A 53935-nucleotide genomic window follows, 5' to 3' on the forward strand; every position below is an offset into this window, starting at 1 on the left:
ACCAGCCTGAACGTCCCCGACGGGGCGCTCGCGGAGTTCGACGCGGTGGCGGAGGCCGAGGGGTTCGAGTCGCGCTCGCGTGCGGTCAGGGAGGCGATGGCCGAGTACGTCGAGCGGCACAGCCGGCTGGAGGAGGCGACCGGCGAGGTCGCCGCCGTCATCGCGTTCGACTACGTCCACGACGAGGTCATCCGGGAGCTCCACGACGTCCAGCACGAGTACGGGGACGTCATCACCACGACCTCCCACGTCCACCAGGAGGGGTGGTGCCTCGAGACCGTGTTCTGCCGGGGGGACGTGGGACGCGTCCGGGAACTCGTGTACCGCCTGCGCGACTTCGACGCCGTGCGTCGCGTCCGCGTCCTCTCGCTCGTCGACGGGGACGACCGGTGACCCCGCGGGCCGCGCCACGACAACGGCGGCGGGACCCCGGCCCGGGAGCCGCCATCACCCCTTTGGGCGGCCGGCCCCGACGTCCTCCATGGTCACGACGAGCGTCCGGTCGGTCCACCGCGTGACCCCGAACGTCAAACAGTTCCGCCTCCGCGCGCCCGGCCACACCTTCGAGTACGAACCCGGACAGCACACGACCGTCCGGTTCGAGCGGGACGGCGAGGAGGTCGAGCGGCCGTACACCCCGACGAGCCGCCCCGGAACCGACGAGGTGACGCTGGCCATCAAGCGGTACGACGACGGCACGGCGTCGGTCTGGATGCACGAGCGGTCGGAGGGCGACGAGGTGGAACTGGGCGACCTGCACGGCGACCTCCACCTCCGGAACCCCGACCGCGACGTCGCCTTCCTCGCCGCCGGGACCGGCATCACGCCGACGATGGCGATGCTGAAGGACTACGTCGACCGCGGGGAGGGCGACGCCCGCTTCTACTTCGGCGAGACCGACCGGGAGCACCTCATCTACCGGGAGACGCTCGATCAGTTCGACGCCGACTATGGGAACGTGGACGTGACCTACGTGCTCTCCCGCGAGGACTGGGACGGCCCGACGGGGCACGTGCAGGAGCACGTCGTCGGGGACCTCGGCGACGACCTGGACCCCGAGGGGACGGACTTCTACGTCTGCGGCGTTCCGGAGATGGTGGTCGAGACGACCGAGGACCTCGCGGACGCCGGCGTCCCGGATGACGACGTCTACACGGAGGGCTGGGAGGGCGACGAGGTCGCGGAGGAGTGAGCGGAACCCCCGCCGGGCGAACCGTCCGCCCGACCGCCGACCGGGTTACGGCCGGTCGTCGCGGTCCCGCCGCGCCGCCCGTTCGGCGGACGCGCGGTCCGTGACGTTCTCGGCGTCCCGCTTCCGCTCGTCGCGGACCAGCGCGTACAGCACGAGCGGCGCGCCGACCGCGAACGCCAGGAACGGCAGGAGAAACACGCCCTCCGCGGCCATCTACCCGAAGAACACGTCCACGATGTCGCTCCCGGCGGAGCCGGTGTCGCGGTACAGCTCCGAGTAGCCGCAGTTCGTGCAGGAGACGACCCTGAATTTGTTCGTCTGAATGTCGAACATCTTCGACAGCCCGCCGCCCGTGGTGGACATCTTCCCGACCTCGGCGTCCGTGTGTCCACACTTCGGGCAGCCGTCGTCGTGAGTGGAGGGCTCCGTCGCCATCGGTCGTGGGTTTCCGTGCTGTGGGATAAGTTTTGGGCGTTCAACGGTCGCGGTGGGCCGGCCGGAAGAACACGGCGAGGCGGGTCGACCGGGGTACGGCGGGTGGATGGGCCGGCCCGGTACGGTAGGGTTTTCCCGCAGGGCCCCGACCTGCGTTCGTGATGCGTCGGCTGGTCCTCGGCTGCGGGGCGGTCGGACACGACGTCGTCGCGTCGCTCTCGACCCGCCCCGGCGAGCTCCACGTCGTGACCGACGACAGCGGGCGAGCGACGGCGCTCCGCGAGGAGAACGTGAGCGCCGTCGAGGCCGACCCGACCGACCCCTCGACGTACCCGGACCGGACGGACATGGTCGTCGTCGCCGGCGAGCGCGCCGCCCCGAACCGCGCCGCGACGAGGAACGCCCGGGAACGGTTCCCCGGGGCGTTCGTCCTCGCGTACGCCGGCGACGACGCCAACGAGGCGGATCTGGAGGCGCTCTCGGGGGTCGCGGACCGCGTCGTCGACCCCGTCGGCGTGACAGCCGAACGCGTGCTCGACGCGGTCCGTGACGAACCGGCCGAGCGGATGTGGAAGCTGCTCCGCGCGCTCCGCGGCGTGGAGGGGACGCTCGCGGTCGTCGCCCACGACAACCCGGACCCGGACGCGATCGCGTCGGCGGTCGCGCTGGTCAGGCTCGCGGAGTTCGTCGGGACCGACGCCGAGGCGTGCTACTACGGCGACATCTCCCACCAGGAGAACCGCGCGCTCGTCAACCTCCTCGAACTGGAGATGCGGAACCTCGACCCCGAGACGGACCCGCGGGACGAGTACGACGCGTTCGCGCTCGTGGACCACTCCCGCCCCGGCGTGAACGACGGCCTCCCCGAGGACGTCCGCCCGACGATCGTGATCGACCACCACCCGCCGCGGCTCCCGGTGGAGGCGGAGTTCATCGACGTCCGTTCGGACGTGGGCGCCACGTCGACGCTGCTCGCCGAGTACCTCGAACGGTTCGGGCTCGACCCCGGCGAGCGGGTCGCCACCGCGTTGCTGTACGGGATCCGCATCGACACGAAGGACTTCACCCGCGAGACGTCGGACGCGGACTTCGACGCGGCGACGTTCCTCCTCCCCCACGCGGACTCGGCCTCGCTCGCGCGCGTCGAGTCCCCGAGCAAGAGTTCGGAGGTGCTCGACACGATCGGCCGCGCCATCCGGAACCGCAGGAGGCGCGGCGAGACGGTCGCCTCCTTCGTGGGGGAGCTCTCGGACCGGGACGCGCTCGCGCAGGCGGCCGAGCAGCTCCTCGAAATGGAGGGGGTGACGACGACGCTCGTCTACGGCTTCTCCGAGGGGACGGTGTACGTCTCCGGCCGGGCCCGCGGGGCCGACGTCGACCTCGGCGAGACGCTTCGGGACGCGCTCGGCCAGATCGGGAGCGCGGGGGGACACGCCGACATGGCCGGCGCACAGGTCCCGCTCGGCATCCTCGGGGCGGTCGAGGAGGGCGAGTCGGAGTCGGTGGCCGAGATCGTCGAGGAGTTCATCGCCGGCCGGTTCTTCGAGACGCTCGCGGACGCCCCCTCGGCGCCGACACACGAACCGGACCGCGAGGTCCCGTTCCCCGACGAGGACGACGACTGAGCGTCGGTCGTGACCCGCCGGGGGCGACCTCCGCGAACCCCAACCGTTGATATCCCTGGGGCGCAATCTCCGGACGAAAGCCGGCGGCCCCGGATCCGACCCCCTCGACCATCCGATGAACGTACTACCTCCGGAACGGACGACGGCTCCCGTGCCTGCGCCGACCTGCCGAACAGCATGACGCTCTCGAACGGCAGCGACGACCTCTCGCTCGACATGCGCCGCGCCAAGGTCAAGGAGTACATGACCCGCGACGTGGCGACGGTGTCTCCCGACGAGACGGTCGGGGAGGTCTCGAAACTCGTCGTCGAGAGCGACGGCCACAACGGCTTCCCGGTCACGGACGGCCGGACGGTCGTCGGCTTCGTCAGCGCGCGGGACCTGCTGCGCGCGGACCCCGACGCCCCGCTTTTCACCGTGATGACCGACGACATCATCGTCGCCCACCCCGACATGAACGTCACCGACGCCGCGCGGGTGATCCTCCGGTCGGGCATCCAGAAGCTCCCGGTCGTCGACGACGCGGGCAACCTCGTGGGCATCATCTCGAACACGGACGTGGTGCGGAGCCAGATCGAGCGCGCGACCCCCGAGAAGGTCGGGAAGCTGATGCGGACGCTGGAGGAGATCCACGACGTGACGCTGACCGAGGAACGGCGGACGGTGGCGCTCGCGGACCTCGTCCCGACGCAGGCGCGGGTGTACGCCGACGAACTGGAGGGGCGCCACTACGAGCTGAAACGCGGACTGGCCGAGCCCCTCGTCGTCATCGACAACGGCGGGACCCTCGTCCTCGCCGACGGTCACCACCGGGTGATGGCCGCCGCCCGCGCCGACGTCGACGAGATGGACGCGTACGTCATCGTCCTCGGGGAGCCGGTCGACCTGGGTATGCAGAAGACGGCGCGCAAGGAGGGGCTGGAGTCGATCGACGACATCGAAGTGGTCGACTACGCCCGCCACCCGCTGGTGGAGACGACGAAACGGTTCCAGAACTGAACCAGTCCGGAACCGGGTTCGTGCGGCCGGCTCGACGCGTTCACTCGACGTCGAACTCGTCCATCCACTCCGCCGCGAGCAATTCGGCTGCCTCGCGGTCCTCACACGCCTCCCGCCGGTAGGACGGTCCCTCCGGCGCCTGTTCCAGGACGTCGAGTCGGACGACGCTGCCGCCGTCGGACCGCTCACGAACCCTGACGGTGGCGAGGCCGTCCGCGCGCTCGTGCTCGTCGTACGGACCGTCGGTTTCGACGGGTTGCCAGCTCACGCAAGGGTCCTCGTGGCCCGCTACTGTCAATCGGCCGGTTCGGCGTCGCGGCTGCCGGCCGAGCGGGTCGGTCCGGACGCCGTCGCACACCCGGCGACGGCTCCGTACCGACGTGGCGGAGGCGGGCGCGTCGCCGGCGCGCCCGTCAGTGACTCACCGGCGACCGGCTCGTCGCTCCCCGTCCCGCGAACCGTCCGTTGCGACCACAGCCAGGACACACTGCGTACCCGAGGTCGTCGTACTCCACTCTCGTCGTCGCCTCCCGCGCGCCGCAGGCGGCACACACGAACTGGGACACCCAAACGAACCCCATGCGACTCGAACCGGTACCTACCGGGATAGTAATGAGTTCCATACCATCCGGGAACGAACGTTAAACGAACGGTAACGGGTAACTATCTCGTTCTAGATGGTAAGTATCGCGGAGGGATGGTCGGGACCGCGAAGGGGTGGTTGGTACTGCGTTGGTTACTCCTCGAGCGCGGCAACGGGGTCGACGACGCCGGCGCCGTAGTAGGCCCCGTCGTACCCGTCCGGCACGGAGGCCGTCCGCTTCAGGACGGACTCGATCCGGTTCGCGTCGAAGTCCGGGTTGACCGACTTCACGAGCGCGGCGGCGCCGGCGACCTGCGGGGCGGCCATCGAGGTTCCGGCGGCCCATCCGTGGTCGTAGCTCGCGCCGAGATACTCGACCGGCTCCTCCTCCCCGTCGCCGTCGACGTCCTCGTAACGGAACTCGGGCTCCGCGACCGTGCTCACCACGAGATCGAGGTACCACGGGACGCCGGTGCCGATGGCGGTGGAATCGGCGTCGCCGCCGGGTGCGGCGACGGTGACGGCGTTCGTCCCGTAGTTCGTGTAGTACGCCGGGCTCTCGGGTGGCTCCGCCGCGTCGCCGGCGTCCCACCCGAACCCGACCAGACCCGTCGCCGAGACGCTGCACGCCTGTGCGCCCTCGTTCGGGAGGCTGATGAAGCTCCCGTCGTGCTGGAGGTCGGCGGCGTCGTTCCCCGCCGAGACGCAGAGCAGCGTCCCTTCCCCGTTGACGTACGTCATCGCGCGGTTGAGCACCTTCCCGTAGAAGGCGCCCTGGGCCCGCCGGGCGACCGGATAGGCGCCGATCGAGAGGTTCGCCGCGTCCGCGCCGATGGACGCGCTGTACACCATCGCGGCGATGATGTCCGCGAACGAGGCGAGCACGCCGGGGGAGAACACCCGGCAGTCCACGAGCTCCGTCGCGGGCGCGGTTCCGACGACGCCGAACCCGTCGTCGCTCGCGCCGATGATCCCGCCGACGTGGGTGCCGTGGTAGCCGCCGGCGGGTATCCCCGCGCCGAAGCCGTCGCCGGTGAAGTTCCGCGATAGGTCCTCGTTCACGTCGAGGTCCGGGTGGCCGGCCGCGACGCCGCTGTCGATGACGGCGACCCGCGTCCCCTCCCCCCGCGTCGTCTCGTGCGCCGACGGAACGTCCAGGAACTGCTTGTCCCACTGGAGCGGATAGAGTTCGTCGTCCGCGCCGGTCTCCCCGGCAGTCGGCGCCGCGTCGTTCACTTCCGGTTCCGCGAGCGACACCTCCACGTCCGGCGCGTACGCTTCCACCGAGGGGGAGGCGTCGACCGGCGACTCGCTCGCCCCCACGACCGCGTACGCCAGTCCGGGGAGCTCGTGAACCACCGGCAGGTCGCTCGGGACCTCCGTCCCGCTCGTCCGCACGATGAACCGGTCGGTTCGCTCGGCCGCGACGACCGTGCTTCCCGCGAACAGGCCGCCGAGGGCTGCGCCGCTACACTTCAGGAACGTTCGCCGCGACTGGTGTGACACGACGTGACGACCACGCCTTCGGGTAATAAATGTGGCGGGGAGGGAATTAATTAATGGATAATGGTACGGTTACAATCTAGCAGTGTTCGACCAGGACGACGGACCGGCCGCCACGGGTCCGCGCAGGTGCGACGGGTCCACAGCGCCGCGGTGACCGGGGCGACCTCACTCGTGGCCAGACACGCGGACGGGTTCGTACGGCTCCTCCAGGTAGGAGACGTCGCTCGCGGAGAGCTTCACGTCGAGCGCCTCGACGGCGTCCTCCAGGTGCTCGACGCTGGTGGTGCCGACGATGGGCGCGTCGACAACGTCCTTCGAGAACAGCCACGCGAGGCCGATCTGGGCCATCTTCACGCCCTTCTCGGCGGCGAGTTCCCCGACGCGCTCGTTCACCTCGCGGCCGCCGCCCTCCAGGTACGGGTGCCGCCGCGCGTGCGAGTCCGACTCCCCGCGGGTCGTCGACTCCGCCTCCTCGTGCGGGCGCGCGAGGTAGCCCCGGGCGAGCGGCGACCACGGGACGACGCCGACGTTCTCCGTCTCACAGAGGGGGAGCATCTCCCGCTCCTCCTCCCGGTAGAGGAGGTTGTAGTGGTTCTGCATCGTCGCGAAGCGGTCCAGCCCCAGGCGGTCGCTCGCGTGGAGCGCCTCGGCGAACTGGCGGGCCCACATCGAACTCGCGCCGATATACCGCACCTCGTTCCGCCGAACGGCATCGTCGAGTGCCCGGAGGGTTACATCGATCGGGGTATCGTCGTCCCAGCGGTGGGTCTGGTAGAGGTCGACCGTCTCCATCCCGAGGCGGTCGAGCGAGTTGTCGAGTTCCTGTTCGATGGCCTTCCGCGAGAGCCCGCCCGAGTTCGGGTCGTCCTCGCGCATCGGGTGGTAGCCCTTCGTGGCGACGACGGTCCAGTCGCGGTCGTACCCGTCGAGCGCGTCCCCGAGCACGCGCTCGGACTCGCCCGCCGAGTACATGTTCGCCGTGTCGAAGAAGTTGACCCCGAGGTCGATCGCCCGCTCGACGAGTTCGATTCCCTCCTCCTCGTCGAGCACCCAGTCGCGCCAGTTCGAGTCGCCGAAGCTCATGCAGCCGAGACAGATCCGGCTGACCTTCATCCCGGTGTCGCCGAGGGTGGTGTACTCCATGCGGGAGGGGTCGTCGCGTGGCCTCAAAAAGGCGGGAGTCCGTCGTCTCCGAGCGGTCGCGTTCGAGGTGGTCGTGAGCGCTGGTCGCCGATGTGGCCGGGGCTCGCTCGTTTCTACCGTCCGGAACGCCCCGGAAGCCGTCACGTCCGGTTCCCACGACCACCGACACCCGCGACAACCCTTAGACACGCGAGCCCCGACACTCGTCCATGCGCGAGGTAACCCACGAGGCGACCGGGCCAGTGAGGCTCGACGAGTCCGACGTCGACCCCGAGTACGGCGACGTCGCCGTCTGCATGTGCGGCTTGAGCGACGAGCGGCCGTTCTGTGACGGCTCACACCGCGTCACCGAGGACGAGGAGGAGGGCGTGCGCTACCGGTACGAGGACGGCGACAGGAAGGAGATCGAGGAGATCCGCGTCCGGGACTAGGCGACGGCGCCGCCGACCTCGGCGCCGACGTACAGCACGACGACGAGGAGCACCCAGACGGCGTCGACGAAGTGCCAGTACATCGAGACGGTCGTCACGGAGACGTGCCGTTCCGCCGAGTACTGACCCATCAGCGCGCGGGCGAACACGATGGCGAGCAACACAGCGCCCATCGAGACGTGCAGGCCGTGCAGGCCCGTCAGCCCGTAGAAGGCCGAGCCGAAGATGCCGGTGGTCAGCGTGAAGTTCTCGTGGACGATGAACTCGTAGTACTCGTACGCCTGCCCGCCGATGAAGACGATCCCGAGCAGGAGCGTGAGCGCGAGGAGGCCGAGGAACCGGCCGCGCTTGCCCTCGCGGATGGCATCGTGCGCGAAGTGGAGCGTCACCGACGAGAGCAGCAGGATGCTCGTGTTGGCGATGATGAGCGACCCGAGCAGGTGCGGCGGACTCACGTCGGCCCACCCGGCCCCGCTCCGGATGAAGAAGAAGTACACGAAGCCGGCGCTGAACGTGGCGATCTCCGTGCCGAGGAACGCGACCATCCCCCACCGGAGCTTCGAGGCGCTGTGCTCGTCGGCGCCCCGTTCCCAGAAGTGGACGACGAACGCGTGGTAGAGCCAGCCGTACAGCCCGACGAGGAACAGCCCGACGCTTCCGACGAACGCCGCCGGCCCGGCGATCGACGGGACGATGCCGGCGTTCCCCATCAGGAACAGTGCGGCGCCGACGTAGATGCCGGCCCCCCCGACGGCGGTGACGAACGGCCACCAGGACGCCTCCCCGAAGCCGCGCGGCCAGTCCTCGACCGCCGGGAGGTGGTGCCCGTCGTCGTGGGCGTCTTCCGTTTCCGTAGCCATGGACGGTGGTTCCCCGCCGGGCACCAAAAATCCCTCCATCCGCGTCCGATTCGCCCGCGTCCAGCGTCGACTCACGCGACGGCCGACAGGACTACGTTGGTCCGCACGAACCCGCCGATGTATGCCGGAGTGCTCGAACTGCGAGTCGTTCGTCACCGAGCGGTACGTCCGGGTGTTCGCCCCGGAGGGGATGTCGGAGGTCCGGGTCTGCCCGTCGTGTGAGGACCTTATCCGGGACGGCGCCGGCGTCCGGGAGGCGCGCTCGAAACGGGCGTAGACGGACGGCGCAGGCTAGTTCACGTCGGCGGATCGACGGGGGACTGACCTGGACGATGCAGCCTCGACCTGGACGATGCGGCGCCGACCGCGGTGGACCCGCCCGGTCGGCACGAACCCTTTTGTCCGATCACGACCCACCTTCGGACGTGGCGCTCCACGACACGTACGTCGCCGCGCTCCGGCACGACCTCGTCGACCTGCCGGAGGGGACCCGGCTGGTCGGAGTCGTCCGCCGGCAGACCCGGTGGTTCGCCGGCGCCGTCGACGAGAACCGGCCCGAACTCGGCCCGCCCGAGGGCCTGCTTGACGACGTGAAGCGGGCCGAGGAGGACCTGAAGATCGCGGGCTTCTGCGAGGAGGAGGCCCACAACGCCGCGTGGGATCGGGCCGACTTCGCCGACCGCTACCGCGACCACCTCGCCGACTCCGCGGAGGCGACCGCGGCCGTCGACGGCCTCCGGAACGCGCTCGAGGACGGCGAGGACGTCGCGCTCGTCTGTTACGAGAACACGGGAAAGAAGCGGTGTCACCGCACGCTCCTCCGCGAGGAACTGGAGCGATCGGACCGGCCGTAGGGACGGCGATTCCGGAAGCTACTCCCCGCCCCCGTTCGTAGCGCCGCCGATGACCGACCGCGCCCCCCCGCGCCCCCGGCCGGTTCTCGTCGCCCTCTCGCTCCTCGCGCTGGCCGCCCTCGCGCTCCCGGGACGGGTGCTCGCGCACGCCGGCGGCGTCCGGGGCGCCGGCGCCGGCGACCTCGCGGTCCCGACGTGGCTGTTCCTCGCGACCGGCGGGGGCGTCATCGGTGCCTCGTTCCTGCTCGCGTCCTTCGTGACCGACCGCGCGTACGTCCGGAGACTCGACGCCTGGGGGGACCTGCTCGGGGACTCCGGCCGGACGGCGACGCTCGCGGGTCGACTGCTCGGGCTCGCGGGGCTCGCGTTCGTGCTCGTCGCGGGCGCGTTCGGGCCCGACGTGGGGAACCGGAACGCCGCCGTCCTCCTCGTCTGGGTCGCCTGGTGGGGCGCCTACGTCGCGACCGCGTACCTCCTCGGGAACACCTGGCCGGCCGTGAACCCGTTCCGGACCGTCGCGCTCGCGCTCCCCTCGCTCGACCGCGAGTACCCGGACTCGTGGGGCCGCTGGCCCGCCGTCGTCGGCCTGCTCGCGCTCGTCTTCCTGGAGGTCGTCACGCCGCTCGCGGACGACCCCCGGCTCCTGACGCTCGTCGTCGTCGGCTACGGCCTGCTCTCGCTCGCCGGCAGCGTCGCCTTCGGCGCGGACGACTGGTTCGGTAACGCGGACCCCGTCTCCAGGCTGCTCGCCGCGTACGGCCGGGTCGCGCCGATCCACCGGACCGGCCGGGGCCTCCGACTCCGGCTCCCCGGGATGGGACTCACCGACGCGGGCTGGCTTCGGGCCCGAAGCGACGTGGCGTTCGTCGTCGCCGTGCTGTTCGTCACGACGTTCGACGGCTTCGTCGGCACCGCGGCCTGGGCGGAGGTGGCACGGACGCTGTTCCTCGCCGGTCTGCACCCGCTGCTGGTGTACGCGGTGGGGATGGTCGTGGGCTACGCGCTGTTCCTGGCGGCCTACGCCGTCGCCGTTCGGGCCGCTCGCCGGTACGGGGAGACGTTCGTCTCCGCGACGGCGCTCGGCCGGCGGTTCGCCCCCTCGCTTTTGGCCATCGCGGCGGGCTACCACCTCGCGCACAACCTGGGCTCCGTGCTCGCGCTCGCACCCACGCTGGCGGTCGTGCTCGCCGCGCCGCTGTCGCCGCCGCCGTCGCCGCCGCAGTTGCTCGTTCCGGGGTGGATCGGCGGAGTCGGCATCGCCGCGGTGCTCGGGGGCCACCTGCTCGCGGTGTGGGTCGCCCACGCGACGGCGTACGACCTGTTCCCCGACAGGCTCCAGGCGATACGGAGCCAGTACGGCGTCACCGCCGCGATGGTCGTCTACACGATGGTGAGCCTCTGGATACTCACGCGCCCCGGAGGTGCGCCCCCGCTCGTATGACCGCCGACACCCGCTCGGACGCGGTTCGGGAGGACGATGCGGGATCGGACGCGCCACCCGGCCTCGACCTCGACGTCCCGGAGGGCGCGACCGTCCACGAGTGTCCGCGCTGTGGCGCGCCGTTCGCCCGCGAGCGCCACCGCGACCTCCACCTCGGACTCGCGCACGCGGAGCTGACCGCCGAGGAGCGCGACCGGTACGTCGCGGCGAGCGAGGACGAACGGGCCGACCTCCGGAGTTTCCAGATCAGGGCGCTCGGCGCCATCGTGCTGCTCTACTTCGGCTTCCTGTTCACCTACGCGGTCGCCGCATGACCGTCGTCGTCCGTCGTCCGGAACGTCGGGCTGCGAATTGATGTAGTTCGAAGTACAGGAATTCCGGGTAACAGGTCACTCGCGCAAGACGTCCGTCACACCGAACGAAACGTATTTGCATCGCACGCGGGGACGTACCGGCAATGGACAGCGAGACAGTCGACGCGGTGACCGGATGGAGATCCGAGCCGTATTCGGGGGGGTACGGCGGCCTCCACGAACTCGCCGAGCGCGAGTTCACCGGGGCGGTCACCGACGGAACGGCGTGGCTCTTCGCCCTGAACGGGCGCGTCGTCGGCGTGACCGGGGGGACCATCGAGTCCTTCGAGGACGCCGACGGCACGGCGTACGCCGCTCCCGACCCCTCGCTTCCGCTCCTCTTCGCCATGCGCGAGGCGGGCGGGGAGACGAAAGCGAAGTACTACACGAACGACACCCCGCTCTCGGAGGCGGACGCGAAGCTCTCGGCGGGCAACTTCACCGGCTACGTCGAGCTCTCGGAGAACGTGCTCTCGGGCGACTACTACGTGGTCTACCACGGCGGCAACCGGCTGGCGTGCGCGTTCGTCGGCAACAGCCGGGAGACGCTCACCGGCGACGAGGCGTTCGAGCGCGCCGACGACGAGGTCGGCATCTACGAGGTCAGGACCGTCGACGTCGACGTCGTCGACGTTCCGAACCCGCCTGAACCGGACCCGGAACCGGACCCGGAACCGGACCGGTCAGGGACGGGAAGCGACGCAGCCGCCGGCGCGTCCGGGGCCGGGGCCGGGACGGCGACGCCGACGGAGGAACCGGACGCCGACGGGGCCCGCGAGACGCCCGACGCCGCGGCCGACCCAGCGCCCGGGGACGACGACGAGCCGTCGCGGACGCCGGACGAGCCCGCCGCGACGGACGGGCCGACGGCGACGGGCGGTTCGGCCGAGGACCCCGCGACGAACGGCGACTCGCCCGACGCCGTCGACGCGGGCGACGGCGAGGGGGCGGACCCCGGCCGCTCCCCGCCGGTCGGCTCCACCGCCGCGGAGAAGGCCGAGGAGCACGAACGTCGACGGAGCGAGCCGGACGGGAGCCCGCCCGACCCCCGGGAGGAGTCCAGGGCCGCGAAGCGGCGACGCGACGGCGAGCCGACCGACGCCGTCGCCGCCTCGGAGTCGGACCCCTTCTCCGCGGAGGAGCAGTGGCGCGAGACGCGCGCCATCCCCTCGCTCGACCCCGACGAGACCGGACGGGCGGAGCGACCGGAGGCGTCCGGGCGCCGACCCACGAACGGACGGGAGAGCGTGGCCTCCGGCGCCGGCAGTTCCGGAACCCGGGACCGCGCCGACTCGCCCGGTGAGCCCGGGGAGTCCGAATCCGCCGGGTCGTCGGAGCCGGCCGAGGGGGGACCGACCCGGTCGCGGTCCGGGTCGTCGACCGGGACCGACGCCCGTGACGAGGCCGAGGAGGCCGCGGAACGGAGTCGGGACGGCCGGCGTGCCGAGGACGCTCCGGACGCGGACGACCGCGGGGCCGTCGCCGAGGAGTTATCGACCGCCCGCGAGGAACTGGCGGCGGCGCGCTCGGAGGTCGACCGCCTGCGCGAGGAGAACGACCGGCTCGAGGGACGGATCGAGACCCTGCGGACCGACCTGGCGGACGCGCGCGCGAAGCTCTCGGAGACCGGCGGCGACGCGACGGAGGGGCGAACCGTGCCCCCCTCGCGGGCGCTCGCGGGGACGAACCTCTTCGTCCGGTACGAATCCAAGGGGGAGGCGACCCTGGAGAAGGCCCACGCCGGCGGGACGTCCGGCGACGAGGTGAACGAGAACCTCCGGCTCGAGGTCCACACGGAGTTCGAGGACGGCGACGCGGTCGTCGGCGGGCGGCCGTACCGCGAGTGGCTCGCCGACACCATCGAGTACGGCTTCGTCGAGTGGGTCGTCCGCGACCTGCTGTACGAGATCCAGGCAACCGGCAACGAGTCGGCGATGCGCGGGCTGTTCGACGCCATCCCGAAGGTGGACCGGGCGGAACTCGACGCCGTCGTCGACCTCGTCGACGAGCAGGGGAAGAAGGCCGAGGAGCGGCGGTTCGACGTGGTGTTGCGCGACAGGATGGGCGACCCGCTCGTCGTCGCCAACGTCACGGACTCGCGGGACGCGACCACCGAGTCGATGCTCGACGACCTCGTCGAGGGCGCGAGCGGCGTCGCCGACCAGTACGACGACCTCGCGTCGGCGTTCCACGTCACCGCCTCCTTCTTCGAACCCGGCGCGCTGGAGTCGGTCGCCGACGCGACGGGCGGCGGCCTGCTCAGTCGGAGCAAGCAGAAGAGCTTCGTGAAGCTCTCACGGAAGCGCGGGTTCCACCTGTGTCTCGTGGAGTCGCGCGACGGGGAGTTCCACGTGACCGTCCCGGAACTGTAGCGACGGGCTCGACGGACATCGAACCGGACTCGACCGAATCAGTTGCCGACTTCGGGCGCGCTCTCGATGCGCATGCCGCCGATCTTGTCGATGATGTCGTCCAGTTTCTCGTCCAGTTCCTCCACGAACTCGGTGGTCCGCTCGGTCGTGATCGCACCCTGGCTCGACGGCTCGATGAGGTTCTCCTCCTCGAGCACGCGCAGGGAGTACCGGACCTTGTGGTGGGGGTAGCCGGTCTCGTTCGACATCTTTACGATCCCGATGGGTTCGTTCTCGATGACCATCCGGAGGACTTGGAGGTGCCGCTCCAGCATGTCCACCTCCTTCTCAAGTCGATCTATCATGCCACATGTTAACTTGTGCGTCCGGGTTTTAAAAGTTACCCTCCGTCCCGGCGGGGACGCCGGAACGGACCGAAACCGGTCGGCGAACGGGTAGCACCCGGTCGTTGGGGGTGGGACAGGTTAACAGTTCCGTTCGCCCGGCCCCCGTTCCGATGCACGTCCGACCACAACTCGAACTGACCGCTTCGACTCATGGGCACGAACGTGGATGTTCGAGCGGGTCGGACCGTAATCGGTTTACCGGGTCGCGCGGAAGGGAGCGACGGTATGACCGTAACCATCGTCGGCTCCCAGCTCGGGGACGAGGGGAAGGGGGCGCTCGTCGATCTCTGGGGCGGGGAGGCCGACGTCGTCGTCCGGTATCAGGGCGGCGACAACGCCGGCCACACCGTCGTGGAGGGCGGCGAGGAGTACGCGCTCTCGCTCGTTCCCTCGGGCGCCGTCCGCGACAAGGTCGGCGTGCTCGGCAACGGCTGTGTCGTCAACCCTCGAACGCTGTTCGAGGAACTCGAGGCGCTCCGCGAGCGGGGACTCGACCCCGACGTCCGCGTCGCCCGCCGCGCGCACGTCATCCTCCCGTACCACCGGCGCCTCGACGGGATCGAGGAGGAGGCGAAGGCCGACTCGGACGTGAAGGTCGGCACGACCGGCCGCGGCATCGGCCCGACCTACGAGGACAAGGCCGGTCGCCGGGGGATCCGCGTCGGCGACCTGCTCGACCCCGACGTGCTCCGCGAGCGACTGGAGTACGCCGTCCCGCAGAAGCGCGCGCTGATCGAGGACGTGTACGGCCTCGAGGCGGGCGAGGAGTGCGACGTCGACGCGCTCCACGGGGAGTTCGCGGCGTTCGGCGAGCGCCTCCGCGAGAACGACATGCCCGTCGACGCCGGGGAGTTCCTCCACGAGCAGTGGGCCGCCGGGCGGAACGTCATGTTCGAGGGCGCCCAGGGGACGCTCATCGACGTCGACCACGGCAACTACCCGTACGTCACCTCCTCGAATCCGACCGCCGGTGCCGCCGCGGTCGGCTCCGGGGTCGGTCCGACCGTCGTCGGCCGGGGGGAGGTCGTGGGCGTCGTGAAGGCGTACCTCTCGCGGGTCGGCGAGGGGCCGCTCCCGACCGAGCTCGACGGCGAGGACGAGGAACTGGCCGACTTCATCCGCGAGAAGGGCGGGGAGTTCGGCACCGTCACCGGCCGCCCGCGCCGCATCGGCTGGCTCGACGTGCCGATGCTCCGGCACGCCTCCCGGGTGAGCGGGTTCACCGGCGTCGCCGTCAACCACGTGGACGTGCTCGCCGGCCTGGACGAGCTGAAGGTCGGACACGCGTACGAACTCGACGGCGAGCGGCTGGAGACGATGCCCGCGACGACCCAGGAGTGGGCCCGCTGTGAGCCCGTGCTCCGCGAGTTCGAGCCGTGGCCCGGGGTCGACTGGGACGCCGTGGCCGAGGAGGGGTACGCGGCGGTCCCGGACGGCGCCCGGGAGTACCTCGAGTACGTCGAGGAGCAGGTCGACGCGCCCGTCTACGCGGTCGGCGTCGGCCCCGACCGGGACGCGACGGTCGTCCGCGCGAACCCCTGGGAGTAGGTCCGCTATTCGACCGGTTTCGTGGCGGGCGACCGCTTCGGCCACGCTGGTCGTCCCGACTGACCTCCTGCGACGGGAAGCGACCGGACCGGACGCCGATCGGCCGCACTCCCGACGGCACGAGCCTCGGGATGGCGTTCGGGGCGGACGACTCGGCGGCTCCGACCGCGTTGGTGGGTCTTGTTCGAACGCGATCCGGGGGAACGGTCGCTACGAGGTCCTGCGCGGCTACCACGGGTGCGCGAACCACGCGAACCGCCGACTGCAACCGCCGAAACGTGGTAGCTCGCCAAGGACTTCCGTCGAAAACCAGCTACTCCGAACGACGTGCGATCACACGGCGTGCGACACGGCGCGTTTAGACCGATGATAAGCGGTCCGTTTCACTGAAAGGGTCATGGGGGTATAACAGACCGCGCCGACACCTTCGTCCATGGACGGAGAGACGAATCGCGCCAGGCGGAGAGCACTCCAAACGATCGGCAGCGTCGCCGTCGCCGGTCTCGCCGGCTGTAGTTCGCCGGGGTCGTCGACCCCCACACGGGAGCCGACCGACACCCCGACGGCCGCGTCGACGCCGACGGAGGCGTCGACCGAGACCGCCACGCACGAACACACTGACGCCGCGCACACCCCCGAACACACGGACGCAGGGCCGCCCGACTCCGTCGAGTTCGCCCAGAATCCGGAGGAGATCCACCCGACGCTGGTCGAGGAGACGTCGGTCCCCTCGGACGAGGTCCTGCTCGGGTACCGCCTCGAGGACTCGTCGCTTCCGTTCACGACCGAGGTGTATCACGCGCCGGAGGACGCCGAGGTTCACGCCACGAAGACCTACGACACCCAGGATCTCAGCCAGGTGGACCTGCTCCCCGAGTCACCACGGGCGCTCGACACCGTCGACACCGACCAGGAGGACGTCCACTACGGGACGACGACCGTCGGTGAACCACTGAAAGTCACCCTCGTCGCGCGTCACGACGGCGAGACGTTCGACTGGAGCGCCTGGGATCGCACCGGCTATCCCCACGACGGCCACGACGAGGAGGATCCCGCGCTGGAGGTCGACTGCTACTGCGGCGGCATGATCTACACCGCCCCCAGCGGTGGCACGTGGGCGCGGGTGATCCAGGTGACCCCCACCGAACGCGTCGACCCCGGCACGACCATCGCGGTCAACTGGACCTCGAGCAGGGTCTCGACCTGACGAACCGGGCTCACGCCCGGTCCATCCCTTCGGACCACGCTACCGGCCCGACCCGCGCTCGGCACGAACGGCCCCGCCCGGCGAACTCGAACATCGCATGGGAACCAGCGCGGAGAGTACCCTCGAAGACGTGTTCTGGGAATCTCGACCCACTGCGCATGCGACGCTGGGAGCTGCTTAGTGGACGGGGGTCACGTCCGAAACTGGCTTCGAGTCCGCAGCCCCGTAAGCGGGCGGCCTTTCGGATCACTCCTGATCGCGCTGGCAGACCCGGCGGCGACGACTACCCGCACGGAGCATCACCCCCGTCGGTGGACGTTTACGAAATGAACGCACTGGTCGTCCCGCCGGTCCCGCTGATGGGCCTCGACCTCGGCGAACACCTCGGCGAATTCGGCGGCCACCGCCGTCCGAAACGAACAGTCGGTACAGTCGAGTTCGTAGAACGGCGCCACGGCTCCCCGTCGTACTGATTACCGGTCCGCGGAGACGTCGACCGAGCCGTCGGCCGAGACGCTCACGTCGTACCCGTAGTAGGTGAACTCGATCCGAAGCGGCGATCGGTCGCTTCCCGCATCGGCAGTCCGAACGAGGTCGTTCAGCGCCTCCGGATCGACCGCCTCGAAAAGCGGGACGTCGAGGTTCGTCGAGTCGGTGTCCTCGCGGGCCGCAACTGCTTCGATCACTGCGTTACTGGGCGAAACATCTCGAACGGCTGGTTTGACACTCATTCTGCGTGCACCGGATCGAGGCTACGTTGGACAAAAACGCTGTTGGAACACCTCCTTTCGGATCCATCGCAAGAAAGCGCCAACGTACTCGATTCTGGCATACACGTCGAACCGAGTGCAACGAACCCGTTTCGCACTGGTTCCGAAGCGGCCCTTCTCGCTCTCGGTGCTTACACGTCCGGAGGTGGGACGTCGAAGTAGTCCGAGGCCTTGGTGTACTCGTCCCGCATGAGAATCTCGTCGGTGACCGTGTAGCCCATCCCGTCGAGTTGCTGGGCGATGCGGGTGATGTCGTCGTTCGAGGATCCGATGACCCTGATGTGGACGTTCTCCCGGCCGGTCATGAGCTCCCGGACGTCGAGGACGCCCTCGAGGTCGAGCGTCTCGGTGATCAGGGCTTCGCGGTCGGTGATCGAGACCGTACAGATGAACAGCACGTGCAACGGGAAGCCCACCCGCTCGTGATCGAGTTCGGGACGATACCCCTCGATGACGTCGTGGTCCTCCAACCGAGCGATGCGCTTGCCGACGGTGCTGGCCGAGACGCCGACGCGTTCGCTGATCGCGGCGTTCGTGTTGTTACGTGCGTCCTTCTGTACCTCGTAGAGGATGGCTCGATCGATGTCGTCGAGGTCCGGGTCAGTCATCGGGGAGTCGTACGACCGGCTCGGAGAAACCTATGGTCATCGATCACCCGTACCGGTTGTATTTGTTATGTAGTTTAGAACCCCGGACGGCTTTCGATTTAACCGTCCATATGTGGATCTGCTTAGCAATCCGCAACGCCCTATAAGTGCCCGGCGTGCGGGCGAGCGTCCCCCGTTCGATGAACGGAAGAGGGACGACTTCGACCGACCGGGACTGTGGCACGCATCCCCGTGGGAACGCCGAGTCCGAACTCCTGAACGATCCATAGCGTCCCCGTTCTCGACGGGGAGGCGGCACCACCGATCCCCGTTCGGGGGTTCCGACGGAGCCAGGTTTCCCGCTTCCCGGTCCCACGCACGCGTGTTCGCCCCCATCGAACCCGTAGGCTTTTGGCCGGTCCGGGCGCACGACCCGACAATGAAGGAGTCCCTGTTGGACATCATCTGCTGCCCGCTCGACAAGCACGACCTCGAACTCTCGGTCGACGAGCGCGAGGACGACGAGGAGATCGTCTCGGGGACGCTCACCTGCACCGACTGCGGCGAGGCGTACCCCATCGAGGACGGCATCCCGAACCTCCTCCCGCCGGACATGCGGGAGGCGTAACCACGCGAAGGTTTATTGTCCGGATGCCGCCATCCACGGACGTGTCCTCGGAACCGCTCCGGGTCGTCCTCAACGGCGACCGCCTGAACGCCGCGGACGCCCCCGCCACGTTCGCAGCCGACGGGCCGTTCACCGTCGTCCTCGACAACCGGGGGGCGGCCGTCCACGTCCACCTCCGGTTCCGCGACCGCCTCGCCGAACTCACGGCCGTCGGCGAGACGAACCACTACGTGGACGACGGGGAGACCCACCGGGTCAGGGTCGAGGCGGCGGACGTCCCCGAACCGGTCTCGGGCCGCCTCGACGTGATCACCGGCCACGGCACGGACGGGACCGGGGTTGACGTGACGCTCTCGCCCCGCGAGGGGCCGCGCGGCGTCGACGTCGACGAGTCGCTCTCGCGGCCGCGCGGGAGCGAGGCCGGGGACGGGACGACGGGGTACGGCGGATCGGACGCCGGCGAGCGGTCGATCGGTACCCTCGGGTTCGACTCGACGACGCTGCTCGTCGCCGCGTTCGCGGCCCTCGCGCTCGCGGTCGGCGTCGCCGCCGCGGCGACGCTGGGGAGCACCGTGGTCACGCTCGGACTGGTCGCGGTCGTCCTGGCGGTCGCGGCCGCGACGTACGTGCTCCTGAACTGAGGCGGCCGAAAAACCGGGTTCGCTCCCGGTCGGGGCCCGGCGTCGGTTCCGCGTTACTCGTCGTCCCGTTCGGTCGGGATCCCGCAGAGGTCGCCCGACTCGTCCGTTCGCTTCGCCCGCAGGTAGCGCGTCCGGTAGCGGTTCGCGCCCTCCGCGACGTCTGCCTCGCGGATCCCGCCGACGCGACCCTCCGCGACCGCCTCGAGGACGGCCTCGATCTGCTCCTTCTCGCTCGGCGTGAGCGTGAACGTGTACTCGCGCTCCGCCTCCCGCTCCAGTTTCGTCCACGTGCGCGAGGCCGCGACGACGACCGAACACGGCTCGCGGCAGGGGAAGGGGCCGTCCCCGCCGTCGGCGGCCAGGTCGTCGCCCGCCTCGTACTCCCACTCGCGGCGCTTCAGGCACTGTGAGTCCACGCAGCACGCTTCGGCCACGTGCTCGACGGCCTCCCGCGGCAGTTCGTCCACGACGTCGTAGATGCCCGTTTGGCGCTCCGCGGTCTCGCGCCAGTGGCTGACGTCGAGGTCCCCCTCGCGCTCGCGGTACCAGTTCGCCACCGTCGCGGGGTAGAACGCCTCGACCGCCTCGAGGACGGCGCGGGGGCCGAGGTCGGGGAACGCCCACCCCGTCCGCAGCGACGGCGCGGTCTTCAGCGGCCGGTACCGGCCGTCGCCGTCCAGTTTCGCGATCTCGCGCGCGTCGAGCGGGTCGTCGTGTGAATCGAGTTCCGCGACGTCCCGGCCCGCGTCGTCGACGTGGCGGAGGTCGTACCGGCGCGCGCCGTCCGCGCCGAGCGTCGCCTCGATCCGGAGCTGACCCCACTCGGTGACGAGCCCCTCGCGGAGCGCGTCGTACCGCTCCGGAACCGGACGGTCGTCCGCCGCCTCGGCGCGGCGGAGGAACGCACGGCGGGGGGAGCCGCGTCGCCCGACCTCGCGCTCCCAGAAGTACCAGTTGGTGACGTACGGCGAGCCCTCCGCGTGGGTTCGTAGCTCCGGCTCCGGGAGCCCCGCGGCGGTCACGTCGGGCGTCTCGAACCGGTAGCCGCCGTCGGCGTCACGGGAGACGGCCAGCCCCTCGAACGCGACGCCGTCGCTCCCGGTCGCGTCGGCCGCTCGCTCGGCGTCGTCGGCTCCCTCGGCCCCGCCGCTCCCCGACTCCGCGTCCACGGCGGTCACGAGCGCGTCGAACTGTGCGGCCCGCATTCAGTCGTCAGCCTCCGGGGCGGCGACCCGCGTCGTCTCGCGGACGTCCTCGACGGCGTCCCCCACGTCGGCGCCGGCGTCCGCGGCGCGCTCGAGCAGCACGTCGGCCAGCAGGGGTTCGGTCCCGACGGCGCCCGCGTACCAGACGCGGTGGCCCGCCACCTCGGCGGGCACGTCGTAGCCCGTCCGGTAGTCGTCGGTGAGCCCCACGTCCTCGGGGATGTCCTCCTGGGTGTGGAACCCGTCGGCGACGAACAGGGGGACGAGCACGACGTCCTCGCTCCCGAAGTGGTCGGGGAGGTCGTCCACCTCGGGCTCCTCGTCCATGTACAGCGCCTCGACCTCGTCGAAGCGGTCCATCGACCGGACGCGCCCGGCGTGGTACTCGATCGCCTTCGCGGAGTTCTCGTTCCGCTCGGTGCCGTGGCCGACGACGGCGAAGCCGAACCCCTCCCCCACGTCGGGGTCGCCCGTCACGCTCTCGGCGCGCCGGACCAGCACGTCGGTCATCGACCCGTGGGTGCCGACCGGGCCGCAGTAGTGGACCGTCTGGCCGGTGTCCGTCGCGGCGTAGGTCGCCACGTCCGCCGAGAGGCCGTCCGACTCCCAGTCGGCCACGTCCCAGCCCTCCAGCCGGAGTTCACGGGGGATGACCTGCTCGGTGAAGTAGCCCTCGGAGATGAACATCGGGACGACGTACACCTCCTCGGCGTCCACCGTTCGGAGCACCTCCCGGAGGTTCGGCTCCTCCTTCCAGAAGCCGGTCCTGACCTCGTCGAACGCGCCGGTCGCGCGGACCGTGTCCGCGTGCTCGTGGGTCGGCGCGCTCGAGTCGGGGTTCAGGTGGGACCCGTGGGCGACGACGACCAGCGCCTGACTCATGGGCGGGAGCAGGGGGGCGGCGGCCTTATCGCCTTCGACAGCCCCCGATCACGCTCGACGGCTCCCGACCGCCTCGACTCGCGCCGACCCACACGGTCACCCCGCGGCGCTGCCGATGTAGGGATCGATCCGGTCCCCGGAAAACGAGCACGGCGGCCGTCTCCGCGGCCGCCGTCGATCGACGAGGAACGGGCGAGGGGGGAGGGCCGAACGGGGGACCGTTCCGACGGTGCGAACGCGGCCCGCCGCGTCACACCTCCACGCAGACGGTCGTCCGGGGGACGCAGAGCCGACGGCGGCGACGCGAGTCGCGCCCGTCCCCGCGTCGTCGGAGCCCCGCGAGCAGGTAGCCGGCCGCGAGCAGCGCGGCCACGCCTGCGGCGACCGCAGGCGCCGTCGTCGCCAGCACGCCCGCCACCACGGCGAGTGCGACCCCGAGCGACGTTGCGAGCGACCCGTCGGTCCGCGGGCCCCGAAGCGATTCCAGCAGCGGATCGTTCGTGTCCGGTGGCTTCGGCCTCATGCAGGTGAACGGTGGCGCCCCGGCCCCAAAAGGGTAATCTGAATTACCTTTCTGTACGTCCCGGTACAGAAACTCGCTTCAGTCGCCGGCCGCCTCGACCGGGGACCGGGTCCCCGCTCCGCTCGCGAACCAGTCGCAGGTTCCCCGAAACCGCCGGTGTTATCGCGGACGACGCCGAGCGCGGAGGTATGACAGTCGCGGAGGACGCCCGCGGGGCCGTCCGGGCCCGCCCGTACCTGTTCGACGCGCTGCGCGCCGGCGTGGTGAACTACGCCGCCGCCGCCGAGACGCTCGACCTCGACGCCGAGACGGACGCCGTGGCGACCGCGCTGCGCCGGTTCGCCGCGGACCTCGACCCGCCGTCCGTCGACGCCGACGCCCGGGTCAGCATGCGGAGCGGCCTCGGTCGCGCGGCGGTCGACGCGGACGGGGAGTCGGTGTTCTCGGTCGCGGGAACCCGGTTCGCCGCCGACGGCGGCGACCTGACGGCCGTCGTCGCCGCGGGCGACGTGGACGTCCGCGCGCTGGAGGCCGCCCTCGGCCGCCTCCGAACCGCGGGGGTCGACGTGGAGGGCGCCGGCGTGGCGGACGGCGAACTGGTGGTCGCGGTCGGGCGGCGCGACGGCGCGACGGCGGTCCGGGCGGTCGAGGCGGCGCTTTCGTCGTAGCCGGACGCGGGTTCCCGGTCCGGATCGACCGACGACGGTCGATCGGTGCCGGAGACTACCCGTCGAGGCGCTTCCCCATGCAGGTCGCCGACGCCGGACACAGGTCCGCGAACTCGGTCGTCGCCCGGACGCTCGACGGGACGTCCTCCCGGTCGACCTCCACGTACCCGCGTCCCCGGAAGAACCCCGGCGCGGTCGTGGTCAACAGGTACAGCGTCTCCGCCCCGTTCCCCCGTGCGTAGTCTTCCAGCGCCTCGCACAGCGCCGCCCCGTAGCCGCGCCCGCGGCTCGACTCCTCGACGACGACCGACCGAAGGAGGCCGTTCGACCCGCGTATCTCGACGCCGCCCACGCCGACGCGCTCCCCGTCGGAACGGGCGAGGAAGAACCGCCCCGGCGACGTCCGTACGTCCCGATGCGGGAGGTCGTTGGCCTCCAGCGTGGCCTCGACGCGGTCGAGGTCGTCCGCGTCCGCCTCCCGAAGGACGATCGAGGGGTCGGTCATGCGATCCCGTCGGCCTCCGTCGGCGGCGATCCGTTCGGGTAACCGTGCCGAACGCGGCGTCGTTTCCCCGACTCGGATCGCCGGCTAGGCCGGGTCACGGGTGGGCTCCCAGGCGATCGTGACCCGAACGGTTCCGCCCAGGTCGAACGCGATTCCCCGGCACTCGCGGTAACAACGGGCCAGTCCGGGGGCGCGTCGAACGCCGACGAACAGGGCCGCGGCGGCCGCGAGGACCGCGACGGCGGCCAGCGGCCGGCTGACGGCCCAGAGCGACAGGGGAATCGCGGCCATCGCGGCGTAACTCACGAGGACGCTCCGCCACGTCGGTTGGTCGATCAACGGTCCGTCCCGCGGGATGGATGGTGGTACGTGCATCTGTCAGTTGGTGGGTCGTAGGGTGTCGGTCGTGGTCGTGTCCGCCGAGTCGGCCGGCCCGATCGGACCGATCGATGCGTTCGGCCGCTCCCGCTTCCCGTCCGCGGTCGAACGGGTCGACTTCGGCATCACGGGTGCGCCCCCGTCTTCGGCTTCTCCCCCTCGATGGTCGCCGCGACGACGTAGTCGCTCAGGTCGCGCTCGTCGTCCCAGTCGCGGATGAACTCGTCGCTGTCGGACTTCGGCTCGACGGAGACGCCGACGAACCCGGCGTCCGAGAGCATCGTCTCGAGCGCGGGGACGGGCGACGCGCCGCCGACGCAGGCGGCCACCGACGCGGGGTCGGCCCGCAAACCCGACGGCAACTCGGCGGTCAACACGACGTCCGAGACGGCGAGCCGTCCGCCGGGGCGCAGGACGCGGTACGCCTCCCGGAACACCTGCGGCTTGTCCGGCGAGAGGTTGACGACGCAGTTCGAGAGGATCACGTCCACGGACCGGTCCGCGACCGGGAGGTGTTCGATCTCGCCGAGGCGGAACTCGACGTTCGTCGCGTCGTTCGCCTCGGCGTTCTCGCGGCCCCGTTCGACCATCTCCGGCGTCATGTCGACGCCGACGACGCGGCCCTCCGGGCCGACCTCCCGCGCGGCGAGGAAGCAGTCGAAGCCGGCGCCCGACCCGAGGTCGAGCACGCCGTCCCCCTCCTCGAGGCTCGCGATGGCGGTCGGGTTCCCGCAGCCGAGCCCCAGGTTCGCACCCGGGTCGACGGCGTCGAGGTCGTCGTCCGAGTAGCCGAGTTCGCGCGCCCGTTCGGGCGACGGTTCCCCGTCGGCTCCGCCGTCGCCACAGCACCCGGACGATCCGCACGACGACGACTCCGTGGCGATGCGCCCGTACCGCTCCCGTACGGCGGCACGCTGGGTCGCGGGGTCGGGCCGGCCGTCGTCGGCGTCCGCGGTGGGGGCTTCGTCAGTCATCGTCGAGGGACCTCGTCTCGTCGAGCATGCGGAGCAGTCGGTCCGCGCGCGGCGTCGCGGTGTAGTACCGCCATCGCCCCTCCTTCCGCCGTTCGACCAGTCCGGCGCCGAACAGCCGCGAGAGCGCCTGGCTGACCGCTCCCTGGCTCACGCCGAGCGCCGGCTCCATGTCGCAGACGCACACCCCGTCGTCGCTCCCGGCGATGAGCCGGAGCGCCTCGTACCGGGTGTCGTTGCCGAGCGTCGCGAGCGTCCGGACGTCGGCGGCCACCTCCTCGTCGGTCAGGGAGTGGCCGACGGAGCAACAGTCGGCCGCCTCCCGGCGATTCGCGTCGATCGTCTCGGCGTCGGTCTCCGAACTCATTTTAGGACATGCTAATATTAGACCGGGCTAATATAAATCTGCCGGGGACCCGGCTCCGGGGTTCACCGGCCGGTCACGACCCCGGCGAAACCAGGGTGGTCGACGCTACGGGTGCCTCACCTCGCGTCCACCTCGCGGCCGTCCCCGGCGGGGACACCGATCAGCCATCCCGCCAGCAGGACGGTCGCGACCGCGCCGAGGCCGACGAACTGCATCGGGTCGAGGAGGGGGAAGTCGAACTCGGGGCCGAGGAGGTGGAACGCGACCCCGGTCGCGACGGCGAGCGCGGCGAACCGGGCCGACCGTTCGCCCCGGTACGCGGGGTAGCCGACCCAGGCGAGGACGAGTCCGTAGGCGACGAACGGGAGTTCGAGCAGCCAGTAGACGAACGGGAAGCCGCCGGCCGCGTACGTGGTGAGCCGGTAGTGCCGGCCCTCGTAGACGACGGCGTACACGCCCTGCCCGGGCACCGCGTAGTCGCTGTAGAAGAACTCCTCGGGCCGGTCCCCGCTGCCGTAGACGACGTGGTGGCCGTCGGGGGACTCGACGGCGCGGCGGACGGCGCTTCGAGCGTCCGACGAGAGCGTCTCGTACCGGAGGACTGGCGTCTCCCCGTCCACCTCCGACCGCTCGACCGGTTCGACGGAGAACGACGCCTGCTCGCCCCAGTCGGCCATCGTGGCCGGGGATCCGACGAGCGAGAGCGCGACGAGGACGGCGAGGAGGGCGAGCACGTGCCGTAGGACCATACGGGGACCACCGACACGCGTGGCAAGTGCTTTCCGGGGAGCATCGACGTCGGCGTCGATTCCGGGGTGCGGGTTCGCCGTGGCGAGGGGTGCGGTCACGACCGCTTCCTTCCCCTCGTCCGGAGGGCTCGACCCGAAGCTACCGCCCGAACACGACGGAGACGAGTTTCGACTCCGCCTTCCGGAGGTGCTCCGCGGCGGTGCTTGGCGCGCAGTCGAGCGCCGCGGCGACCGCCTCGTGGCCGGCCTCGCGCGGGACCTCGTAGTAGCCCAGTTCGAGACCCGCTTCCACGGCCTCGCGCTGGCGTACGCTGAGGTGCGTCTCGACGGTCGCGGCGGTCGCGTCCAGCCCGCCGACCGCCTCGACGGTCACGTCGACGGGCACGGGGACGCGCTCCAGGGCAGCCTGTATCTCCGCGTCCGGGCCGAAGAGCGCGAGCGTCACCGTCCCGTCCTCGTGGTACCGGATCGGCGGGACGACGACCAGTCCGCCCTCCGTGATGGGGCCGAACAGGTCCCCCAGTTCCTCGGTCGTGGCGTCCCGCACGTAGACGTAGAACGACCCGCTCCCTGCCCGCACCACGTCGTAGTCGAGCACCTCCGGGATCCCCTCGACTGCCGCCTCGAAGGCGTCGGCGTCGCCGACGGCGTAGTGGAGGATGCCCAGCGCGTCGCCGGTGTAGTTCCACTGGAGGGCGGTCGCGCGCTCTAGGAACTCCGCGTTGGCCCACACGTCGTACATCGGGTGGATCTCGGCCTCGCGACCGCCCGCGGTGATGCGGACCCGGACGTGCTTCATGCCGGGAGCCTTCCCGTCGCCCGGCTTAAACTCCCCGCGCGAATGCGGCAGTAGAGCTTCCCCTGCCGACGCCAAACGGGGTGGCGTGAAGGCCTTCATCTCCGGCGCGACGGGCGTGCTCGGGCGTCGACTCGTCGAGGGGCTCGCAGACGGCGGCCACGAGTCGTCGGACTGGCGAGGGACGAGGGGGGCGAGCGCATCGTCGAACGACGCGGCGGGACCCCGCGGCGAGGTGACGTCCTCGAACCGGGGACGCTGGACCGGGCGATGGACGACGACGTCGAGGTGCTGGTTCACGCCGCGACGGCCATCCCCGCCTCGACGAAGCCGAGCGACGAGGAGTGGGTGCGCAACGACAGGGTCCGTCTCGAGGGCGCGAGGAACCTGCTCGCCGCGGCCCCCACGGGTGTCCGACAGGTGCTGTTTCCGAGCGTCGTGTGGGTCGCCCGCCAGCCCGACGGCTCGCGGTTCGACGAGACGGCCGACCGGCACCCCGACAGGGTCACGCGCTCGGCCGCCGACGTCGAGGACCTCCTCGAGGAGCGCGCCGCCGGGGACGGCTTCGACGCGGCGGTCCTCCGCTACGGGTTCCTCTACGCGCCGGACGCCCGGGACACGCGCGAGTGGGGCGACCGGTTGCTCGACCGCGACGTGCCCGTCGTCGGTGGCGGCCTGCTCGGCCGGCGGGACGCCGACCTCCCGTTCGTCCACGCCGACGACGCGGCGGCGGCGGCGGTCGCGGCCATCGAGACGGAGGCGAGCGGGGTCTTCCACGTCGTCGACGACGAACCGGCGACCGGGGCGGAGTTCTTCGGGACGTTCGCTGACCTGCTGGACGCCCCGGAGCCGCGTCGGGTTCCCGCATGGCTGGCCCGGCTCTTCGTCGGGAAGACCAACGCCGAGGCACTCACCAGTCCGACCCCCACGACCAACGCGAAGGCGAAGCAGGATCTCGGCTGGGAGCCCGCGTATCCGACCTACCGAGACGGTCTGGCGGCGGTCGTCGGGAGCTGGAAGGCCGACGGGACGCTCGCCGAACTCCGGGACGTGTCGGAGTCGAGGACGGCCACCCCGGTCCACGAGGACGTGACGTAGCGCGGCCGCGACGTCGTGTGACGTGGATCCGACCGGGACGCCGCTCGACCTCCGCTCGACGTCGTCGTCGTCGACTCCGCGGGAACGAACGTCGACACTTTAACCCGCAGGGTCGCATAGCGACGACCGAATGACCCTGTCCGTGACCGACACCCTGACGGGTGAGCGACGAGCGTTCGAGGTCGACGACGACGGCGAAGTCCTGCTGTACGTCTGCGGGCTGACGGTCTCGGACGACGCGCACCTCGGTCACGCGCGCCTGTGGTTCCACGCCGACGTCCTCCACCGCTGGCTCGCGTACCTCGGGTACGACGTGCGACACGTCGAGAACGTCACCGACGTGAACGAGAAGATCACCGCCCGGGTCGGCGAACGCGAGGGGTGGGAGACCGAGGCCGACGTGGCCCGTCACTTCACCGGCGAAACCATCGAGAACATGCGCCGGCTGAACCTCCTCCGCGCCGAGGTGTACCCCCGCGTCTCCGAGCACGTCCCCGAGATCATCGACCTCATCGGGGCGCTCGTCGAGCGGGGGTACGCCTACGAGACGAACGGCTCGGTGTACTTCGACGTGACCCGGTTCGACCGCTACGGCGACCTGTCGAACCAGCGGCTCGACGAACTCGAGTCCGACGCCGACCCCGACGAACTCGCGGAGAAGCGCCACCCGGCCGACTTCGCGCTGTGGAAGGCCGGCGGGGTGGACGAGGACGCCGTCAGGGAACACCGGAAACACGACCACGGCGAGGGTGACGGCGACGGGCTCCCGTCCGGCCAGACCTGGGAGTCGCCCTGGGGCGAGGGCCGGCCGGGCTGGCACATCGAGTGCTCGGCCATGTCGATGACCCACCTCGGGGAGACGCTCGACGTCCACATGGGCGGGAGGGACCTCGTCTTCCCGCACCACGAGAACGAGATCGCCCAGAGCGAGGCCGCCACGGGTCACACCTTCGCGCGCTACTGGCTCCACAACGGCCTCCTGCGCACGAAGGAGGACAAGATGTCCTCCAGCCTCGGCAACTTCTTCACCGCGAGCGACGCGCTCGACGAGTTCGGCGTGAACGTCGTCCGCACGTTCTACCTCGGCGCGCAGTACCGCGGCGACCAGACGTTCTCCGAGGACGCCGTCGCCGAGGCGGAGGAGCGGTGGGAACGGCTCGAACGCGCCTACGAGGCCGCCGTCGAGGCGTGCGACTCCGTCGACGCGCGGACGAAACGGGAGGACCCGGCCCTCCGCGAGGCCGTCGGGACGGCCCGCGGGGAGTTCACGGCTGCGATGAACGACGACCTCGACGTGCGGACCGCGTTCAACGCACTGCTGGACCTCGGACGCGCCGTGAACCGCCACGTCGATTCGGCGGTCGCGTCCGACGCCGCCGGCGCGTCGGCCGACGCGGACGGGCCCGACGGCTACGACTACCGGGGGCTCCGCCGCGCCGTCGAGACGTTCGAGGAGTTCGGCGGCGACGTCTTCGGCCTCGAACTCGGCCGCGAGGCGGCCGGCGACGTGGAACTGGCCGGCGACCTGGTCGAACTCGTCCTGGACGTTCGCGAGGAGGAGCGGGCCGCGGGTAACTACGAGCGCGCGGACGAACTCCGCGACGACCTTGAGGCGCTCGGCGTCGCGGTCGAGGACGGCGAGGACGGGGCGACCTACCGGTTCGAGTAGCCGTCCGGGAGGTGGGCCGGTTCCCGTCGGTCGACCGTCGCGTCCGCCTACGCTCCCGAGTCAGTCCCGTCCGAGGGCACCACCAGCACCGGCCGGTCGGAGAGCCGGAGCACCTTCTCGGCGACGCTCCCGAGGACGAACCGCTCGAAGCCACCGCGACCATGGGTGCCGATCACGATCACGTCCGCGTCGCGCTCCCTGGCGGCCGCGAGGATCCGCTCGTGGGGGCGACCCTCGCCGACGGTCGTCTCGACGGTCACGCCGGCCGCCTCGCCGTCCGCTTCGACCGTCGCGACCGCGTCCTCGGCCCCTTCGGTCAGCGCCTCACGAACGTCCTGGAGGGCGCGTGTCCCCTGGCCGACCGGGTCGCTCCCGGCGGTCAGCGGGGCGGTGTCGACGACGCTCACCGCCTCGACGGTCGCGCCGAACTCGCCGGCGAGCGCGAGCCCCACGCGCTCGGCCCGCGCCGCCGGTCCGCTGCCGTCGGTCGCGAGCAACACCCGGGACGGCTCGAACCGTGGCCCCTCCTCGTGGACGGTCAACACCGGAACGCGGACCGTGCGGACGGTCTTCTCCGTGACGCTCCCCATGAGCGCCCGGCCGACGCCGGTCCGCCCGTGGGTCCCCATCACGACGACGTCGACGCCGTGGTCCGTGACGTACCCCGCGATGGCCTCGTGCGGGGCGCCCACGCTCACCGCCGTCTCGACCGGTACCCCCGCCTCCCGGGCGCGGTCGGCCGCCCCCTCGACGGTCTCCTCGGCCTCCGACCGGCGCGCTTCGACGTCCGTCACCTTCGAGAGCACGTACGGGTTCACGACCGAGAGGACGTGCACCCTGGCGCCGACGTGGGAGGCGAGCGATAGCGCGGTCCCGAGCGCGGCGTCGGCCGTCTCGCTGCCGTCGGTCGGGACGAGGACGTCCGTGAACTCGAGGGTCGACATGTATGGACCGTCGCCGCGCGAGGGCAAAACTCCGGTGGCGACCGGGAGGGCCCCCGAGGGCGACCGGGAGGGTCAGGAGGTCCGCGCGTCCGTCGGCCCGGGACGTCGAGCGATGCTCAGCTCGTGAACAGGTCGGTGTCGTCCGGGACGGCGAACAGGCCGAGTCGGACCCCGCAGTCGAGCCAGCCGTAGCCGTACGAGTAGGCGGCCAGCGCGTTCACCGGGTCGTCGGCCTCGCGGAAGTGCCGGCCGTCCTCGAGGTAGGAGACCGCCATCTCGCGGCACTCGAGGGCGGCGTCGTGGAGGGGCGTCCCCTCGGGGACGACGATCTCGGCCTCGGCGAGCGCGTCCGCGAGCATCTCGCCGTATCGGGTCGTCTTCTCGTCGAGGTCGGCTGGCATCGGCTCTCGGTTCCGTGATGGTTTCGGGAGGGTCGTGAGTGCTTCGGCTCCCGTTCGTGGATCACGGCGTCGCCGATCCTGGTGCTGGGTACTGCACCGCTCCAGTCGCCGTGACGGCCCCGGAAGCCCCCGCGGCTATCGAGTCGGGGGACCACGTCTGTGCTCCTCGTCGCTCGCTGCGCTCGCTCCTGTGGTGCCCTCAGACGCAGTCTGAGGACTAGCGAGACCTTCGGTCTCGCGTCGCTTTACGGGTCCGCCTTCCTCGATAGCCGCGGCCCCTTCCATTCCCACCCTGTCGGCTGTTCGGCGGAGCGATGCGAGGGGGAGGCTAAGTCGTTCGTTACAACCGTGGCACCCGTTCGTGCGGCCGTGAGGTGCCGGAACTGGTACACCTGGGGTGTCAACGTGGTCCGTCAACAGGTGTCGGGGGTGCGCCCCGCGCGTCGGACAGCACAACCTACAAACCGGCCAGGCGAGTACTCACCTCCAATGAGTGACGCCGCCGACGCCGTCGAACACAGGAAGTTGATCGTCGCCGGAACGGGCTCCGCGGGGCTCACCGCGGCCATCTACGCCGCGCGGTCGAACGACGAGCCGCTCGTCTTCGAGGGCGACGAGCCGGGCGGACAGCTCACGCTCACCTCCGAGGTGGAGAACTTCCCGGGCTTCCCGGAGGGGATCAACGGCGCGGAGTTCATCAACCGGACCAAGGAGCAGGCGAAGCGCTTCGGCGCCGAGGTGAAGAACGGCGTCGTGGCGTCGGTCGACGACTCCTCGCGCCCGTTCCGCGTCGAGTTGACGAACGGGGACGTCTACACCGCCGACGCGGTCATCGCCGCGTCGGGCGCCAGCGCCCGGACGCTCGGGATTCCGGGCGAGGACGAACTGATGGGCTACGGGCTCTCGACGTGTGCGACCTGCGACGGGGCGTTCTTCCGCGGCGAGGACATGCTCGTCGTCGGCGGCGGCGACGCGGCCTGCGAGGAGGCCGTCTTCCTCACGAAGTTCGCGGACACGGTGTACCTCGCGCACCGGCGCGACGAGTTCCGCGCGGAGGACTACTGGGTCGACCGCCTGATGGAGCACGTCGAGGAGGGCGACATCGAACTCATGCTCAACACCGAGGTCACGGATCTGCACGGGACGCGCGAGGACGGCGTCGAGTCGGTCACGCTCGTCCGGCATCCGGAGGGCTACCCGACGGACCGCCTCGACGACCCCGAGACGGAGGAGTGGGAGTTCGAGGTCGGCGCGGCGTTCTACGCAATCGGGCACACGCCCAACACCGACTACCTCCGGGACACGGGCGTCGAACTCGACGCGGAGGGGTACATCAAGACCCTCGGCGGCGCGGGCGGCGGCCAGACCCGGACGGACGTGGAGGGGATCTTCGGCGCCGGCGACGTGGTCGACTTCCACTACCAGCAGGCGGTCACCGCCGCCGGAATGGGCTGTGAGGCGGCGATCGACGCCGACGACTACCTCGACGAACTGGAGCGGACGGAGGCGGCGGGCGGCGAACCCGTAACCGCCGAAAGCGACGACTGACCGGCCGGCCGCTGATCGTTTTTCACCCGTCCACCGGCCGCGACGATGGCCGGCCCTCCGCCGTGCGTTCCCACCGGTCTTCCGATCGCGGTGGCCGGCACGACCGGCTACGGGTGGGACTGGAAGGGGCCGCGGGGGCTTCCGGGGTGTTCCGGTCGGTCGGGAGGCCCCGGCGGAATCGACCGAAGCATCGCAGAATACCCACGGACCTTTAGGCCCGGCACGCCAGATACGAGCCATGGTTGACACGGAAACCTACACAGTCGAAGGACCCGACGGCGACTCCGACGCCGTCGAACTGCCCGCCGGCCTCGTCGACATGCTGGCCGAGCAGGGCGAGGAGCCGAGCCACGTCGTCACCGACGTGATCCTCCAGGCGTTCGCCCAGCAGGCCCACGCCATCGCTCACCACTCCCAGGGGGAGACGCCCGACGACGTCGAGGAGATCAACGAGAAGGCCGAGGAGCTGTTCGAGGAGCGCTTCGGGCAGAGCCTGCAGGACGCGATGGGTCACTCGCACTGAACTGTTCGCACGGAGCCTCTACTGACCGGGGGCCTCCTCGCTCGGGCCTCCGGCCCTCGCTCGTCGACCCCCGGCAAAACCCGTTCGTGCTGTGGGACCCCTCCGGAATCCCACCGCTGACGGGAAATCGAAGATTTCCCGCAACGCTGGCGGGAACCGACGGTTTCCGGCCGCGAGACGAACTTTGCTCGCCAGTGCCGAAACTCCGCGAGGTCGGTCGCTTCGCTCCCTCCCTCGCGGTACTACCCCCGATTCTACGGCACTGCACTAAATCCACAGCAGCGGGACCGTCCCGAGCACGCCCGCGGCGACGCCGGCCGCCAGTTCGCGCTTCCCGCCGCCGGGGAGGTCCGCGCCCGTCTCCAGCGCCTCCGGGACGAACTCCGTGAGCACGAGATACACCATCGCGCCGGCCGCGAAGCCGAACCCGACGGGGAGGAACGCCCGCGCGTACCTGACGAAGCCGAACGCGACGACCGCGCCGATCGGCTGCGGGAGGCTGGAGAACACCGCCCACCACACCATCCGCGGCGGCGAGACGCCCATGGCGCGCAGGGGGATGGACACCGCCACCCCCTCCGGGACGTTGTGGACGGAGATGGCGACGGTCATGAACACCGCGAGCAGCGGGACGGAGAGCCCGAGCAGCGGGATCCCGCCGTCGAGGCCGAGTTCGGCGAAGGAGACGTCGACCGCGACGCCCTCGGGGAACGAGTGGACCGTGAGGACGCCGAGGACGAGCACCAGCTTCCGGAAGTCGGCCTCCTCGTACTCCCTCGGGTCGACGTCGGCGTCCATCACCACCTCGTGGGCGACCGCGACCAGCACGGCCCCGGCGAGCGCGCCGGCCCCGACGCGGAGCGCCGTCCCCTCGGCCAGCCCCTCGAAGATGAGTCCGAACACCGAGGCCGCGACCATGATTCCCGAGGCGAGTCCCCACAGCGCGACGTTCCACCCGTCGGAGAGGTCGTCGACGACGAAGAACGGCAGGGCGCCGAGCCCCGTCGCGAGCGCCGTCAGCGACCCGGCGATGGCGACGACGACGAGGGCGTCCGGCGCGACCATACTCCGCGTAAGCGGCCGCCCCCGATAAACAACTCGACGTTCTGACAATTTTAGGCCGCCCCGAACCCTCCGGCGGTCGCGGGCGACGACCGTTCAGCAGCGCCAGCCGCGGTCGGTCCGGTTCAGCCGCTCGTGGCCGTCGTCGGTGACGACGACGAGGTCCTCGATGCGGACCCCGAACTCGCCGGGGAGGTAGACGCCCGGTTCGACGCTGAAGACCATCCCCGCCTCCAGTTCGCGGTCGCTCCCGGCGACGACGTACGGCTCCTCGTGGACGTCCAGCCCGACGCCGTGGCCCGTCCGGTGGATGAACTCCTCGCCGTAGCCCGCCTCCTCGATAACCGTGCGGGCGGCCGCGTCGACCTCGCCCGCGGTGACGCCCGGTTCGACGGCCTCGACGGCCGCCCGCTGCGCCTCGCGCACCACGTCGTGGACCGCCCGGAACTCCCCGCCCGGCCCGTTTTCGTCCGCGCCGAACGCCAGCGTCCGGGTCTGATCGGAGGGGTAGCCGTCGACGCGCGTTCCGAAGTCGAGCACGACCGGGTCGCCCGCCCGGATCGCCCGGTCGCCGTGCGCGTGGTGGGGCATCGCGCCGTTCGGCCCGGAGCCGACGATGGTCTCGAAGGAGACGCCCGTCCCGCCGGTGGCCGCCAGCCTGTCGGCGACGTACGCCGCCAGTTCCGACTCGGTGTCGCCCACCACGTCGGCGTCCCGCTCCCGCAGGTCCTCGACGACGGCGTCGGCCGCCTCTCCCGCCCGCCGCATCGCGTCGAGTTCCGCCTCGTCCTTGCGGACGCGGAGGTCCGCGAGCACCTCGGAGGCCAGCCCGAACGCGGCGCCCGGGAGCGCCGCGCGCAGGTCGAGGGAGAACCGGGCGTGCATCGTGTCGTCGACGAGGACGCGCCCGCCGTCGACCCCCAGATCCTCGAGGACCGACGCCAGGGCCGCCCGCGGGTCCGCGTCGTCCGCCCACGTCCGCACGTCCGGCACCCACGACTCCTCGCGCACCTGCTCGCCGTACAGTTCGGGGACGAGAAAGACCGGATCGGGGTCGCCGTCGGATTCGTCCGACCCGCCCGTCCCTCCCGCCGCGTCCCGCCCCGCGGCCGGGACGAACAGCAGCAGATGCCGCTCGCCTGGGTGCTCGTCGAACCCGGAGAGGTACCGGAGGTTCGTGCTCGGGAAGAGGACCAGGCAGTCGTCGCCGCGTTCGCGGAGGCGGGCCTGCGCCTCGCGCGTCCGGCGCTCGTGGGGGCTCATGGGCGGTCGTTCCGCCCCGGCGGGCAAGAACGTGCGGGGTCCGGTCCGCCGCCGACCGCGGTCGCCCGCCGGTCCCGGTCACTCCCCGGCGAGCAACCCCTCGACGGCCTCCCGGTCGGGGAGCGCGGTCATCGCCCCCTCGGCCGTCGTCGACGCCGCGGCCACGGCGTTCGCGTACGCGAGGGCGTCCGCGAACGGGCGGCCCTCCGAGAGCGCCGTGACCGCGCCCGCCGTGAAGGCGTCGCCCGCGCCGGTGGTGTCGACCGCATCGACCGGGAAACCGCCGTGGTCCGCCTCCGCGCCGCCCCAGGGCGCGTCGTCCGTCGCGAAGCCGTACGCGCCCGCGGCGCCGCGCGTCAGGACGGCGGTGTGGGCGCCCGCCGCCACGAGCGACCGCGCGAGTTCCGGCGGGTCGCCGGCGAAGCCGGCCGGCCGGACGTCCTCCCCGGAGGCGACGACGACGTCGACGAGGGGCAACACCCGCTCCAGGGTTGCCCCGTAGTCGAACCCGCGCCCGAGTCCGGGTCGGGCGTTCGGGTCGAACGAGACGGACGTCCCGTCGGGAACCCGCTCGAGGAGGTCGATCGTCGCCGAGCGGGCCGGTTCGAACGCCAGCAGGACGCCGCCGATATGGACCCAGTCGACCCCGGCGAGCGTCGCGTCGTCCACGCTTCCCGGCCGGAGGCCGACGCTCGCGGTGCCGTCGAGGTAGAGGGAGAACGAGCGGTCACCCCCGGCGTCGCGTCCGACGACGGCGAGGCCCGTCGGCGCGTCGGGGTCCCGTTCGACCAGGTCAGCCGGCACCCCCTCGTCCGCGAGCGTCGCGGCGAGGAAGTCGCCGAAGCCGTCCTCCCCGAGGCGCGTCCGGAACAGCGGTGCGTCCCCCAGCCGAGAGAGGCCGACGGCGACGTTCGCGGGCGCGCCGCCGGCTCTGCGCGCGTACGCGTCGGCGCTTCCGGCGTCCCCCGTCTCGGCGGGGTGGAGGTCCACGATCGCCTCGCCCACGACGAGCCTCACCGGGCCACCCCCGCGCGGCCCGTCTCCCTCCGGCGGGGACGCCGACCGGGTCGCGTCCGTCGCCGGGACCGCCGGATCCGCCGCGCGCCTCGACCGTTCATACCTCCCCTGAATCGGCCCCGTACTTCGACCCACCGGACGGCTCTTGTCGGCGGCGGCCGTACGGACGACGATGACCGGTACCGACCCCGAACGGTCCGACGGCTCCCCGTCGTCGCCGTCGCCGTCGTCGCGTCCGCCGTCCCCGCCGCCGGCCCTCGCCGACCACGTCCCGGCGGTCGCGGCCGAGTCGGACGTCGACGAGGCGTCGCTCCGCGCGCTCGCGGGACGGCTTCAGGACTCCGTCGCCGACTACCCGGGCGTGTCGGACCTCGTGTTCGAGTACCGGCGGGCGTTCTCCCACGACCCCCTCGTCGCCCGGGCGGACGACGTCCACTTCCTGCTCGTCCCGCCGCGCGTCTGGCCGGAGTTCGGCGCCGCCCTCGACGCGAGCGACGCGGAACTCGCCGCGCTCGTGGCGGTCCACGGACGCGCGTTCGACGCGGGAACCGACGTCCGCGAGCGGGGCGACTGGAAGCCGCTCGTGCTCGTCGGTTAGTCGGTCCCCGCCGCGCCGGTTCCCCCCGGCCGTTCGACGTCCCGGCGTCCGCCGACCCCGGCCCACTCCGCCGGCGAAGTCGCCGGCGCGTCCTCGGCCTCGGCGGGGTCGGCCGCGCGGAGTCGGAGGACGACCGCCCCGCCGGCGTCGGTCGACGGGAACGCCAGTTCGCCGTCGACGCCGTCCAGCGCCCAGCGGACGAGCCAGAGGCCGAGCCCGCTCGCGTGTTCGAGCTGCGTCTCCCTCCCGGCCTCGACGGCGGACCGTTCGGCCGGGGGGATGCCGGGTCCGTCGTCCCGGACGCGGAGTTCGAGCGTGCCACACTCCGTCGTGGCGGAGATAGCGACCGTCGGCGAGGCGCCGTCGTTGTGGACGATGCCGTTCTCGACGACGTTCCACAGCGCCGTCGCGAGCAGGCCGTCGGCGTAGGCCGCGACCCGCTCCTCGCAGTCGGTCGTCACCGTCGCCCGGGGGTAGCGCTCGCCCGCCAGGTCCGCCACCGCCTCGACGACCTCGCTGACGTACACCGGCCGGCCGCCGTGGTCCGCGTCGCGGAGCGTCCGGTCCACGCCGCGCACGCGCTCGCCGAGTTCGGCGAGTCGTTCGGCCGCGCGACGGATGGTGGTCCCCTTGCGTGCGACCGCCTCCCGGTCGGCGTCGGCGAGCGCGCGGGCGTACCCGAGAACGACGTTCAGTTCGTTCCGGAGGTCGTGTCTGAGCACGCGGGTGAGCACCTTCAGTCGCTGGTCGTAGCGGTCCCTGGTGGTCGTGTCCCGGAGCGAGACGAGGAAGCCGCCGACGCGCGGGTCCTCGAAGCCGTTCACGCCCACGCCCTCGAGGGTCCGCCACCCGCCGTCGGCGTGGCGACCGCGGAACGTCACGCGGACGCTCTCGCCCGGCGTGTCGAGCGCCTCGGCGAACGGCGCGGCGACGTCGCGCCGATCGTCCGGGTGGATGTGGTCGGTGATGGGCGTCCCCTCCATCCGCTCCGGATCGCGGCCGAGCACGCGCTCGACCGCCGGGCTGACGTACTCCAGCATCCCGTCCGCGTCGGCCACGACGACGACGTCGCGGCTGTGTTCGACGTAGGCCCGGTAGCAACGCTCGACGCGCCGGCGCTCGGTCACGTCCCGGAAGGACACGACGGTGCCGGCACCCGCGGTCGGGAGCGGCGTCCACCGCGGTTCGAGGAACCGCTCCTCGCCGTCCGCCGTCAGCCGGACGGTTGCGCGTTCGTCGTCCTCGGCCGGCCGCTCGACCGGGACTCCCTCGGGCAGCACCGCCCCCGCGCGTCGGCCCAGATCCCCGTCGGTCACCCCGAACAGTCGGCAGGCTGCCGGGTTCGCGTCCGTGATCGCCCCCCGGTCGTCGAGGACGACCACCGCGTCCCGGAGGCCGTCGAACACCGCGTCCCGGGCGACCGACCGGCGGCCGAACAGCCCGTACCTGCGGGTGGCGACGTACACGTAGAGCGCCGAGACGCCGAGCGAGATCGGCGTGTAGTCGACCGCGAACGGCCCCGGCACGTCGAGCAGCCAGAGGCCCCACGTCACGCCGGGGACGAGCGCGGCGGCGACGAGGAGCGCGGCGCGCCCGTGGGCGTCCCGGCCGCCGTCCAGCGCTTCGCGGCCGAGCGACGCCGCGCCCGCGACCACGACTGCAGCGGTGTAGGCCGCGTGGAGACGGAGGCCGACGCCCGGCGCCGGCACCGAGAGCAACGCCCCGTCGACGCTCACGACCGTCGTCCCCGCCACGTACCAGTCGCCCGCCGAGAGCGCCCCCACCGCCGCGACGGTCGGCTCGACGGCGAGCAGGGCGGCGGTCCGGCGGCCGAGCCGTCCCCCGGGGCGGCTCCGATGGTACGCCAGCGCGAACCAGCAGGTGACGAGCGGGGCGCCGACGGCGAGGCCGATGGTCGTCCACGTCTCCTGGGCCGCGAGCGTCGTCGCGCTCAGCGCGGAGCCGTGCGCGAACGCCCACAGCCCGGCCGCGACCAGCGTCCCGGTCGCGAGCGTCCGGACGTGGCCGGGGCTCCCCCGGGTCGCCCGGTGGACCGCCGGGACGACGGCGACACAGAGCGCCGCGGAGAGGAACGACGCGCCCGCGAGGACCGCTATCGTGTCGACGGCCATGCCAGTCTACGCCCACCGGCGGGGTCTCGGGAAAAAAGGGTGCCCTCCCGGGTATCGGAGCTGATAGCGGAGACCCCGGCGGGGTCGAGAACGGCCCGCCGGCCCGCCTTCGCCCGACTCCGGCCGCTCTGGGGGTTCGCGCCCGCGGCTCAGAGGCCGAGTTCGCGCCCGATGACGACGTGCTGGATCTCGCTCGTACCCTCGCCGATCTCCATCAGCTTCGCGTCGCGGTAGAAGCGCTGGGGCGCGAAGTCGGTGGTGTAGCCGTAGCCGCCGAGCGTCTGGACGGCGTCCTCGGCGACCTCGCGGGCGGCCTCGCTCGCGTCGAGTTTCGCGAGCGCGGACTCGCGGGTGATCGACTCGCCCTCGTCGTACAGCGTCGCCGCCCTGTGGGTGAGCAGGCGTGCGCGCTCGGTCTTGCGGTGCATGCCGACGATCTTGTCGCGGATGGCGTCGAACTTCGCGATCGGCTGGCCGAACTGCTCGCGCTCGCCGGCGTACTCCTTGGCGGCCTCGAAGGCGCCCTGCGCGAGTCCGACCGACAGCGCGGCGATCGAGACCCGGCCGCCGTCGAGCGTCTTCTTCGTCTGCGTCCACCCCTCGCCCTCCTCGCCGAGCAGGCGGTCCGCGGGGAGGCGCACGTCGTCGAACTGGATCTCGCAGGTGGGCGAGCAGTTCAGGCCCATCTTGTCCCACACCGTCGTCACCTCGAAGCCGTCGTCGTTCCGCGGGTCGACGATGAACGTCGAGATGCCGTCGTAGCCCGCGTCGGGGTCGGTGACGGCCTTCACGAGTACGGAGCCGGCGACGTTGGCGTTCGTGATGAACTGCTTGGTGCCGTTCAGCACCCACTCGTCGCCCTCCTTCCGTGCGGTGGTCTCCATGCTCGAGGCGTCGGAGCCGGAGCCGGGTTCGGTGAGCGCCCAGGAGCCGAGGTACTCGCCCTCCGCGAGCGGGCGGAGCCAGCGCTCCTTCTGCTCGTCGGTGCCGAACAGCTCGATCGGCTTGGAGGCGAGCGAGACGTGTGCGGCGTACGAGAGGCCGATGCCGCCCGAGACCCGGCCGAGCTCCTCGGTGACCAGGGCGTACATGAGCTGGTCGCCGCCGAGCCCGCCCCACTCCTCGTCGACGGGGACGCCGAGCATGTCGAGGTCGGCGAGCTGGTCGAACGGCTCCTCGGGGAAGCGGTGCTCGTCCTCGATCTCCTGGGCGAGGGGGGCGATCTCCTCCTCGCAGAACTCGCGGACCTGGTTCTTCACCATGGCGTGTTCCGCGGGCAGGTCGAAATTCATGGGCAACAATTGCGAGCTACGGGTGATAAACTGTGTGGAGTCGGGTTCGTGGTGGGGCTTTCGGGGGCCACTCCGGGACGACCCAACTGATCCACGTGCTTAGCGCCGCGGGGGCTTTCTGGACCTGCCCCACGGTGTACGAGCCGGGATTCACGGCGGTTTTCGTAGCCACGGAGAGGACGTATCGAAGCGAACTCGACGAGGACCGTCCCACACTCGATGCGATGACGAACCCGCGTCACGTCCACCGATCGTCACGAATCCCGCGGACGTTTTATTGCCGTCCGGGGCGACTCACGGCACGATGGAACTTCGCCGGTTCGTCCGGGGCAACGTCGAGTGGTCGCGGCTGGAGGCGATCGCCCGCGACCTCGCCGAGCGGTACGGCCCCGGCGAGGCCCGCGTCCGCTTCCTCGAGGCGGACAACTGGCTCTCGACGCCGTTCGTCCTCGAGGTCGGCGACGACGAGTACTTCGTGAAGGTCATCTCGAGGCAGAACTCGCTCGTCCACGCGCTGTTCACCACCGGCCGGAACCTCGGGGCGTTCACCTCCGGGACGGAGGGGTTCTTCGAGCACTTCGGCACCCCCTACCAGATGGCCCAGCACGAACTCGAGGCGACCGAGCGGATGCGCGAGGTCGGGCTGAACGCCCCCGAACCGGTCGAGGCGCTGGAGATGGACGGCCTCGGCGTGCTCGTGCTGGAGTACCTCCCCGCCTTCCGCCCGCTGGACGAACTCGACGTCGCGGACGCGCGGGACCTGGCGCCCGAACTGTTCCGGGCGCTCAACGTGATGCACGAGCACGGACTCGCCCACGGCGACCTCCGGGCCGAGAACGTCCTCGTCCTCGACGGCGAGATCTACCTCATCGACGCGACGAACGTCCGCGGGGCGGGTGAGGACGAGGAGGAGGGGCCGACCGCCTCGAAGCACGCGGGCGAGGACGCCCGCCGATACGACCTCGCGTGCGGGCTCGCTGCGCTGGAACCGCTGGTCGGCGCCCCGGCGGCCGTCGAGGCGGCGCTGTCGGCCTACCCGATGGCGGACCTGCTGGACGCCCTGGAGTATCTCGACTTCGTCCGCGTGCGTCCGGACCACGACTTCGACGGCCCGGCGCTGAAGGGGGAGATCGAGAAGCGGGCCGACGCGGACGAGGGGCCTCCTGCCGCGCCGTAGCCGAGCACGTCGTAGCCGGGCGCGTTGAAGCCGAGTACCTCGCCGTCCCCGGAATCCGGCGCACGCCCCGGTTTCGACTCCGGGGGCGTCGGTTCCGCCGACCGTCAGTCCATCTCGCGGACGTCGATGGTGACCGGTTCGTCGGCGTGCTCCCCCTCGTCCCCGGACTCGACGCCGAGGAACTCCTCGATGGTCGCGACGTTCCACTTGTTCGCCTTCCAGTAAGCGTCGAACAGCACGCCCACGACCGGGACGGAGCCGCCGACCGCGTCCACCGTGACGTTCGCCAGCATCTTCACGATCGTCGTGAGCGGGACGCCGAGGTTCGCGGCCTCGGCGACGATGTACAGCGAGATGCCCGCCGCGACCGCGTCGCCGGCGCCCGGGACGGCGCCGAGAATCGGGTCGAGGCCGACCTTGAACGAGGTGCCGGGCACGCGCACCGCCTCGTCCATCAGACCCGCGACGGTTCGGACGCGCCGGAGCGCCGCCTCGTCCGCCCGATCGAGCGCCTCCGCTGTGGTCCGGTCCATGTCCGTACGCGGTGCTCCGGGGGAAAAGGGTTGTCGGCGGGCTGAGTTCCGCTTTGTGACCACGCCGGTCCACGCCCCCGTCCCCGCGTCCGCTCCCGGTTCGGAGCCCGGGTTTCGCGCGCGCCGGGCCGGCGACACGACGTCCGGCCCGGACCGCTCGCCCCTGCGTTTCCCGCACCTATATGAGCACCCTCGCGCAAGATTTGCCCATGAGCCGAAGCTCCGACGACGCGTACCAGCACTACATCGGCGGCGAGTGGGTCGACGGCGAGGGGAGCGACACGTTCGCGAGCGAGAACCCCGCGACCGGCGAGACGCTCGGCGAGTTCCGGCGAGGGACGGAGGCGGACGTCGACGCCGCGCTCGCGGAGGCGGCGGACGCCTTCGAGGAGTGGAAGGACCTCTCGCACGTTCGCCGCGCGGAGTACCTCTGGGAAATCTACCACGAGCTACGCGAGCGCACCGACGAACTCGGGGAGATCGTCACCAAGGAGTGCGGCAAGGAGATCTCGGAGGGCAAAGCGGACGTGGTGGAGGCCGCCCACATGGTCGAGTGGGCAGCCGGCGACGCCCGCCACCCCAAGGGCGACGTCGTCCCCTCCGAGATCCCCAGCAAGGACGCGTACATGCGGCGGAAGCCGCGGGGCGTGATCGGCTGTATCACGCCGTGGAACTTCCCGGTCGCCATCCCGTTCTGGCACATGGCCGTCTCGCTGGTCGAGGGCAACACGGTCGTGTGGAAGCCCGCCGAACAGACGCCCTGGTGCGGGCAGATCATCGCGGAGATGTTCGAGGACGCGGGCATCCCCGACGGCGTGTTCAACATGGTGCAGGGCTTCGGCGACGCCGGCGCGGCGATCACCGACGACGACCGCGTCGACACCGTACTGTTCACCGGATCGGCCGAGGTCGGTCACGAGATCGCCTCCAAAGTGGGCGGCAAACCCGGCAAACTGGCCGCCTGCGAGATGGGCGGCAAGAACGGCATCGTCGTCACCGAGGAGGCCGACCTCGACACGGCCGTGCACTCGGCGGTCATGTCGAGTTTCAAGACGACCGGCCAGCGCTGCGTGTCGAGCGAGCGGCTCGTCGTCCACTCGGACGTGTACGACGAGTTCAAGGAACGGTTCGTCGAGATCGCCGAGGACGTGGCGGTGGGCGACCCCCTCGAAGCGGACACGTTCATGGGGCCGCTCATCGAGGACGCTCACGTCGAGAAGGTCTCCAAGTACAACCGGCTCGCGAAGGACGAGGGCGTGAACGTCCTGGTCGATCGGACCGAACTCGACGCCGACGAGATCCCCGAGGGCCACGAGGACGGCCACTGGGTCGGCCCGTTCGTCTACGAGGCGGACGCCTGGGAGGACCTGCGGTGCACTCACGAGGAGGTGTTCGGCCCGCACGTCGCGCTGCTCGAGTACGACGGCGACATCGAGGAGGCCGTCGAGATCCACAACGACACCGAGTACGGCCTCGCGGGCGCGATCATCTCGGAGGACTACCGGCAGATCAACTACTACCGGGACAACGCCGAGATCGGCCTCGCGTACGGTAACCTCCCCTGTATCGGAGCGGAGGTCCAGCTACCGTTCGGAGGCGTGAAGAAGTCGGGGAACGGCTACCCGAGCGCGCGGGAGGTCATCGAGGCCGTCACCGAGCGGACGGCCTGGACGCTGAACAACAGCTACGAGATCGAGATGGCCCAGGGGCTCTCGGCGGACATCAAGACCCGCGAGGAGTGACCGCCGGGTTCGCCGACGAACCGATCCTCACGGCGCGCGCCGCGGGAACGTCGTCGACCACCGCGGCGGGACTACGGGCCCCCGGCTGCTGCGGCGGGGACTACGGGCCCTCGAGCGCGACTCCCTCCGAGCGCGGGCGCGAAAAACCGTCGGCCCCGCATTCGTCCGTCCCCGTATCCGTCCGTAACCGAGCGCATTCCCCTCCAGTTGACCCTCGTTCTCCCCGTCGATGGCGGCGTCCGTGCGCGTGAACGGGGGACGCGAGTGGGCGGCCGGATGCGGGAGTGGGAGCGGAAGCATCCCGACCGCCGGTTCCGCGGCGGATGGGCCGACGGCCGTCGCCGCGGCACGTCCGCGTCCCCGGTTCGTCGTCGGGGAACCCCCCGACGTCCCGCGAGCCGGACCGACTCGGACCGGAGCGGTCACGATGGGGCCGGCCACGCTGGGGAACGTGGCCGGCCGTCGCCGGCGGCCTCCATCGGCCGCCGGTGCAGCGGTGGTCCGGTTCGCGGCGTGCGAAACGGGACCGGAGGAACACTTGATTGTACCGGCCCCGTTCTCGAAACTGATTCTCGCACCCCCGGCGCGTTTTTGCGGGACGCGGCCGATGGGACTCCCATGTTCGAGCGGGTGTTCGCGGACGCGACGGCTCGCGACTGGGACGACGCGCCCGACGGGACGCTCCGGATGGCGGTCGTCGGCTGCGGCTGGCAGGCCCGCGCGGAGTCGCTGCCCGCCATCGCGACGGCGGACTACTGCACGCCGACGGTCGTCGTGAGCGGGAGCGCGGAGAAGCGCGCCGAACTCGGGGGGACCTACCGGGTCACGGCCATCGACTACGAGGAGTACGCCGCGGGCGTGGCGACCGAGGAGTACGACGCCGTCTACGTGGCCACGCCGAACCGCCTCCACCTCCCGCACGTCGAGACCGCCGCCCGGTACGGGAAGGCGGTCATCTGTGAGAAGCCGCTGGAGGCGACCGTCGAGCGGGCCGAACGGCTCGTCGCGGCCTGCGAGGAGGCCGACGTCCCGCTGATGACCGCCTACCGGATGCAGACGGCCCCCCTCGTCCGGCGCCTCCGCGAGTTCGTCCGCGACGGCGGCATCGGCGTCCCCCTGCGGGCTGGCGGCGACTTCACGTTCCCCGCCCTGGACGGCGAGCGCGGCCCCGACCAGTGGCGCCTCGACGCGGAGCTGGCGGGCGGGGGCGCGCTGTTCGACCTCGGGGTGTACCCGCTGAACACGGTCGGCTTCATGCTCGACACCGCCCCCGTGTCGGTCAGCGGCGAGACGCGCTCCGCGGGCGAGGCGTTCGACGAGGTCGACGAGCACGTCGACTTCAACGTCACCTTCGAGCACTGCGTGGGCAGTTTCTCGGCGTCGTTCTCGGGCTACCCGACGACGCGGATCACCGTACAGGGAAGCGACGGCCGGATCGTCGTCGACCCGGCGTTCGGGGCCTACGAGAACCGCGACGTGACCGTCGACACCGACGAGGGCCACGTCCGCGTGATCGGCGTCGGCGCCGACGAGACTCGCGAGGAGTTCGACTACTTCGCGAACGCCGTACTGACCGGCGCCGACATCGAACCCGACGGCCGGGACGGCCTCGCAGACGTGCGCGCGATGGCCGGCGTCCTCGAATCGGCCGAGACGGGGCGGGCCGTGCGACTCGACGGCGACCGTGAGTCCGGAGGGCCCCGGCGCCCGCGCGACCGGCGGACGTGAAGCGGCGCCCTGCTGAAGTCGAACGAGGGCGGTGAAGCGAAAGGGAAGGGGCGGAGCGAAGGCGAAGTGGCGCGGGACTCGCGCCGCGAGGACCCCGGAATCGCGGCGCAGCCGTGTGCCGTCGAGCGCGGCGGTGGCGGCGAGGTGGCGGGTTTTTTGATCTGCCGAGTCACGACGAGAAAAGCGTCGTTGCGTCGGCGTTCATGGGTAGTGCGCTACCACGGATAAACCCTCCGGGACGGCGAAGCGGTGCCGCCGGCGGAAGGGCTATGCGGGCGGCCGCGAATGGACGCGTATGCCACGGGTGCGGGCCGACGCGCTCCTCGGGGGCGCGGACGGTCTCCTCACCGAACCGAGACGGTACGTCCGGACCGAGCGACTCGGCGACCCCGGGGACGTCCTGGGGGGCGACATCGAGGGTCGGCTGGTCGCCGTCGAGGAACTCCCGCTCGCTCACCTCGATCTCCCGCCGGACGAACGCGAGCGGCTCTGTCACGACCTCGGCGGTCGTCGGACCGTCTTCGTCCACTACCTCGACCGGTAGGAGGCCAGCCATCGATGGGGCAGGGGGATCGGCCCCGCCGACCCGCGCCCTGGCTTCGGTCCGACCCTGGAGCGTCCCGATCCGGGAGCGTCCCCACCCGATATGCCCTCAGTAGTCGCGCCTGTCGCGCAGCGACGGGAACTCCTCGCGCACGCGCTCGACGCGACCGGGGTCGACGTCCGCGAACACGAGCGCCGGGTCGTCGTCGGTCGAGGCGAGCGTCGTCCCCCACGGGTCGTACACGGCGGAGCGGCCGAGCAGGTCCGCGTCCTCGAACGTCCCCGCGCCGTTGATCGTGGCGACGTACGCGAGGTTCTCGATCGCCCGGGCCCGGGGGAGCGTCCGCCAGTGTTCGACCCTCGGGTACGGCCACGCGCTCGGCACGAGCACGAGCGTCGCGCCCGCCTCCGACAGCGCGCGGAACTGTTCCGGGAACCGCAGGTCATAACAGGTCGTGACGCCGACGCGGAAGCCGAGCAGGTCGACGACCGGCAGGGCCTCCCCGGGCGTCAGGAGGCGCGTCTCGGCCGACTCTAGCCGAACAGGTGGTGTTTGCGGTACACCGCCAGGCGCTCGCCGTCGGCGTCGAACAGGGCGGCGGTGTTCGCCAGCCCCTCCCGCTCGGGGACCTCGACCCCGTCCGCGGCCGACGCCGCGAGGTCCTCGACGATGCTCCCCGCGAGCAGCGCCACGTCGCGGTCGGCCGCGAGCGCGGCGAGTTCGCCGAACGTCGGCCCGGCGACCGACTCGGCCGCGGCGGCGTACGACTCGAACGCGAAGTAGCCCACGTTCCACAGCTCCGGCAGCGCGGCCAGGTCGGCGCCCCGGTCCGCGGCCGCGACGACCGCCTCCCGGGCCCGTTCCAGGTTCCCGTCCGTGTCGGCGGCCTCGACGCCGAGCTGGGCGAGCGCGAGCCTCACGCGTCGGTCACCTCGGCGCGGAGGGCGGACTCGAGGTTCTCGAGTTCCCGCTCGAAGTTGCGCTCGAAGAACCGTTCGACCCCGGGGAGCTTCCCCTCGACGACGAACTCGTTGGCGAGCCGCGTCCCGCCGTCGGGGGTCGACTCGACCCTGTGTTCGCCGGTCACCCGAAACGCCGCGGAGCGCCCGACGAACTTCACGTGTCGGGGCGGGTCGCGCTCGGTCTCCTCGGTCTCGACGGCGATCGTGGAGCGGACCATCGGGATCGGCAGGCGGACGTGCCAGGTCGCGCTCCCGTCGTCGTGGACCTCGAACTCGTCGACGACGCTGATCGCGCCGGCGCGCTTCGCGGGGTCGGCGATGAACGCCCAGACCGTCTCCGGGGGCGCGTCCACGACCACCTCCCTGCGCACGCGGACTGTCATGGGTGAAACGGCGGACGCGGGGAACGAAAAACGCGAGGGTTCCGGGTCAGGACAGCTCCACTCGCCAGGTGGTAGAGCGGGCGCGCCCCCACTTCTCGATGTCCATCTCGTCGGACTTCTCCGCGAGCTGGGGGAGCCTGGAACCGACCTGTTTGGCCGACAGCCCGATCGCCTCAGCGATGTTCTTCGCCCGAAAGTACTGCTCGCCCCGGGAGACGCTGTCACGGAGGTACGCGACGATGCGCTGTTCCTCGGATGTGTAGTCGGTCATCGCTGGCTTCGTTCGTGTTTGGGGACGAACGTGCTTAACGCTTTACGGAGTGGCCGTGTTCGTCCCCGAAAACCCGATCAGTTCGACCGTCGACGCGTCTACGCGTCGTACACGTGCACGGCGACGACCGACAGCGTGGCCGCGGCCATCGCGAGCGCGAACCCCCACGCCATCGCCTGCTGGCTCGCGCCGACGAGCATGAACCCCGCGCCGACGGCCGCGACGGCCGCGAACGCGAGCGCGAGTCCGGTGCCCATGTCACTGGAGGCGGATTCGGTAGCCATGTCCGGCCGTTCGCCGGCGCGCACTTAGTTCGCCCGATTCCGGCGGGGTACCGCCCTCGGCGGTCGGCGTCCCGTCCTCTCCGACCGGGCCGGCGAACGCGGCAACCGACGGGAGCACGACCGGCTACCGAACCCCGGTCGGGGAAACGCGTCGCGCCCGTTCCGAACCCGCGCGTGGCCGGTCGGCGGAACTCAGCGGGTTTAACACCCGCCCGTCCGTCACTCGCCGCATGGTCGATACCAGGGGGGCGATCTCGACCGTGAAGGTCGTCGCCGTCGCGGCGGTCGTGCTCGTCGGCTCCGTCGGCGGCGCGGTCGCGCTCGGCGTCGTCGGCGCGCCGTCGGTCGAGAGCGTGGAGAACCGGTTCGGCGAGGTGACCGATGAGACGACCGAGATCAGGACCGACATGGTCGTGAACAACCCCAACCCGATCGGCATCCGACTCGGCGGCACGACCGTCTCATACACGGTTCGGATGAACGACGTCCGGATGGCCGAGGGGTCGAAGGAGGGCGTGGGGGTCGAGACCGGCAACAGCACCCTCGAGTTCCGGACCGGGATGAACAACTCGAAGATTCCGGCCTGGTGGGTGAGCCACGTCTCGAACGACGAGCACACGACGCTGCGGGTCGACGCGGACGTCCACTCCTCGCTGCTGGACCGGACGTTCGGCGCGCCCCAGGTCGAACGCGACGTGGACACGTCGGTGATCGAGGCGTTCCGCTCGGAGGAACCGCGACCGGTGGAGGTGGACTCGGCGGCGGTGACGAACCCGGTGATGGTCCTCGAACGCACCGAGGCATCCTGGGGGACCGTCGACGAGGGGACGACGGAGGTACGGATGACGCTGTACCTCCACAACCCCAAGCCGTACCCGATCACGCTCTCGGAGGTCGGCTACGACATCACGATGAACGACGTCGCGGTCGGGGACGGCGAGGCCGGCCGGACCACGACCATCCCGCCGGGCGAGACGGTCCCGGTGGAGGCGACGACGACCATCGACACCCAGCGGCTCGACGAGTGGTGGGTCTCACACCTCGACCGCAACCAGGTGACCGACCTCAGGCTCGACCTGTACCTCGTGATCGACCTCTCCGAGGCCGGCGCGGGCGAACGGCGCGTCGACCTCGACGAGTTCAACGAGACGGTCGAGACCGACGTGTTCGGCACCAAGAACAGGAGTGCGGACGGGACGACCGGCGGAGGCGACGATGACGACGCCTCCGACGGCGACGGCACCGACGACGGGACCGAGGCGCCGGACGGCGACGGGACCGACGCCCCCACGGACGGCGGAACCGCGACGCCGACCCCGACCGCGACGCCCGACGGCGGAACGACGACGACCGAGGACGACGGGGGCCTCTTCTGAGGTTCCGGTCCGGCCGACCCGCCGCGTTCGGCCACGCTATTTGCGCCCGCCGACAACGCTTTATCCCCCGCGGCGTCAGGGAGTAGTATGTCTCGGAGTATCACCGCTCCTGGTCGAGTTCTCGGACGGTAACGTGACCGTCACCACCGACAGCGATTCGATTCTGGTCGACGTCGACGGCCGAACCTGCGAACTGAGCAGGGACGCCGCCGCCGACCTGCAGGAGGCCATCGGCGACGCGCTCACCGAGCGCCGGGAGTTCTTCCGGACGGCGGGCGAGTACCGCACGGACGGGAGCTACGTCGTCTCGCGGAAGGCCGCGGACTCGGCGGGCAACGCGAAGGTGTTCGACTCCTTCGAGGAACTGCGCCGCCTGTACGACCGGCTCCCCGACGAGTTCTCCGCCGAGGAGGTCGGACGGACCGGCATCACCGGCTCCCGGCGGCACATGCTGATCCGACACCTCGCGGAGCACCCGGCGTTCGACTGCTCCATCACGCGACGGAACCCGCTGACCGCGGAGAAGGAGGGGTAACGCCCGCGAAGCGGGGGTCCGAACTCCGCGGGCGAGACCGCCGGAACCCGAACGAACCCCGCCGGTTACGTCGGGACGTCTGTCACTCGATGCTGACGTGCTCGTTCTCCTCGTTCAGCGAGAGGTTCGCGGCGACCTCCGCGATGCGCATGGCGTACTGGGCGGTCTCCTGGAGGCTCACCAGCACCTCGCGGACGCGGAGCAACTGCTCGTTCTCCATCTCGGGGAGGTCGTCGAGGATGTCCCGCTCGCGGTCCTTCAGTTCGCGGAACAGGTAGCGCACCTCGATGGTGAGCGAGTAGTCCCGCTGGACGATGGACTCGACTGCCATCGCCGTGATGTCGTTCACCTGGTCGGTCATCTCGCGGATCTGCCGCATCGTGGACGACTCCACGTCGAGCGTGTGGTCGTCGGCCTCCATGACGATCTCGGCGATGTCCTCGGCGTTGTCCGCGATGAGTTCGAGGTTCTTCGCCACCGACCGGTAGCCGATGAGCGGGAACCCCGACTCGAGGCCGACGGCGCGCGCGAGGTTGGGGTTCTGGTAGGCGGTGAAGATGAGCCGCAGGAGGAGGACGAAGATCTTGTTCGCCTGCCGCTCGCGGTTGAGCGCCCGCTGGGCGAGGTCGGGGTTGCCGTGCGCGAGCGCCTTCACCGCCTCGCCGCGCATCGTCGAGCCGGTGTTCTCCAGCCGCCCGAGCAGGTTGTCGAGCGCGAAGTCCTCCGGGTCGACCGAACAGCGGATGGCGATGTTCTCGGGCGTCTCCTCGATGACGCCCAGCCCCATCAGCTGGGTCTCGGCCTTGTAGACGGCGTTGATGTGGTCGGAGTCGAGCGCCCCCTCCTTCGCGGTGATGTTGATGACCCGCCGGCCGAGCACGTACTGCGCGAGGATTGCCCGCTCCAACGCGCCCGCGTCGAGGTTGTCGACGTGCAGCGTCGCCTCCGCGTCCTCCGTGCTCGCCGACTCCGGGAGCACCGTGAGCGTCCCCTTGCCGCCCATGCGCAGCGACACCTCGTCGCCCTTCTCCACGTGGTGTTCCTGGGCCCACTCCGCGGGCAGCGTCATCGCCAGCGTCGAGGGACCGAGCCGCTGGACCTTGCGCGTCTCCATATGCGAGGGGAGCCCTTGAATGACCTTAACCTTGTTCCCACGACCATAATACACGTGGGTTCGTCCTTATTGTCCGTGGAGGACTCCGGACGGGCGGAGAGCCCGACCAGCGTTCGAACCGGCCGGCGTCCGGGACGGTCAGACGATCTTCATCATCCGCCGCTCGAACTTCCCGACGCGGACCTTCACCCAGCCCCGGAGCGCCTCGTCCAGTTCGGGGTCGTCCGTGTCGACCCGGAGGACGCGGAGGTCGTCGAGCTTGTCGCGGGAGGCGACGATCTCCAGGTCGCACTCCCGGATCACGGCCGGCGAGAGCTGCGGGTTCCCCCGGCCGAACACGAACCCCTGCCCGCCGATGGGCGTGACGACGACGACGTTGTCCTCCCCGAGCGAGGCGAGGATCTCCGACTCGCTCGCGTCCTCGACGAGCACCTCCCCATCGCGGTACACGTCGACGCCGATGGGCGAGCCCTCGAAGCCGAGTTCCTCCTTCACGGCGCCGACCGTCGAACCGGGGCCGAGCACCCACGTCCGCCCGGGGCTCGCGCGGACGTCGTCCGCGACGCCCTCGGCGAGCGCCTCGACGGTGCCGCCGCCGAGCTGCTTCGAGGACTGGAGCCGTTCCGCCACGGGGACGAACGCGACCGCGCGGAGCTCCGGATTCACCTCGCCCTCGCGGTAGTCGTCCTCGTCGACGTCCATCACCTCGCGGCGCTCGGTCCGCTCGAAGGTGGCGGCGACGTACGCCGCGTCCTCCGGCGAGACGGCGAAGACGGAGGAGTACACCTTCACGCCCGCGGGCACGCCGAGCATCGGCGTCCGGCTCCCCTCCAGCGCCTCCGCGACGTCCGCGGCCGTGCCGTCGCCGCCGACGAACAGAACGAGGTCCGCGCCCGCGCCCAGGAACGCCTCGACGGCCGCCCGGGTGTCCGCGGCGTCGGTCCCCTCGCCGTCCGGACCGCCGAGCACCTCGGGATCGAACCCGGCGGCGCGGACCTCCGATGCACCCATCGGGTCGCCCCACGCGAGCACCTCGGCGTCGGGAGCGTGCTCGAAGAGCGCGTCCAGGGCGCGCCGCGCCCGCTCGGGCGAGCGCGGTTCGGCGCCGCGGGCACGCGCCTCCGCGACCTTCCCGTCGGTCCCCTTCAGGCCCACGCGTCCGCCCATCCCCGCGACGGGGTTACACAGGAACCCGATTCGCATGGCTCGTGGTGGGTTCGGGCGGCGGAAAAACGGCGCGGTCGGACCGTCGGGCGGTCGGCGGTGCGAACGCCGTGGCGTCTACAGCCCGAGGCTGTACGGCCACGGAACCGACGAGAGCGAGAGGAGGACGAGCGCGCCGCCGAGGATCGTCATGTTCTTCAGGAACTGTGTTAGCTCGTCCTGCTTCTGCTCCTCGGGCACGGCCCAGAAGTCGTGGAACACGACCGCGGCCGCGAGCGCGAACAGCGCGATGGCGCCGGCCGCCAACGTCGGGAGCACGCCGGCGGCGACTCCGAGGCCGCCGAACACGAGCATCCCGCCCGAGAACAGCACGCCGAAGCGCGGCGCCGGCAGCCCCTTCGCCTCGGCGTAGCCGGTCATGCCCTCGACGCTCCGGAAGTGATTCAGGCCCGTGAACGCGAGCACGAGGCCGAACAGCAGTCGTCCGATCAGGAACGCTTCGGCGGCACCCGTGCCGCCGAACACGTTCGTTCCTCCCTGCAGGATGACGGTGGAATCCATTGCACTCGGACCGAGGCGACGGGCACTTATATCTGTTTGCTGACAGTCGGGTCACCGGGTTACGCCCGTGCAACTACCGCCGATGTACTCGAGTGCGACCCGCGTATCCGGTCCGGGCCGCTGGAGGCATAAATTAGCTATCACACTCCGCCGGCCACGTCGTTCGACCGTCGTACCCGGCGACGGGACGCGAGCCGCCCGACTGAACGGCCGTTCAGTTCCCGGTCGTTTGGGACGACTTATGGGTCGGGCGTGGCTGGGTCCGAATCGACGCAATGGTTCGTCGCTCACTCCTCCTCTGTGTCGTCGTGTTGCTCGTGGCCGTTCCGACGGCGGTCACCGCGGTGGACGCGAGGTTCGAGACGAGCGTCCCCGAACCGACGGTAGAGCCCGGGTCGACCCAGGAGCTCACGTTCGAACTCGCGAACGACGCGGCCGACCCCGACGACCGCGCCGAGACGGCCCACGAGGTGGAAGCCACCGTCCGCGGCGACGATACGCCGATGACGGTCCGATCCGGCCCGCGCTCGCTCGGGACGATGAGCGACGGGGACGGTCGGTCGGTGACCGTCAGCGTCACCGTGCCCGCGGACGTGCCCGCCGGCACGTACGACCTCCCCGTCACCGTCGAGTACCTCGACGCCGGCGACGACCGGGAGACCGAAACGACGACCGTCCGGGTGCGCGTCGACGAGCGCGCCCGCTTCGTCGTCGAGGACGTGGACGCGGACGTCCCCGTCGGCGGGAGCGGCACCGTCGCGCTGAACGTGACGAACGCGGGCGAGGCGAACGCCTCGGGCGCCGTGATGGCGTTCGAGTCGGGCAACGCGGACGTGACGTTCGCCGGGTCGGCGACCACCCGGCGGTTCGTCGGCGAGTGGGCGGCCGGCGAGACGCGAACCGTCGAGGTCGACGCTTCGGCGGCCGACGGCGCCGACCCCCGCGAGTACGCGGTGGACGCGACCGTCGAGTACGAGGACGCGGACGGCCTCGCCCGGACGTCCGCCCCGCTCTCGTTCGGCCTGACCCCGCTCCCCGAGGCGACGTTCGTCTTCGGCGAACTCGAGAGCACGCTCCGGGTCGGCGGCGACGGGACGCTCTCGGGGACGGTCGAGAACGCGGGCGACCGGACCGTCCATAACGCGGTCCTCCTGCTTGAGACCGACGACCCGAACGTCTCCCCGCTGGAGTCGGAGCTCGCGGTCGGGACGCTCGACCCCGGCGAGTCAGCGGCGTTCGAGTTCGACGTGGAGGTGTCCGACTCGGCGGAGGCCGGCGCCCGGCAGTTCGGGCTCGTCGTGGAGTACCGCGACGTCGGGGGAAGCCGGATCACGAGCGACGAGACCGACGTTCTCGCGGACGTCGCGGCGCCGCGCGACGAGTTCGACGTGGCGCCCCTCGACGCGGAG

The 53935-nt window shown here is 71.2% G+C and carries 60 protein-coding genes and 1 pseudogene (2 of these 61 cut by a window edge); 27 read left to right on the plus strand and 34 right to left on the minus strand.

What is annotated here, in order from left to right:
• Positions 1-393, plus strand: the 3' portion of a protein-coding gene (locus tag HUG12_RS07835) for a CopG family ribbon-helix-helix protein (RefSeq protein WP_179268225.1). 6 nt of this gene lie to the left of the window's left edge; 393 of the gene's 399 nt are visible here — the last part of the coding sequence; its start codon lies off the left edge, out of view; it ends in the stop codon at positions 391-393.
• A gap of 88 nt (positions 394-481) precedes the next feature.
• On the plus strand, positions 482-1192 hold the full coding sequence (locus HUG12_RS07840; RefSeq protein WP_179268226.1) for a ferredoxin--NADP reductase: 711 nt from the start codon (positions 482-484) through the stop codon (positions 1190-1192).
• Between the two features lie 45 nt (positions 1193-1237).
• Here the strand turns inward: HUG12_RS07840 and HUG12_RS07845 are convergent, their stop codons facing one another.
• A complete protein-coding gene (locus tag HUG12_RS07845) occupies positions 1238-1405 on the minus strand; it encodes a hypothetical protein (protein WP_179268227.1) in 168 nt (55 codons plus the stop codon).
• Complete coding sequence (locus HUG12_RS07850) at positions 1406-1627, minus strand: zinc ribbon domain-containing protein (RefSeq protein ID WP_179268228.1); 222 nt, start codon at positions 1625-1627, stop codon at positions 1406-1408. It abuts the gene before it with no gap.
• 158 nt (positions 1628-1785) lie between these two features.
• Between HUG12_RS07850 and HUG12_RS07855 the strand changes: the two genes are divergently transcribed.
• Both HUG12_RS07855 and HUG12_RS07860 read left to right on the plus strand, forming a co-directional pair.
• Positions 1786-3252, plus strand: coding sequence for a DHH family phosphoesterase (locus HUG12_RS07855; RefSeq protein WP_179268229.1), 1467 nt, complete (start codon positions 1786-1788; stop codon positions 3250-3252).
• A gap of 216 nt (positions 3253-3468) precedes the next feature.
• Positions 3469-4251 (plus strand): CBS domain-containing protein, encoded by a 783-nt coding sequence (locus HUG12_RS07860; RefSeq protein ID WP_179270607.1) that lies wholly within the window; start codon positions 3469-3471, stop codon positions 4249-4251.
• A gap of 40 nt (positions 4252-4291) precedes the next feature.
• On the opposite strand, the gene HUG12_RS07865 is transcribed toward HUG12_RS07860, so the two are convergent.
• The 3 genes from HUG12_RS07865 to HUG12_RS07875 all read right to left on the minus strand — a co-directional run bounded on the left by HUG12_RS07865 (position 4292) and on the right by HUG12_RS07875 (position 7483).
• Positions 4292-4519, minus strand: coding sequence for a DUF7543 family protein (locus tag HUG12_RS07865; protein WP_179268230.1), 228 nt, complete (start codon positions 4517-4519; stop codon positions 4292-4294).
• A gap of 468 nt (positions 4520-4987) precedes the next feature.
• Complete coding sequence (locus HUG12_RS07870; protein WP_179268231.1) at positions 4988-6340, minus strand: S8 family peptidase; 1353 nt, start codon at positions 6338-6340, stop codon at positions 4988-4990.
• A 165-nt stretch (positions 6341-6505) separates the two neighbouring features.
• Positions 6506-7483: an aldo/keto reductase gene (locus HUG12_RS07875; RefSeq protein WP_179268232.1), complete on the minus strand. Its 978-nt coding sequence runs from the start codon at positions 7481-7483 to the stop codon at positions 6506-6508.
• Positions 7484-7692: 209 nt separating this feature from the next.
• On the opposite strand from HUG12_RS07875, the gene HUG12_RS07880 reads away from it, so the two are divergent.
• Positions 7693-7914: a CDGSH iron-sulfur domain-containing protein gene (locus tag HUG12_RS07880; RefSeq protein WP_179268233.1), complete on the plus strand. Its 222-nt coding sequence runs from the start codon at positions 7693-7695 to the stop codon at positions 7912-7914.
• On the opposite strand, the gene HUG12_RS07885 is transcribed toward HUG12_RS07880, so the two are convergent.
• Positions 7911-8774, minus strand: a complete 864-nt coding sequence (locus tag HUG12_RS07885) for a cytochrome c oxidase subunit 3 (RefSeq protein WP_179268234.1) — start codon at positions 8772-8774, stop codon at positions 7911-7913. The two genes, HUG12_RS07880 and HUG12_RS07885, sit on opposite strands and share 4 nt — an antisense overlap.
• A gap of 121 nt (positions 8775-8895) precedes the next feature.
• Between HUG12_RS07885 and HUG12_RS07890 the strand changes: the two genes are divergently transcribed.
• The 5 genes from HUG12_RS07890 (at position 8896) to HUG12_RS07910 (ending at position 13794) form a co-directional block, all read left to right on the plus strand.
• Positions 8896-9051 (plus strand): DUF7563 family protein, encoded by a 156-nt coding sequence (locus HUG12_RS07890; RefSeq protein ID WP_179268235.1) that lies wholly within the window; start codon positions 8896-8898, stop codon positions 9049-9051.
• 148 nt (positions 9052-9199) lie between these two features.
• On the plus strand, positions 9200-9628 hold the full coding sequence (locus HUG12_RS07895) for a DUF488 family protein, N3 subclade (RefSeq protein ID WP_246308159.1): 429 nt from the start codon (positions 9200-9202) through the stop codon (positions 9626-9628).
• Positions 9629-9677: 49 nt separating this feature from the next.
• On the plus strand, positions 9678-11069 hold the full coding sequence (locus tag HUG12_RS07900) for a hypothetical protein (RefSeq protein ID WP_179268237.1): 1392 nt from the start codon (positions 9678-9680) through the stop codon (positions 11067-11069).
• Positions 11066-11383: a DUF7410 domain-containing protein gene (locus HUG12_RS07905; protein ID WP_179268238.1), complete on the plus strand. Its 318-nt coding sequence runs from the start codon at positions 11066-11068 to the stop codon at positions 11381-11383. The genes HUG12_RS07900 and HUG12_RS07905 overlap by 4 nt, the downstream gene beginning before the upstream one ends.
• Positions 11384-11526: 143 nt before the next feature.
• A complete protein-coding gene (locus HUG12_RS07910) occupies positions 11527-13794 on the plus strand; it encodes a DUF7527 domain-containing protein (protein WP_179268239.1) in 2268 nt (755 codons plus the stop codon).
• Positions 13795-13832: 38 nt separating this feature from the next.
• Here the strand turns inward: HUG12_RS07910 and HUG12_RS07915 are convergent, their stop codons facing one another.
• Entirely contained in the window at positions 13833-14138 is a 306-nt protein-coding gene (locus HUG12_RS07915; protein WP_179268240.1) for a hypothetical protein, read from the minus strand.
• A gap of 267 nt (positions 14139-14405) precedes the next feature.
• Here HUG12_RS07915 and HUG12_RS07920 point away from each other — a divergent pair, with 267 nt between their 5' ends.
• Positions 14406-15728 carry an adenylosuccinate synthase gene (locus HUG12_RS07920; RefSeq protein WP_179268241.1) on the plus strand — a complete coding sequence of 441 codons (1323 nt, stop codon included), beginning with the start codon at positions 14406-14408 and terminating at the stop codon, positions 15726-15728.
• Between the two features lie 433 nt (positions 15729-16161).
• Positions 16162-16935, plus strand: a complete 774-nt coding sequence (locus tag HUG12_RS07925) for a hypothetical protein (RefSeq protein ID WP_179268242.1) — start codon at positions 16162-16164, stop codon at positions 16933-16935.
• Between the two features lie 299 nt (positions 16936-17234).
• Here the strand turns inward: HUG12_RS07925 and HUG12_RS07930 are convergent, their stop codons facing one another.
• The 3 genes from HUG12_RS07930 to HUG12_RS07940 all read right to left on the minus strand — a co-directional run bounded on the left by HUG12_RS07930 (position 17235) and on the right by HUG12_RS07940 (position 18313).
• A complete protein-coding gene (locus HUG12_RS07930) occupies positions 17235-17390 on the minus strand; it encodes a hypothetical protein (RefSeq protein WP_179268243.1) in 156 nt (51 codons plus the stop codon).
• A gap of 18 nt (positions 17391-17408) precedes the next feature.
• Positions 17409-17621, minus strand: coding sequence for a HalOD1 output domain-containing protein (locus HUG12_RS07935; RefSeq protein ID WP_218836421.1), 213 nt, complete (start codon positions 17619-17621; stop codon positions 17409-17411).
• Between the two features lie 215 nt (positions 17622-17836).
• The gene (locus HUG12_RS07940; protein WP_179268245.1) at positions 17837-18313 is read right to left on the minus strand and encodes an Lrp/AsnC family transcriptional regulator; all 477 of its coding nucleotides are present in this window, start codon (positions 18311-18313) and stop codon (positions 17837-17839) included.
• A gap of 418 nt (positions 18314-18731) precedes the next feature.
• Between HUG12_RS07940 and HUG12_RS07945 the strand changes: the two genes are divergently transcribed.
• Both HUG12_RS07945 and HUG12_RS07950 read left to right on the plus strand, forming a co-directional pair.
• Positions 18732-18920, plus strand: coding sequence for a methytransferase partner Trm112 (locus HUG12_RS07945; protein ID WP_179268246.1), 189 nt, complete (start codon positions 18732-18734; stop codon positions 18918-18920).
• Positions 18921-18961: 41 nt separating this feature from the next.
• Positions 18962-19561, plus strand: a complete 600-nt coding sequence (locus HUG12_RS07950) for a DUF7524 family protein (RefSeq protein ID WP_179268247.1) — start codon at positions 18962-18964, stop codon at positions 19559-19561.
• A 53-nt stretch (positions 19562-19614) separates the two neighbouring features.
• On the opposite strand, the gene HUG12_RS07955 is transcribed toward HUG12_RS07950, so the two are convergent.
• From HUG12_RS07955 to HUG12_RS07965, 3 genes are all read right to left on the minus strand, one after another.
• A complete protein-coding gene (locus HUG12_RS07955) occupies positions 19615-20766 on the minus strand; it encodes a DR2241 family protein (RefSeq protein ID WP_179268248.1) in 1152 nt (383 codons plus the stop codon).
• Positions 20767-21648: a CbiX/SirB N-terminal domain-containing protein gene (locus HUG12_RS07960; RefSeq protein WP_179268249.1), complete on the minus strand. Its 882-nt coding sequence runs from the start codon at positions 21646-21648 to the stop codon at positions 20767-20769.
• A gap of 250 nt (positions 21649-21898) precedes the next feature.
• A complete protein-coding gene (locus HUG12_RS07965) occupies positions 21899-22171 on the minus strand; it encodes a hypothetical protein (protein ID WP_179268250.1) in 273 nt (90 codons plus the stop codon).
• A gap of 188 nt (positions 22172-22359) precedes the next feature.
• On the opposite strand from HUG12_RS07965, the gene HUG12_RS07970 reads away from it, so the two are divergent.
• The gene (locus HUG12_RS07970; RefSeq protein ID WP_179268251.1) at positions 22360-22839 is read left to right on the plus strand and encodes a DUF7523 family protein; all 480 of its coding nucleotides are present in this window, start codon (positions 22360-22362) and stop codon (positions 22837-22839) included.
• A 55-nt stretch (positions 22840-22894) separates the two neighbouring features.
• Here HUG12_RS07970 and arsN2 read toward each other — a convergent pair whose 3' ends face one another.
• The 6 genes from arsN2 to HUG12_RS08000 all read right to left on the minus strand — a co-directional run bounded on the left by arsN2 (position 22895) and on the right by HUG12_RS08000 (position 26608).
• Positions 22895-23344, minus strand: a complete 450-nt coding sequence (arsN2, locus tag HUG12_RS07975; protein WP_179268252.1) for an arsenic resistance N-acetyltransferase ArsN2 — start codon at positions 23342-23344, stop codon at positions 22895-22897.
• A gap of 84 nt (positions 23345-23428) precedes the next feature.
• On the minus strand, positions 23429-23719 hold the full coding sequence (locus HUG12_RS07980) for a hypothetical protein (protein ID WP_218836422.1): 291 nt from the start codon (positions 23717-23719) through the stop codon (positions 23429-23431).
• Positions 23720-23847: 128 nt separating this feature from the next.
• Positions 23848-24696 carry an arsenite methyltransferase gene (gene arsM, locus HUG12_RS07985; RefSeq protein WP_179268254.1) on the minus strand — a complete coding sequence of 283 codons (849 nt, stop codon included), beginning with the start codon at positions 24694-24696 and terminating at the stop codon, positions 23848-23850.
• Positions 24689-25060 (minus strand): ArsR/SmtB family transcription factor, encoded by a 372-nt coding sequence (locus tag HUG12_RS07990; protein WP_179268255.1) that lies wholly within the window; start codon positions 25058-25060, stop codon positions 24689-24691. Before HUG12_RS07990 ends, arsM begins: the two co-directional genes overlap by 8 nt.
• Before the next feature lie 116 nt (positions 25061-25176).
• Positions 25177-25809, minus strand: coding sequence for a hypothetical protein (locus HUG12_RS07995; RefSeq protein WP_179268256.1), 633 nt, complete (start codon positions 25807-25809; stop codon positions 25177-25179).
• Positions 25810-25948: 139 nt separating this feature from the next.
• A complete protein-coding gene (locus tag HUG12_RS08000; RefSeq protein ID WP_179268257.1) occupies positions 25949-26608 on the minus strand; it encodes a helix-turn-helix domain-containing protein in 660 nt (219 codons plus the stop codon).
• Positions 26609-26806: 198 nt separating this feature from the next.
• On the opposite strand from HUG12_RS08000, the gene HUG12_RS08005 reads away from it, so the two are divergent.
• Positions 26807-27703 carry an NAD-dependent epimerase/dehydratase family protein gene (locus tag HUG12_RS08005; protein ID WP_246308195.1) on the plus strand — a complete coding sequence of 299 codons (897 nt, stop codon included), beginning with the start codon at positions 26807-26809 and terminating at the stop codon, positions 27701-27703.
• Between the two features lie 130 nt (positions 27704-27833).
• Positions 27834-29372 (plus strand): cysteine--tRNA ligase, encoded by a 1539-nt coding sequence (gene cysS / locus HUG12_RS08010; protein WP_179268258.1) that lies wholly within the window; start codon positions 27834-27836, stop codon positions 29370-29372.
• 47 nt (positions 29373-29419) lie between these two features.
• On the opposite strand, the gene HUG12_RS08015 is transcribed toward cysS, so the two are convergent.
• Together HUG12_RS08015 and HUG12_RS08020 are read right to left on the minus strand one after the other, a co-directional pair.
• Positions 29420-30316, minus strand: a complete 897-nt coding sequence (locus tag HUG12_RS08015; RefSeq protein ID WP_179268259.1) for a universal stress protein — start codon at positions 30314-30316, stop codon at positions 29420-29422.
• A 116-nt stretch (positions 30317-30432) separates the two neighbouring features.
• A complete protein-coding gene (locus HUG12_RS08020) occupies positions 30433-30717 on the minus strand; it encodes a DUF357 domain-containing protein (RefSeq protein WP_179268260.1) in 285 nt (94 codons plus the stop codon).
• 489 nt (positions 30718-31206) lie between these two features.
• Between HUG12_RS08020 and HUG12_RS08025 the strand changes: the two genes are divergently transcribed.
• Together HUG12_RS08025 and HUG12_RS08030 are read left to right on the plus strand one after the other, a co-directional pair.
• A complete protein-coding gene (locus HUG12_RS08025) occupies positions 31207-32265 on the plus strand; it encodes an NAD(P)/FAD-dependent oxidoreductase (RefSeq protein WP_179268261.1) in 1059 nt (352 codons plus the stop codon).
• A 238-nt stretch (positions 32266-32503) separates the two neighbouring features.
• Complete coding sequence (locus tag HUG12_RS08030) at positions 32504-32788, plus strand: DUF7545 family protein (RefSeq protein ID WP_179268262.1); 285 nt, start codon at positions 32504-32506, stop codon at positions 32786-32788.
• Positions 32789-33055: 267 nt separating this feature from the next.
• Here HUG12_RS08030 and HUG12_RS08035 read toward each other — a convergent pair whose 3' ends face one another.
• From HUG12_RS08035 to HUG12_RS08045, 3 genes are all read right to left on the minus strand, one after another.
• Positions 33056-33853, minus strand: coding sequence for a ZIP family metal transporter (locus HUG12_RS08035; RefSeq protein ID WP_179268263.1), 798 nt, complete (start codon positions 33851-33853; stop codon positions 33056-33058).
• 93 nt (positions 33854-33946) lie between these two features.
• Positions 33947-35113, minus strand: coding sequence for a M24 family metallopeptidase (locus tag HUG12_RS08040; protein ID WP_179268264.1), 1167 nt, complete (start codon positions 35111-35113; stop codon positions 33947-33949).
• Between the two features lie 78 nt (positions 35114-35191).
• Positions 35192-36130 (minus strand): carbohydrate kinase family protein, encoded by a 939-nt coding sequence (locus HUG12_RS08045; RefSeq protein ID WP_179268265.1) that lies wholly within the window; start codon positions 36128-36130, stop codon positions 35192-35194.
• A gap of 172 nt (positions 36131-36302) precedes the next feature.
• On the opposite strand from HUG12_RS08045, the gene HUG12_RS08050 reads away from it, so the two are divergent.
• Positions 36303-36728, plus strand: coding sequence for a hypothetical protein (locus HUG12_RS08050; protein ID WP_179268266.1), 426 nt, complete (start codon positions 36303-36305; stop codon positions 36726-36728).
• On the opposite strand, the gene HUG12_RS08055 is transcribed toward HUG12_RS08050, so the two are convergent.
• Positions 36725-38860: a PAS domain S-box protein gene (locus HUG12_RS08055; RefSeq protein WP_179268267.1), complete on the minus strand. Its 2136-nt coding sequence runs from the start codon at positions 38858-38860 to the stop codon at positions 36725-36727. The genes HUG12_RS08050 and HUG12_RS08055 overlap by 4 nt on opposite strands.
• 149 nt (positions 38861-39009) lie before the next feature.
• Entirely contained in the window at positions 39010-40152 is a 1143-nt protein-coding gene (locus HUG12_RS08060; RefSeq protein ID WP_179268268.1) for an acyl-CoA dehydrogenase family protein, read from the minus strand.
• Positions 40153-40456: 304 nt separating this feature from the next.
• Here HUG12_RS08060 and HUG12_RS08065 point away from each other — a divergent pair, with 304 nt between their 5' ends.
• Entirely contained in the window at positions 40457-41329 is an 873-nt protein-coding gene (locus HUG12_RS08065; RefSeq protein ID WP_179268269.1) for an RIO1 family regulatory kinase/ATPase domain-containing protein, read from the plus strand.
• Positions 41330-41433: 104 nt separating this feature from the next.
• Here the strand turns inward: HUG12_RS08065 and HUG12_RS08070 are convergent, their stop codons facing one another.
• A complete protein-coding gene (locus HUG12_RS08070; protein ID WP_179268270.1) occupies positions 41434-41862 on the minus strand; it encodes a DUF4112 domain-containing protein in 429 nt (142 codons plus the stop codon).
• A gap of 209 nt (positions 41863-42071) precedes the next feature.
• Between HUG12_RS08070 and HUG12_RS08075 the strand changes: the two genes are divergently transcribed.
• The 3 genes from HUG12_RS08075 (at position 42072) to HUG12_RS08085 (ending at position 45876) form a co-directional block, all read left to right on the plus strand.
• Positions 42072-43604: an aldehyde dehydrogenase family protein gene (locus tag HUG12_RS08075; protein WP_179268271.1), complete on the plus strand. Its 1533-nt coding sequence runs from the start codon at positions 42072-42074 to the stop codon at positions 43602-43604.
• Positions 43605-44222: 618 nt separating this feature from the next.
• A complete protein-coding gene (gene gfo6, locus HUG12_RS08080; protein WP_179268272.1) occupies positions 44223-45332 on the plus strand; it encodes a D-xylose 1-dehydrogenase Gfo6 in 1110 nt (369 codons plus the stop codon).
• A 295-nt stretch (positions 45333-45627) separates the two neighbouring features.
• Entirely contained in the window at positions 45628-45876 is a 249-nt protein-coding gene (locus HUG12_RS08085) for a hypothetical protein (RefSeq protein WP_179268273.1), read from the plus strand.
• Between the two features lie 108 nt (positions 45877-45984).
• Here HUG12_RS08085 and HUG12_RS08090 read toward each other — a convergent pair.
• The 4 genes and pseudogenes from HUG12_RS08090 to HUG12_RS08105 all read right to left on the minus strand — a co-directional run bounded on the left by HUG12_RS08090 (position 45985) and on the right by HUG12_RS08105 (position 47776).
• A pseudogene (locus HUG12_RS08090) lies at positions 45985-46796 on the minus strand (nitrilase-related carbon-nitrogen hydrolase).
• Complete coding sequence (locus HUG12_RS08095) at positions 46793-47221, minus strand: CoxG family protein (protein ID WP_179268274.1); 429 nt, start codon at positions 47219-47221, stop codon at positions 46793-46795. The pseudogene HUG12_RS08090 and the gene HUG12_RS08095 overlap by 4 nt, the downstream one beginning before the upstream one ends.
• Before the next feature lie 46 nt (positions 47222-47267).
• A complete protein-coding gene (locus tag HUG12_RS08100; protein ID WP_179268275.1) occupies positions 47268-47492 on the minus strand; it encodes a DUF7123 family protein in 225 nt (74 codons plus the stop codon).
• A 98-nt stretch (positions 47493-47590) separates the two neighbouring features.
• The gene (locus HUG12_RS08105; protein ID WP_179268276.1) at positions 47591-47776 is read right to left on the minus strand and encodes a DUF7525 family protein; all 186 of its coding nucleotides are present in this window, start codon (positions 47774-47776) and stop codon (positions 47591-47593) included.
• Positions 47777-48006: 230 nt separating this feature from the next.
• On the opposite strand from HUG12_RS08105, the gene HUG12_RS08110 reads away from it, so the two are divergent.
• The gene (locus HUG12_RS08110) at positions 48007-49152 is read left to right on the plus strand and encodes an LEA type 2 family protein (RefSeq protein ID WP_179268277.1); all 1146 of its coding nucleotides are present in this window, start codon (positions 48007-48009) and stop codon (positions 49150-49152) included.
• A gap of 133 nt (positions 49153-49285) precedes the next feature.
• Positions 49286-49687 carry a DUF7528 family protein gene (locus tag HUG12_RS08115; RefSeq protein ID WP_179268278.1) on the plus strand — a complete coding sequence of 134 codons (402 nt, stop codon included), beginning with the start codon at positions 49286-49288 and terminating at the stop codon, positions 49685-49687.
• Positions 49688-49769: 82 nt separating this feature from the next.
• Here HUG12_RS08115 and HUG12_RS08120 read toward each other — a convergent pair whose 3' ends face one another.
• The 3 genes from HUG12_RS08120 to HUG12_RS08130 form a co-directional block, all read right to left on the minus strand.
• The gene (locus HUG12_RS08120) at positions 49770-50801 is read right to left on the minus strand and encodes a phosphate uptake regulator PhoU (RefSeq protein WP_179268279.1); all 1032 of its coding nucleotides are present in this window, start codon (positions 50799-50801) and stop codon (positions 49770-49772) included.
• Positions 50802-50939: 138 nt separating this feature from the next.
• The gene (locus HUG12_RS08125; protein ID WP_179268280.1) at positions 50940-52004 is read right to left on the minus strand and encodes an ATP-NAD kinase family protein; all 1065 of its coding nucleotides are present in this window, start codon (positions 52002-52004) and stop codon (positions 50940-50942) included.
• Positions 52005-52082: 78 nt separating this feature from the next.
• A complete protein-coding gene (locus HUG12_RS08130; protein ID WP_179268281.1) occupies positions 52083-52526 on the minus strand; it encodes a DoxX family protein in 444 nt (147 codons plus the stop codon).
• A 275-nt stretch (positions 52527-52801) separates the two neighbouring features.
• On the opposite strand from HUG12_RS08130, the gene HUG12_RS08135 reads away from it, so the two are divergent.
• A protein-coding gene (locus HUG12_RS08135) for a COG1361 S-layer family protein (protein WP_179268282.1) crosses the window boundary here: on the plus strand, positions 52802-53935 show its 5' portion. It continues 387 nt past the right edge of the window; the window shows 1134 of its 1521 coding nt (coding positions 1-1134); its start codon is at positions 52802-52804; its stop codon lies off the right edge, out of view.

The organism is Halorarum salinum, from assembly GCF_013402875.1.
GTDB lineage: Archaea > Halobacteriota > Halobacteria > Halobacteriales > Haloferacaceae > Halorarum > Halorarum salinum.

Excerpts from the sequence above, each read along its gene's own strand:
- HUG12_RS07840 (WP_179268226.1), top strand. The coding sequence starts at position 482 with ATGGTCACGACGAGCGTCCGGTCGGTCCACCGCGTGACCCCGAACGTC.
- HUG12_RS07845 (WP_179268227.1), bottom strand. The coding sequence starts at position 1,405 with ATGGCCGCGGAGGGCGTGTTTCTCCTGCCGTTCCTGGCGTTCGCGGTC.
- HUG12_RS07850 (WP_179268228.1), bottom strand. The coding sequence starts at position 1,627 with ATGGCGACGGAGCCCTCCACTCACGACGACGGCTGCCCGAAGTGTGGA.
- HUG12_RS07860 (WP_179270607.1), top strand. The coding sequence starts at position 3,469 with ATGCGCCGCGCCAAGGTCAAGGAGTACATGACCCGCGACGTGGCGACG.
- HUG12_RS07875 (WP_179268232.1), bottom strand. The coding sequence starts at position 7,483 with ATGGAGTACACCACCCTCGGCGACACCGGGATGAAGGTCAGCCGGATC.
- HUG12_RS07880 (WP_179268233.1), top strand. The coding sequence starts at position 7,693 with ATGCGCGAGGTAACCCACGAGGCGACCGGGCCAGTGAGGCTCGACGAG.
- HUG12_RS07885 (WP_179268234.1), bottom strand. The coding sequence starts at position 8,774 with ATGGCTACGGAAACGGAAGACGCCCACGACGACGGGCACCACCTCCCG.
- HUG12_RS07890 (WP_179268235.1), top strand. The coding sequence starts at position 8,896 with ATGCCGGAGTGCTCGAACTGCGAGTCGTTCGTCACCGAGCGGTACGTC.
- HUG12_RS07900 (WP_179268237.1), top strand. The coding sequence starts at position 9,678 with ATGACCGACCGCGCCCCCCCGCGCCCCCGGCCGGTTCTCGTCGCCCTC.
- HUG12_RS07905 (WP_179268238.1), top strand. The coding sequence starts at position 11,066 with ATGACCGCCGACACCCGCTCGGACGCGGTTCGGGAGGACGATGCGGGA.
- HUG12_RS07910 (WP_179268239.1), top strand. The coding sequence starts at position 11,527 with ATGGACAGCGAGACAGTCGACGCGGTGACCGGATGGAGATCCGAGCCG.
- HUG12_RS07915 (WP_179268240.1), bottom strand. The coding sequence starts at position 14,138 with ATGATAGATCGACTTGAGAAGGAGGTGGACATGCTGGAGCGGCACCTC.
- HUG12_RS07920 (WP_179268241.1), top strand. The coding sequence starts at position 14,406 with ATGACCGTAACCATCGTCGGCTCCCAGCTCGGGGACGAGGGGAAGGGG.
- HUG12_RS07925 (WP_179268242.1), top strand. The coding sequence starts at position 16,162 with ATGGACGGAGAGACGAATCGCGCCAGGCGGAGAGCACTCCAAACGATC.
- HUG12_RS07940 (WP_179268245.1), bottom strand. The coding sequence starts at position 18,313 with ATGACTGACCCGGACCTCGACGACATCGATCGAGCCATCCTCTACGAG.
- HUG12_RS07945 (WP_179268246.1), top strand. The coding sequence starts at position 18,732 with ATGAAGGAGTCCCTGTTGGACATCATCTGCTGCCCGCTCGACAAGCAC.
- HUG12_RS07955 (WP_179268248.1), bottom strand. The coding sequence starts at position 20,766 with ATGCGGGCCGCACAGTTCGACGCGCTCGTGACCGCCGTGGACGCGGAG.
- HUG12_RS07960 (WP_179268249.1), bottom strand. The coding sequence starts at position 21,648 with ATGAGTCAGGCGCTGGTCGTCGTCGCCCACGGGTCCCACCTGAACCCC.
- HUG12_RS07965 (WP_179268250.1), bottom strand. The coding sequence starts at position 22,171 with ATGAGGCCGAAGCCACCGGACACGAACGATCCGCTGCTGGAATCGCTT.
- HUG12_RS07970 (WP_179268251.1), top strand. The coding sequence starts at position 22,360 with ATGACAGTCGCGGAGGACGCCCGCGGGGCCGTCCGGGCCCGCCCGTAC.
- arsN2 (WP_179268252.1), bottom strand. The coding sequence starts at position 23,344 with ATGACCGACCCCTCGATCGTCCTTCGGGAGGCGGACGCGGACGACCTC.
- HUG12_RS07980 (WP_218836422.1), bottom strand. The coding sequence starts at position 23,719 with ATGCACGTACCACCATCCATCCCGCGGGACGGACCGTTGATCGACCAA.
- arsM (WP_179268254.1), bottom strand. The coding sequence starts at position 24,696 with ATGACTGACGAAGCCCCCACCGCGGACGCCGACGACGGCCGGCCCGAC.
- HUG12_RS07990 (WP_179268255.1), bottom strand. The coding sequence starts at position 25,060 with ATGAGTTCGGAGACCGACGCCGAGACGATCGACGCGAATCGCCGGGAG.
- HUG12_RS07995 (WP_179268256.1), bottom strand. The coding sequence starts at position 25,809 with ATGGTCCTACGGCACGTGCTCGCCCTCCTCGCCGTCCTCGTCGCGCTC.
- HUG12_RS08000 (WP_179268257.1), bottom strand. The coding sequence starts at position 26,608 with ATGAAGCACGTCCGGGTCCGCATCACCGCGGGCGGTCGCGAGGCCGAG.
- cysS (WP_179268258.1), top strand. The coding sequence starts at position 27,834 with ATGACCCTGTCCGTGACCGACACCCTGACGGGTGAGCGACGAGCGTTC.
- HUG12_RS08015 (WP_179268259.1), bottom strand. The coding sequence starts at position 30,316 with ATGTCGACCCTCGAGTTCACGGACGTCCTCGTCCCGACCGACGGCAGC.
- HUG12_RS08020 (WP_179268260.1), bottom strand. The coding sequence starts at position 30,717 with ATGCCAGCCGACCTCGACGAGAAGACGACCCGATACGGCGAGATGCTC.
- HUG12_RS08025 (WP_179268261.1), top strand. The coding sequence starts at position 31,207 with ATGAGTGACGCCGCCGACGCCGTCGAACACAGGAAGTTGATCGTCGCC.
- HUG12_RS08030 (WP_179268262.1), top strand. The coding sequence starts at position 32,504 with ATGGTTGACACGGAAACCTACACAGTCGAAGGACCCGACGGCGACTCC.
- HUG12_RS08035 (WP_179268263.1), bottom strand. The coding sequence starts at position 33,853 with ATGGTCGCGCCGGACGCCCTCGTCGTCGTCGCCATCGCCGGGTCGCTG.
- HUG12_RS08040 (WP_179268264.1), bottom strand. The coding sequence starts at position 35,113 with ATGAGCCCCCACGAGCGCCGGACGCGCGAGGCGCAGGCCCGCCTCCGC.
- HUG12_RS08050 (WP_179268266.1), top strand. The coding sequence starts at position 36,303 with ATGACCGGTACCGACCCCGAACGGTCCGACGGCTCCCCGTCGTCGCCG.
- HUG12_RS08055 (WP_179268267.1), bottom strand. The coding sequence starts at position 38,860 with ATGGCCGTCGACACGATAGCGGTCCTCGCGGGCGCGTCGTTCCTCTCC.
- HUG12_RS08060 (WP_179268268.1), bottom strand. The coding sequence starts at position 40,152 with ATGAATTTCGACCTGCCCGCGGAACACGCCATGGTGAAGAACCAGGTC.
- HUG12_RS08065 (WP_179268269.1), top strand. The coding sequence starts at position 40,457 with ATGGAACTTCGCCGGTTCGTCCGGGGCAACGTCGAGTGGTCGCGGCTG.
- HUG12_RS08070 (WP_179268270.1), bottom strand. The coding sequence starts at position 41,862 with ATGGACCGGACCACAGCGGAGGCGCTCGATCGGGCGGACGAGGCGGCG.
- HUG12_RS08075 (WP_179268271.1), top strand. The coding sequence starts at position 42,072 with ATGAGCCGAAGCTCCGACGACGCGTACCAGCACTACATCGGCGGCGAG.
- gfo6 (WP_179268272.1), top strand. The coding sequence starts at position 44,223 with ATGTTCGAGCGGGTGTTCGCGGACGCGACGGCTCGCGACTGGGACGAC.
- HUG12_RS08085 (WP_179268273.1), top strand. The coding sequence starts at position 45,628 with ATGCCACGGGTGCGGGCCGACGCGCTCCTCGGGGGCGCGGACGGTCTC.
- HUG12_RS08095 (WP_179268274.1), bottom strand. The coding sequence starts at position 47,221 with ATGACAGTCCGCGTGCGCAGGGAGGTGGTCGTGGACGCGCCCCCGGAG.
- HUG12_RS08100 (WP_179268275.1), bottom strand. The coding sequence starts at position 47,492 with ATGACCGACTACACATCCGAGGAACAGCGCATCGTCGCGTACCTCCGT.
- HUG12_RS08105 (WP_179268276.1), bottom strand. The coding sequence starts at position 47,776 with ATGGCTACCGAATCCGCCTCCAGTGACATGGGCACCGGACTCGCGCTC.
- HUG12_RS08110 (WP_179268277.1), top strand. The coding sequence starts at position 48,007 with ATGGTCGATACCAGGGGGGCGATCTCGACCGTGAAGGTCGTCGCCGTC.
- HUG12_RS08120 (WP_179268279.1), bottom strand. The coding sequence starts at position 50,801 with ATGGAGACGCGCAAGGTCCAGCGGCTCGGTCCCTCGACGCTGGCGATG.
- HUG12_RS08125 (WP_179268280.1), bottom strand. The coding sequence starts at position 52,004 with ATGCGAATCGGGTTCCTGTGTAACCCCGTCGCGGGGATGGGCGGACGC.
- HUG12_RS08130 (WP_179268281.1), bottom strand. The coding sequence starts at position 52,526 with ATGGATTCCACCGTCATCCTGCAGGGAGGAACGAACGTGTTCGGCGGC.